The following is a 57,671-nucleotide window of genomic DNA, read 5'->3' as shown; positions in this document are numbered from 1 at the left end:
CGTGTCGACATATCGATCATTGGTGCCGGTGACGGCGCGGCGCCGGATTGTGCGGCGCGTACCGAACCCCCTGCGTACTTCGGTGAAGCGTTCTCTGGCCTCCGCCGACGCCGTCCGTTCCGCGATGGTGGTCCGAGCGCTCGGCGGACAGCGCCAGGGAGGCCGGCACACCCTCGCCGGGAACATGCGGATCGTCCGGGTGGCCGGCAAGCACATGCGCGCCCTGGAAGTGCCGGGGGCCACCGCGTGGGCCGCCCGCGCGCGCAACCTCCACATCCTCGTCTCCGTGCTGGACGAGGCCGGGATCGACTACTTCTGCGTGCGCGGCGCCTCGTCGATCACGCCCTGTGTGGCCGTCCCCGTCCGGCAGCGGGCGGAGCTGGAGGCCGTACTGCGGATCGTCTGCGAGGACGGTGCGGGGTACGTCGGCAGCGTCCCCCCGGCGCAGATGCGTCCCGGCGCCGCCGCCGCGAGCTGGCGCGCGCTGCGCGGGCAGCGCGTTGTGCGGGTGGCGTGGAACGTCTGTGACCCCACCGGGAACCTGGTCTTCGGCCCTGAATCCGGGTGCGACATCGAGTTCTGGACGGAGCAGGACGGTCAACTCGTCGCGCCCCGGCCCAATCGAGTGGTGACCGAGGTCCCGGTGGACGCGGGCCGCTGCTGGGCCGAGCAGAAGCGTTTCAGCACGGTACCGCCCGCGTACACCACGGGCCATGCCCGCACCCTGCCCGAGTTCGTCGCCGCGCTGCCCGACGACCACCTCTTCCCCATCGACGTCGTCTACACCTGGGTGGACGACTCCGATCCGGGATGGCGGGCGAGCCGGGACGCGCTGCGCGGGCAGCTCACCGGCACCCCCGGCGGCGCCCTGCACGAGCAGGCGGCCAACGACTCCCGCTACACGAGCCGCGACGAACTGAAGTACTCGCTGCGCTCGATCCACCAGTACGCCCCGTGGGTGCGCAACATCTTCCTCGTCACGGCCGGTCAGGTGCCGTCGTGGCTGAACACCGAATTCCCCGGTATCCGGGTGGTGGACCACCGGGAGATCTTCTCCGACCCGTACGCGCTGCCGACGTTCAACTCCCACGCCATCGAGAGCCAGCTGCACCACATCCCGGAGCTCTCGGAGCACTTCCTCTACCTGAACGACGACGTTTTCTTCGGCCGTCCCGTGCAGCCCGGTCACTTCTTCCACCCCAACGGACTGACCAAGTTCTTCCAGTCCAAGGCCCTGATCCCGTCCGGCCGGGCCAGTACCGAGGACCTGCCCGTCAACGCGGCCGGCAAGAACAGCCGTGGCCTGATCGCCCAGCAGTTCGGCACGGTCATCTCCCAGAAGATGAAGCACACCCCGCACGCGTTGCGCCGCAGCGTGCTCGCGGAGATCGAGCAGATCTACGCCAAGGCCCACCGGGTGACCCAGCACTCCCGGTTCCGCTCCCCGAACGACGTGCCCATCGCCTCGTCGCTGCACCACTACTACGCCTACCACTCGGCCCGCGCCACAGTCGGAGACATCCGCTATGTCTACGTCGACCTCGCGGACGAACTGGCGCAGCGCCGGCTCGACAGCCTGCTGGCGCGGCGCAACTTCGACACCTTCTGCATGAACGACACGGTCACCGCCGACGACCCCGAGGCCCAGAGCCGCATGGTCGACAGCTTCCTGGAGGCCTACTTCCCGGTGCTCAGCCCCTTCGAGACCGCCTCCGGCATCACCGCGCCGCGCACGTCGTCAGCACAGGTCGCCCGGGTGGGGCGCATCGGCTCATGACCTCCCGAACCAAGAGCCCCGCCACCGCCGGTGGCCGGGCGGGCGGCCCGCGTCGCCGTCTGCGGGCCCGCGCCGCCGCCCTGCGTAACCGGCTCATGGTGGGCCTCTTCATGCCCCGGCGCAGGAAGCGCACCGCACAGCTGCACTACGCCGCGATCCTCGACGGCCAGACCGTCAACCTGCACGCCCAGCTGCCGCCGTCCGCCGGCCTGCCCGAGCGGGCGGAGATCGTGCTGCGCCGCGGCCGCCGCCGCCACCCCAGCGAAGCGCGTGTCTACGAGGGCCCGAACGGTGAGGCGCTGGTCGACGCCGCGGTCCTGCTCGGCGCGGACGTCGGCGGCCTGCCCGTCACCTCCGGGCGCTGGCGGATCAGGCTGCGCCTGTACTCCGGGCGCAGGTCACGCACGCTGTCCCTGCTGCTGCTCCAGCCGCCGGTGCCGTACGAAGGACCGACCAAACCCATGGAGGCCTCCCCGGTCACCGGGGAACGCCACCGGCTCGGCCGCTCCGTCCGCGGCAGCGCCCGAGTGGTCAGTACCGGCGCCAGGGCCGCCGTCGAGGTGTCCAAGGTGCACCTGACGCATGCCGGAGTCACCGTCGACTTCCGGGTGCTGGGCACCGGTGTCGACGAGCCGTGGGCGGAGTTCGTCGCGTCCGGGCGCCGGATCGAGCAGGCGGTCACCCCGATCGGACCCGGCGCCTTCAGCGTCCACGTGCCGCTGGGGCAGATGACCCCCCGCGGCGGCCGACCCGAGCACTGGGACGTCGTGCTGCGCGACCGCACCGGCCGTTCGATGCGGCTCGGGCGCCGGCTGCACGACGTACGCAACCCGCTGCGCGTCTTCGCCATGCGCAGCATGGCCATCACCCCGTCGGGCCACCAGCCCATGATCGTCCAACCGCGCTACACCCCCGCAGGAAATCTCCGGGTCACCTGCACGCGCATGCCCGAGGCAGGCTGAACCACAGATGAAGATCACGTTCCTGCTGACCACGGCCGACGCCGTCGGCGGTACCGAAAGGGCGGTGTACAACCAGGCCTCGGAGCTCGCCACCCGGCACGACGTCCGGGTGCTCAGCGTCTTCAAGAGCAAGCGCGAGCAGTTCTTCACCCCGCACGAACGGGTCCGCGTCGACTACCTCGTCGACCTCACCGGACGCACCCCCCGCCCCCTGCGTCCGACCTCGGTCGACGACTCCCTGTGGGAGGGCCTGGCCGCCCAGCCCAGCCAGATCGTCGACCGCTCCTGGGAGTCGGCCTTCAACCGGCTCTCCGACCTGGAGCTCGAACTCGCCCTCCAGGACACCGACACCGACGTTCTGGTCACCACGACCCCCGCCCTGATGGCGCTGGCCGTCCAGCTCGCCCCGGCGCACGTCATCACCGTCCACCAGGAGCACCGCGTCTCCGAACTGCGCGGCACCAGTGGTGAGCCGCTGCGTCGCCACGCCTCCCGGCTGGACGCGCTCGCCGTGCTCAGCGAGCGCACCCGGGACTGGTTCGCCGAGACTCTCGGCGACGCCGCACCCCGCCTCGAAGTGGTGCCCAACGCCCTGCCCAGCGGCTTCCGGCCCCGGTCGACCCTGCAGACCCGCACCGTGGTGATCGCCGGCCGGCTGGTGGCCGAGAAGCAGATCGACCACGCCGTGACGGCCTGGGCGACGGTGGCCCAGTACCACCCGGACTGGCAGCTGCGGATCTTCGGCGACGGACCGCTCAGCGGTGCCCTGCGCCGGCAGATCGACATGCTCGGACTGCACGACTGCGTCCAGCTCAACGGCAACTCCAAGCACCTCGCGGAGGAGTGGGCCAAGGCCAGCATCGCCACGCTCACCTCACGCAACGAGGCGTTCGGCCTGGTCCTCGCCGAGGCCCACGCGGCCGGTGTCCCGGTGGTCTCCTACGACTCGCCCAACGGCCCGCGGGAAGTGGTCATCGACGGGCAGACCGGCGTCCTCGTCCCGCCCGGCGACACCGACGCCCTGGCCTCGGCCCTGATGTTCCTCATCCAGGACGGCGAGCTGCGGCAGCGCATGGGCGCCGCGGCCCTGGCGTCCGTGAACCGCTTCGCGCCCGCCGTGGTGACCGCGCACTGGGAGCGGATCTTCCACGAACTCGTCGCGGAACGCGACAGCGGCCGCCGTGCCGTGGCCAAGGCCGAGCGCCAGGCCGTGCACGCCTTCTACGGCGGCCCCGAGGGCATCGTGCCCGCCGCGGCCCCCGCCCCGGCCACCACCGTGCGCACCTCCGACCAGCGCGCCCTGGAGCAACGGCTGCTCAAGCGGCGCGACCTGGTGAGCGACGGCGGCCAGGTGTGCCGGACCCTCGACTGGCAGTCCCCGTGGGACGTCGTCCAGCAGAACCTGGCACTGGTCGCCGACGCGCTCGAAGGGGCCGACATCCCCTACCTCGTGGTGCGCGACCACCTCGTACGGCACTCGGTCGCCGTGCACTCCGTGCACAAGGAGGCCGTCTTCAAGGCCCTCGCCGAGCGGTACGCCACGGAGCCCGTGTACGCCGCCGTACTCAACGAGGGGCAGAAGACGGTGGCCACGGTCCTCGCCGGACTCGTCGCGCCGTACGCCGACACCCCCTCGTCGGGCGTCCGGGTGTACCAGAACGTCGTCTCGCACTCCCGCATCCTGCGCCTCGGCGCGGTCTACGGGTGCACCATCTCCTTCTGGGAGCAGGACCCCGAGGACGAGACCCATCTCAAGGCCCCCGCCCGCACCCTGATCGGCGACCGGGTGCCCAACGGCGCCATGTACCGGAGCACGATGACCCTGGGGGACCGTCCCTACCCGACGATCCCCGCCTTCGGGCAGGTGCTCCACGGAGACGTCACCTTTCCCGTGGACGCCGTCTACACGTGGGTGAACGGCGCCGACGTCTCCTGGCTGGAGCGGAAGAACGCCGTGCTGGCCGCCATGGGCATGGAGACCGAGGACGCGGCGACGAGCGCGGCGCGCTTCCGGGACCGCGACGAACTGCGGTACTCCCTGCGGTCCATCGACATGTACGCCCCCTGGATCCGGAACATCTACATCGTCACCGACCAGCAGGTTCCCCACTGGCTGGACCTCTCCCACCCACGCGTACGCGTCGTGGACCACACCGAGATCTTCGGCACTCGCGGCGCGCTTCCGACGTACAACTCCCATGCCATCGAGAGCCAGTTGCACCACATCGAGGGCCTGGCGGAGCACTTCCTCTACTTCAACGACGACGTGTTCGTCGGGCGGACCCTCCAGCCCAGCATGTTCTTCCACGGCAACGGGCAGGCCAAGCACTTCATGTCGCCCACCTCCGTCCCGATGGCTCCGCCCTCGTACGAGGACGAGTTCAACATCAGCGCCGCGAAGAACAACCGCGCCCTGATAGAGCAGTCCTTCGGGCAGACGCTGGTGCACACCTTCCTGCACGCCCCGCATCCGCTGCGGCGCAGCGTCCTGGCGGACATCGAGCAGAACTTCCACCAGGCGGTGGCGACCACCGCGGCCAACCGGCTGCGCAGCCACAGTGACGTGTCGGTCGCGTCCTCGCTGCACCACTACTTCGGCTTCCACACGCTGCGCAGTGTGCCGGGCAGCATCTCGTGCGGTTTCGTCAACGTGGGGCTCAGCGAGCACAAGCCCAGGCTGAGCCGACTGCTGACGGCACGCCCGCACGACGTCTTCTGTCTGAACGACTACCACGACGGCGATGTGCCCGAGGACGAACAGGACGCGATCCTCGCGGCCTTCCTACCGAGCTACTTCCCGGTACCGAGCCAGTTCGAGACCGGGTCCCTGCGCAACCAGCGCGCCCACGCGGGCTATCTGCCGGGCTGGCCGCTGTGACGCCCGGCACCCCGGGACCGCACCGTCGCCAGCCCGTCCGTCCGCAGCCGAGGGGAAACCGCCATGCAGTCCGCTGAAGGAACCACGTCGCACGCTTCGCTGGTCCAGGTTCTGGCGCATCCGGACGACGACCTCTACTTCATCAACCCCGACCTGCAGCGGGCGCTGGAGGCGGGTCACCGGGTCACCAGCGTGTACCTGACGGCCGCGGAGGCCGACGGGCGCAACATCGACACCCGCGACCCCCACCGCCTGGACAGCCCGCCGGACTACGAGGGGTACTCGGAGGCGCGTCAGCAGGGGCTGCGCGCGGCGTACGCGGCCATGGTGACGGGCAAACGCGAGAGCGAGTGGGCCCGTGACGTCGTCTCGTTCTCGACCGGAGTGACCGCGGAGCGCTCGACCCTGCTGGCGGCGCCCCATGTCCAGCTGTTCTTCTTCGGGTTGCGCATGGTCGACGCCGAGCACGGATTCGCGGCCGACGCGCCGCCCGCCCGGCTGGCCACCCTGTGGACCGGGCAGGCTGCTGCCCAGCTCACACTGAACGCCGCGGAGTCCCCGCTGCGCCGGCCGCAGGAGATCACCAGGGAGGGGCTGCTCCGCTCCCTGGTCGAGATGCTCCACTACACGCGGCCCGACCAGTTCTGGACCATGGACCCCGACCCCTGGCACACGGCCTGGGACGAGAAGCGAGGGCCGACGTCCAGCGACCACCAGGACCACACCGCGACGGCGCAGTTCGCGCTGGCCGCCCTGGAGTACTACATCGCGGAGGGCGGCGTGCCCCCGCTCGTGGACCACTGCGTCGGCTACGGCAACAAGCTCTGGCCCAGCAACCTCACGGAGCACGCGTGGTCCGAGAAGAAACGCGTGATCGAGGTGTACACGTCCGCCGACGGACACGACTGCCGGCACCGATACTGCGGTGACCGGCAGCTGTCCGACGGGTCCGACATCCGTCGCTACGGCTGGAGCACCCGGGCCCGGTACGAGGGCGGCACCGACTGGCTCCACCTGCAGGCCGACGGCCGGCTCGCCGCCTACGCCGTGCTCGGTGGCCGGGTCGCGGTCTGGACCGAGAGCGCGCCGGGCAGCAACAACTGGGGCCGACCGGCTCTCCTGCCCGGTACCGGCCTGACTCCGGCACTGTCCGTGGCTCCGGACCGCGCCGGCGGGGTGCACCTCGTCGGTCTGCGCCGTACACCGGTGCAGGGCGGTCGGGTGGACGTGGAGGTCGTACGCATGTGGCGGCAGGCCCACACCGGGTCGGTGGTGCCCTGGGAGAGCGTCGGCAATCCCAACGAGCGGTCGAAGGACTGGCAGCGCTGCCGGGAGGTCGGCGTTCCCGAGGCGGTCGTCGACCCCTCCGGAAGGCTGCACGTGTTCATGCGCAACTTCGGATCCGGCGTCAGCGCCCGCCGCGAGACCGGCGAGGGCTGGGGTGCCTGGGAGGACCTGGGCGGCCGCGGGATGCAGGACTGCCTGACCGCGGTACTGAAGTCCACCGGCCGGATCCAGCTGTTCGCGGCGAACCGCGTCAGCGGCGTGCACTGGTACCAGGACGACGTGTACGGCCCGTACAAGCTGCAGGACGGTGTGACGTCGGCCGACCCGGACGCCTGGCGGCCCGTCGGCGGTCTCACACCCGTGCAGATCGGACGCTCACGCATGGCCCTCTTCTACCGCGAGGAGGACTCCGGCGAGGTGATGTGCGTACGGCAGCGACCTGACGGCCGGTGGGACGGCGTCGAACGGCTCGGCGGTCACGGCGGAACCGGCAGGGTCGCGGCGCTGCGGCAGCTGACCGACCGACAGGACTCCATCGTCCTCGCGCGCCGGAACGCCCGTAACCGGCTGAGTATCGCGGTCTTCGCCACGCAGGGCCGCGAGCCGGCACCGGAGTGGGTCGACCACGACGTGCTGATCGCTCGTCCGCCCGCCCTCGCGCTGGACCACGCGGGGCGGGTCGTGGTGGCGGTGATGGGTACGGACTCCCGGCTGAGGGTGATGCGGCAGAACACGCCGGATGTCGGCGACGGCTTCGGGCCGTTGACGATCGTGTGACCGGCGCCGATACCCGGCAGGGAGCCTGAGGAAGACGTGAGGAAGACATGAGGAAGATCTGCATCATCGGAAACTCGGTGGCCGCCTCGCGGACCGAGGAGGAGGCACCGCTCGCCGGCTGGGGCCAGTACCTCGACGAGTTCCTGGGCGCGGGCTACGAGGTGCGCAACTACGCCCGTGATGCCATGACGTTGCGCGGCTACTTCACCGAGCGCTTCGCCACCCTCCTCAGCGTCCTCAACCCCGGCGATCTGGTGTTCCTCGCCTTCGGCAACGTCGAGCAGCGCATCAACCAGCTCAACCGCTACCACGGGCCGCGCGAGTACAAGGAGTATCTGCGCCTGTACGTCGAGGCCATCCAGGCCGAGGACGCCGTGCCCGTGCTGCTCACTCCGGCGGCTCGCTGCACCTTCGACGAAGCCGGGAACGTCCTGGACACCCATGACGGATACCCCGAACTCACCCGCGAGGCCGCGGCCGAGACGGGCGCCGTGCTGATCGACATGGCCGCGTTCACGACGACGATGCTCGCGGAACTCGGGCCCACGCGAGCACGCCGGCTCTACCGGTGGCTGGACCCGGGCGAGCATCCGAACCACCCCGACGGCATCATCGACTCCAGCCACTTCAACGACCTCGGAGCGCGCGAGGTGGCCCGGCGGGTGGCCGCGTGCGTCCTCGACACCCCGGACCTGCCGCGCGACATGGTCGACCCGCAGCGGCTGGCTCCCGGCATGTTCCCCCCGGTGCTGGCCGAGTTCACGGTGAGCCATCCCGAACTGGCCCTCACCATGGCGCCGAGCCTGCCGGACATGCCGGTCTTCTCCTCGCCCGCACCCGGTCAGTTCATCGGTGCCGCACGCAAACTCACCGGTAAGGCACCTGCCGGAACCGACTACGTCCTCTTCTACGAGCAGGGCCGCTATCTCGGCGGCACCCCCGTCTCCGCTTCGGGGACGTGGCAGTGGCGCCGGGTCGTCAACTGGCCCGCGGGCCCGCACACCGTCGAGGTGCTCGGGGTCGTGGGCAACAGCGTCTCGCGCACCTCCGCGGTGGACTTCCACGTCCTCGACCGTCTGGACCCGCCGCAGGTCGTGGGCCCGCGGCCGAACGCCTGGTGCGGTCCACGCCCCCGCTTCTCCGGCAAGGCGCCCCGCGGCGCGGGCAAGGTCATGGTTCTGGAGCAGGGCAGACTCATCGCCGAGGCACCCGTCCAGGAGGACGGAACCTGGCGGGTCACCCACGCCCACGACTGGCGGCCGGGCACCTACACGGTCGAGTTCGTGACGGTGTTCAGCGCCATCCGTTCGGCGCCGACCTCGCTGACGCTGCGTGTGCACGGCATCCCCGAGGACAACTGGCTGCACACGTCGCTGTCGTCCCGAGAACCCTGCTCGGGCGCGTGTGAGCACTACCCGGCGATGCCGGTGTGGTGACCTCACGGGTTCCCTCTGGAAGGAACAGACCGATGAAGTCGAGAACCCCGAGACCGAGCCGTGTTTCACGGGGCCTCGCCGCGGCCACCCTCATCGTGGCCGGCCTGCTGCTGCAGACGTCCGGAACCACCGCGCTGGCGGCCGCCGGCGACGCCCGGATGCCCCTGGGCCCCGACGACCTGGTCACCCAGGCGAGCGACGTCAGGACCCTCGCGACGGGAGTGACGTACCAGACGTACACGCAGGGGTACGCCTCCGACAGCTGGACCGTGTGGGCGCAGCGCGACGGCACCGAGACGTTCGGCAGCAGAAGCGCCGCGGAGAGCTTCGTGGCGGAGCTCGCCGACGAGGGATTCAGCGGCGTCGTCGACACGTTCACCGCGCCGGCGTCCTCGGACACGGCCGGGGGAGTGTTCGGCTACGGGGTTCGCGTCGGGACGTTCGGGCCGGACCGTCTGGCGGCGGCCGACCGGCTCGAGGGATGGCTGCGGACGGCGGGCTTCGGGGCGCGGGTCATCTACACCGCCCAGGACGGCGCGGCGAGCACCGGGCCCTGGAAGGTGCACGTCGTCCGGGTCGCTCCCACGGCCGCCGTGACCTTCAAGGCGGTGCACGGACAGGACGTGAGCACGGCCCAGACCGTGCGGGACATGGCGACGGCGAGCGGCGCCCTGGCGGCCGTGAACGGCTCCGAGTTCGACATCCACACGTTCGCCGGGTTCTCCGGCTACGAAGGGGTCCCCCAGGGGCTGTACGTCCAGAACGACGTTCTGCTCGGCGCGGCCAACAACGGCCGTACCGCGCTGCTCCTGGAAGGCGCGGGCGCGCGGGCACGGATCGCCGAGGTCACCTCCACCGTCCAGGTCACGGCTCCGAACGGGGACGTCCGAATCCTCGACGGCGTCAACCGCGTACCCGGTCGCATCCTCGGCTGCGGAGGAGTGGGCGGCGACCAGGTCGCCATGAGCGGCACCATGACGCCGACGCTGAAGCCGTGGCGCAACCAGCTGTGCCAGGACGACAACGAGATCGTCATCTTCCGCCCCGAGTGGGGGAGTTCGACGCCTGCGCCCTTCACCGGTGTCACCGACAGCGTCGACGTCGTCATGAACGGCAACTGGGTCGTCCAGGAGATCCGCTCCCCGGCCGGCGGCACGATCCCGGCGGGCGGGCGTGTCATGCAGGGCATCGGGGAAGGCGCCGACTGGCTCAAGGCCCACGCCACGGTGGGGTCGACCTTCAAGCCCGGCGCTTCGATCAAGGACGCCGAGGGCAAGTCGGTGACCAGCCCCACCCTCTCCGCCGTCGCCGGCGGCGGTCCCGCGCTGGTACGCGGCGGCGAGGTGTTCCTCAACACGGCCGCCAACGGCATGACCAACTTCTCCGGCGGCCCCAACAGCACCCTCGTCCAGCGCCATCCGCGCAGCATGGCCGGCGTCACGGCCTCCGGCGAGCTGCTCCTGGTCACCGTCGACGGCCGGGACCCCGGCACGAGCGTCGGCGTCACCTGGCCCGAGGCCGCCGGGGTCATGAAGTGGCTGGGGGCCACGGACGCGGTGGGCCTCGGCAGCGGAGGCGACGCCACGATGGTCGTCGACGGCACCCTCGCGAACAGCCCGATGGACGACTGGGGCACGGTCCCGGTCGAGCGGAAGATGAGCACTGCCGTGGTGATCGTGCCGAAGGCGTAGCAGTGAAGCGGGGATTCAGCACATCAATACAGGGGGTACCACTTGAGAGCACGCACCTGGCTCGCCGCGATCATCACCGTGATCGTGGCGGCCCTCCCGACCGCCGCCGGTGAGGCCGTCGCGGACGACGCACCACTCGTCGAGACGGGACCGGTCTTCAACGACCCGACGGGGGACACCACCGCCCAGAACGCGATCCTCACGAAACTGGGCAGGCTGGTCCAGGGCGCCACCGCCGGTTCCGAGATCAGGATGTCGATCTACCTGCTCAACTCGCAGTGGTTGGTGGGCGAGTTGGTGAAGGCCGCGGATCGGGGCGTCTCCGTCCAGGTGATCGGTGACTCGGACAGCGTGAGCACCGCCTACGCCACGTTGCAGAACGCGCTCGGCACCGACACCACCGCGGACTCCTGGGTGCTGACCTGCCCCGCGAATTCGGCGTGCCTGTCCCAGGACCCGAACCCCCAGGACGCGTACACCACCGTCAACCACAACAAGTTCTTCCTGTTCAGCGAGACCACGGGCAGTGCGAGCGGCGGCACTGCGGTGCGGGACGTCGTGGTGCAGAGCTCGTCCAACCTCACCGCCTGGGACCTGAACACCGCGTGGAACGACGCGATGGTCGTCACCGGCAACACCACCCTGTACCAGGCCTACGCCGACTACTTCGACGACCTGAGGGCCGCCGGGAGCGGTGAGATCCCGCAGGTCGCCGACTATCCGGTCGAGACCCAGGCGGGCGTCGCCAAGCTGTACCTCTTCCCGCGTGCCACGAGTGACCCGATCCTCAACATCCTGAACACGGTGGACGATCCGGTCGGCGACAACGCGGTCTGCCACGGCAACTCCGCCGGGTTCGGCACGAGCGACGGCCGGACGGTGATCCGCGTCGCCATGCACCAGATCACCCGGGTCGCGGTGGCGAAGAAGCTCTGGGAGCTGGACAACGCGGGCTGTTACGTCGATGTCGTGTACCGGCTGCTCGACGAGTCCGCCTCCGGTGCTGTGGTGGCCCAGCTGGCGGCCCCGACCGCCTACGGCGGTATCGCCCTGCACAAGCTGGACGAGGACAGCGACGGGACGTCGACGCACAGCAAGTACCTGCTGATCGAGGGGACGTACAAGGGCGTGCCCGACCAGAAGATCGTGTTCACGGGAAGCCACACGTACACCGTGCGCGCCCTCCAGGGCAATGACGAGGCCCTGCTGAAGTACGCGGACGCCACCGTGCACGACGCGTACCGCCTCAACTTCTGGCACCAGCGCGCCGCAGCGGACGTGGTGCAGTGAAGTCCGGAACCGTTCGTCTCGCGGCCGCGTTGGTGGCCTGTCTCGCCGTCCTGTGCTCAGGACCGGTCCAGGCGGCCGAACCATCCGTCACGGTCCCCGACCTGACGGTCGTCTCCTGGAACATCTGCGGTGAGGCCGGCGGGCTGCGCGGCGACGACGGGTACTGCCCGTACCGCAACGAGCCCGAGAAGAAGATCGAGCAGGTCGCGCAGGTGGTGGAGGAGCGGAACGCCGACGTGGTGATGCTCCAGGAGGTCTGCGGCGGTGAGGCCGGCAGCCACATGGACCTGCTGCAACAGCGCCTCGGCGACGGCTGGTCCGTCCGGCACGCCGTGGGCGCCCGCCCGGACGGCCGCACCGACTGCCGGGGCGTGCTCACCGGGGATCTCGGCGTGCTCATCGCGGTCAAGGGGACGATCACCGCAGCCGTCTCGCAGAACACCCTGCCCGCCGACCCCGCCGGAACGAACCTGCAGACCCTGCCCGTGCTGTGCGTCTCGGTGGCCGGCTGGACCACCACGCCGTGCACCACCCACGTCATCCCCGACGACGAGACGCGGGCGGCCCAGCAGGTTCAGAACATCAAGGCGTTCCTGGACGAGAACGTCCCGGACGACACTGTGCTCGGCGGCGACTTCAACCGCAATGCCGCCGCGACCGCCCTGCAGCCGCTGACCGGGACGATGGAGCGCTGCATCGACGACTTCACGTACCACGGCTGGCACAGCGACACCCAGCAGCACTCGTACCAGAAACTGGACCACCTCTTCGTCACCCGCCCCTCCTACGGAACCCGGTTCACTGGCTGCGCGGTCGACACCTCCCGGATGGACCAGACACCGAACGAGCCGACCAGCGGCGACCCGAGCGGCTACTCCGACCACGCTCCGATCGTCGGCACCTTCCGCGGCGACCCCGTCCCCGGCGACCTGACCGGCGACGGCCGGCCCGACCTGGTCGCCGTCGACAGCGCGGGCAAGCTGCGCCGCTACGACGGTCTCGGCACCGGCTCGATCACCTCGGGCTACACGGTCATCGGCAACGGCGGCTGGCTGACGGCCTCGGTCACCCACCGCGGCGACTTCACCGGCGACGGATACGAGGATGTCGTCGCCCGGGTGGGCAGCGAACTGCGCGTGTACCCCAACAACGGGGACGGCACCATCGGTTCACCGACCGTGATCGGCACCGGGCTGCCCACGGACACCCGTCTCGTCGGCGTCGGCGACGCCACGGGCGACGGCAGGCCGGACCTGGTGGCCACCTACGACGACAAGCTGTGGCTGTACGCGGGCGATACCAGGGGGCGCCCGGGAGTCCAGGCGCCCGTCGAGATCGGCAGCCGAGGCTATGACGCCATGACCCTCACCGCGCCCGGCGACGCCGACGACGACGGGCGCCCCGACCTGCTGGCCCGCGACACCGGGACCGGCCAACTCTGGCTCTACCGCGGCCAGTCGAACGGCGGCTTCGACGCCCGCACCGAGTACGGCCATGGATACGGCACCGTCAACCGCCCGCTGCTGGCGGGCGCCGCCGACGCGGACGGCAACGGCGTCGCCGACCTGTGGACGACCACCGACTCGGGCACCGGGACGCTGATGTTCTACGCGGGCGAGACCGACACGGACGGCAATCCCGTGGACGGGGCCCGCAGCACCGTCGGACTGAGCGGCTGGAACTCCATCGTGCTGATCTCCTGACACGTGATCACATGTCCGCCGGATCATCGCAGTACCTCGACTCCAGCACCTCGAAAGCGAGTAGGCACATGGCACTAGGACGCAGAGTGTTCCTCGGCGGCTTCACCGCGGGCGCGGTGACCGTCGTCGCCGGTGGCGCCGACGCGGCCGCCGCCGACAGCGAGTACACGCTGTACGCGTCGCCGGCCCAGTTCTACAGCACGTCGACGACGGCGCACACGGTCACCATCAACCAGAAGGCCACGTCCGGCGATGTCGCGGCGCTGAACGTGACCTCGGACAACCCGGCCACCTCGGCCGTGTACGTGACCGGTGTGGAGACCGGGCGCGGCACGGTGAAGGTCTCCCACATGGGGTATGCCGACGGCTCGGACGCGAACGCCTCCGCCCTGTCGATCGACCTCCGGACGACCGGCGCCACGACCGAGGGCGGCACCGCGGCCCAGGGCATCTACCTGACCGCGACCACCGGGCCCACCAAGGGCAACCTGATAGCCCTGCGCAACAACACCGGACTCGACGACTTCATCGTCAAGGGCACCGGCCGCATCGGCGTCGGCATCGACCGCGCCGCCACCCCACGCGCCCAGCTCCACGTGGTCCAGCGCGCCGACGCACCCGCCGCCCTGCTCGTCGAGGGAGTCGCGCGGATCGGGAACGTCGCGACCGCACCGACGTCCGTCGACACCACGGCGGGCGGCGGCGCCCTCTACGCGGAGAACGGCGCCCTGAAGTGGCGCGGCTCCAGCGGCACGGTCACCACCATCGCCCGCGCGTGACACCCAAGGACGACGATGCAACTGACCCCGGAAGAACTGATCGGCGAGTTCCACGACGCCGTCATGGAGCTGTACTTCGCCCGTAAGCGCATCGCCGCCCTGGAGGCGGAGAACGCCGAGCTGAAGGCACGGCTCGAGGCCGCCGAGGCGAGCGCGTGAAAAGAGGGCCTCCGCCGACACAGGCGGAGGCCCTCTTCAGCCGCGTACGACCGTCGTCACGCCGGAACCGACGCCACGCCCGGCGCCAGGAACTTCTTGCCGTTCACGCGCTCCGACACACCCTCGCGGTCCAGGTACGGCGTGATGCCGCCCAGGTGGAAGGGCCAGCCGGCGCCCGTGATCAGGCAGAGGTCGATGTCCTGGGCCTCGGCGACGACGCCCTCGTCGAGCATGAGCCCGATCTCCTGCGCCACCGCGTCCAGCACGCGCTCGCGCACCTGCTCCTCGGTCAGGACGACATCGCCCTGCTTCAGCAGCGCCGCGACCTCCGGGTCCAGCTCCGGCTTGAAACCGTTCTCGGCGGAGTAGACGTAGAAGCCGCGCTTGCCCGCCTTGACGACGGCCGCGAGGTTCGGGGAGACCGTGAAGCGGTCCGGGAAGGCCCGGTTGAGGGTCTCCGAGACGTGCAGGCCGATCGCCGGACCGACCAGCTCGAGCAGCACCAGCGGCGACATCGGCAGACCCAGCGGCTCGACCGCCTTCTCCGCGACCTCGACGGGGGTGCCCTCGTCGATGACGTTCTGGATCTCGCCCATGAAGCGGGTGAGGATGCGGTTCACGACGAACGCCGGGGCGTCCTTCACCAGAACCGCCGTCTTCTTCAGCTTCTTGGCGACGCCGAAGGCCGTGGCCAGCGCGGCGTCGTCCGTCTGCTCGCCGCGCACGATCTCGAGGAGCGGCAGGATCGCGACCGGGTTGAAGAAGTGGAAGCCGACGACCCGCTCGGGGTTCTTCAGCTTCGACGCCATCTCGGTGACCGAAAGGGACGAGGTGTTCGTCGCCAGGATCGCGTGCGCCGGGGCGACCGCCTCGACCTCCGCGAACACCTGCTGCTTGACACCGATCTCCTCGAACACGGCCTCGATGATGAAGTCCGCGTCCGCGAAGCCCTCGGCCTTGTCCAGCACACCGGACACCAGCGCCTTGAGGCGGTTGGCCTTGTCCTGGTTGATCCGGCCCTTGCCGAGCAGCTTGTCGATCTCGGCGTGGACGTAGCCCACACCCTTGTCGACGCGCTCCTGGTCGATGTCGGTCAGCACGACCGGCACCTCGAGGCGGCGCAGGAAGAGCAGCGCGAGCTGCGAGGCCATCAGGCCCGCGCCCACGACGCCGACCTTGGTGACCGGACGCGCGAGCGACTTGTCCGGCGCACCCGCCGGGCGCTTGCCGCGCTTCTGGACCAGGTTGAACGCGTAGATGCCGGAGCGCAGTTCGCCACCCATGATCAGGTCGGCGAGGGCCTTGTCCTCGGCGTCGTAACCCTGCTGGAGGTCACCGTTCTTCGCCGCGGCGATGATGTCCAGCGCGCGGTAGGCGGCCGGAGCCGCACCGTGCACCTTGCCGTCGGCGATGAAGCGGCCGCGCGCGACCGCCTGGTCCCAGGCCTCGCCGCGGTCGATCACCGGGCGCTCTACCTCGACGTCGCCCTTCAGTACCTGGGCCGTCCAGATCAGCGACTGCTCCAGGAAGTCCGCGCCCTCGAAGAGGGCGTCGGCGATGCCCAGGTCGAAGACCTGCTGGCCCTTGAGCTGCTTGTTCTGGTTGAGGGAGTTCTCGATGATCACCGAGACGGCCTTGTCGGCACCGATCAGGTTCGGCAGGATCGTGCAGCCGCCCCAGCCGGGGACCAGGCCGAGGAAGACCTCGGGGAGAGAGAACGCCGGCAGCGCCTTGGAGACCGTGCGGTACTTGCAGTGCAGGCCGACCTCGACACCGCCGCCCATCGCCGCACCGTTGTAGTACGCGAAGGTGGGGACCGCGAGCGCCGACAGGCGCTTGAAGACCTCGTGGCCGCCCTTGCCGATGGCGAGCGCGTCGTCGTGGTTCTTCAGGAGCTCGACGCCCTTGAGGTCCGCGCCGACCGCGAAGATGAACGGCTTGCCGGTGACGCCGACACCGACGATCTTGCCGGCCGCGGCCTCCTGCTCGACCTGGTCGATGGCGGTGTTCAGGTTCGCCAGCGACGCCGGGCCGAAGGTGGTCGGCTTGGTGTGGTCGAAGCCGTTGTCCAGCGTGATGAGCGCGAAGCGCCCCGCACCGAACGGCAGGTCGAGGTGGCGTACGTGCGCGGACGTCACGACCTCGTCGGGGAACAGCTCGGCCGCGCCCTTCAGGAGTTCGGTGGTGCTCACTTGTCGCCTCCGGCGTCCTTGTGGTGCGGGTTCTCCCAGATGACCGTGGCGCCCATGCCGAAGCCGACGCACATGGTGGTGAGGCCGTAGCGGACCTCCGGCTGCTCCTCGAACTGACGGGCAAGCTGCGTCATCAGACGCACACCCGACGAGGCGAGCGGGTGGCCGTAGGCGATGGCGCCGCCGTACTGATTGACGCGCGCGTCGTCGTCGGCGATGCCGTAGTGCTCCAGGAAGGCGAGCACCTGGACGGCGAAGGCCTCGTTGATCTCGAAGAGGTTGATGTCCTCGATCGACAGACCCGCCTTGGCGAGGGCCTTCTCCGTCGCCGGGATCGGGCCGTAGCCCATGACCTCCGGCTCGACGCCCGCGAAGGCGTAGGAGACCAGGCGCATCTTGACCGGCAGGTTGTTCTCGCGGGCGAAGTCCTCGGACGCGATGATCGACGCGGTCGCGCCGTCGTTCAGACCGGCCGCGTTACCGGCGGTGACCCGGCCGTGCACACGGAACGGCGTCTTGAGACCGGAGAGGTTCTCCAGCGTCGTACCCGGACGCATCGGCTCGTCGGCGGTGACCAGGCCCCAGCCCGTCTCACCGGCCTCAGCGTTGGTACGGCGGACCGAGATCGGCACCAGGTCCTGCTGGATCTTGCCGTTGGCGTACGCCTTGGCGGCCTTCTCCTGCGAGCGCACGGCGTACTCGTCGGCGCGCTGCTTGGTGATGGTGGGGTAGCGGTCGTGCAGGTTCTCGGCGGTCATGCCCATGAACAGGGCGGACTCGTCGACCAGCTTCTCGCTGACGAAGCGCGGGTTCGGGTCCACACCCTCGCCCATGGGGTGGCGGCCCATGTGCTCGACACCACCGGCGATGACGGCGTCGTACGCACCGAAGGCGATGGAGCCCGCGGTGGTGGTGACGGCGGTCAGCGCGCCCGCGCACATGCGGTCGATGGAGTAGCCGGGGACCGACTGGGGCAGGCCCGCGAGGATGCCGGCCGTGCGGCCGAGGGTCAGGCCCTGGTCGCCGATCTGCGTGGTCGCGGCGATGGCGACCTCGTCGATCTTCTTCGGGTCGAGACCCGGGTTGCGGCGCAGCAGCTCCCGGATCGCCTTCACGACAAGGTCGTCGGCGCGGGTCTCGTGGTAGATGCCCTTCGGGCCCGCCTTGCCGAACGGGGTGCGGACGCCGTCGACGAAGACGACGTCCCTGACGGTACGAGGCACGATGGCTCTCCTCCAGATGCGGGGTGGCACTGCTGCGCGGCACACGCGGCTGAGCGCGCGCTCACCTCCCCATGCTACTTGCGAGTAACCATGCTGCCCAGTCCCCCGGGCGGGAGCGGCGAAGGTCACATCCGCGGGAGTGCCGAATCACATCCGCGGGGGTGCCGTCGAGCCCCGAGGAGTGAGGACGGGCGTCGGCACCTGATGCGATCCCGGGCCCTCTCCCATGATCACCCCGAACAGCGTACGGGCCGCGTCCGCGCCGAATCCGTGCACGTCATGGCTCATGGCGGACAGGGTCGGGTGGGTGAGGCGGCACAGCTGGGAGTCGTCCCACGCCAGCAGGGAGACGTCGTCGGGGACCCGCAGTCCCATCTCGGCCGCCACCGACAGTCCGGCGACCGCCATGATGTCGTTGTCGTAGACGATCGCGGTCGGCCGGTCCGGCGGCGCGGCGGTGAGCAGTGAGCGGGTGGCCCGGGCGCCGGCCTCGCCGGAGTAGTCCGTGGCGACCTGCGACGCCCCGGCCAGCTCCAGAGCGCGCGCCGCCTCGTCGAAGGCGGCCGTTCGGATCGCGGTGTGCCCGAGCGCGGCCGCGCCGCCGACCCGCGCGATGCGCCGGTGGCCGAGGGCCGCCAGATACCGCACCGCCTCCGTCACGGCGGTGGCGTCATCGGTCCACACCGTGGTGAGGCTGCCGGTCAGCGAGGGATGCCCGACGGCGACCACCGGCATCCCGAGCCGCTCGGCCGCGGCCACCCGGGGGTCGTCCGCGCGGAAGTCGACCAGGATCGCCCCGCCGATCTGCCGCCCCCGCCACCAGGACTCCTGGAGTCCGACCTCGTCGTCCAGGTTTTTCACCAGCCGCAGCAGCAGCGAGCAGGAGTGCTCGGTCAGCACGCTTTCCACGCCCGAGACGAACTCCATGTAGAAGGGCTCGAGGCCCAGCATCCGCGCCGGCCGGCAGATCGCCAGCCCCACCACGTCCACCCGCGAGCTCGACAGCGACCGGGCGGTGAGGTTGGGCGCCCAGCCGAGCTCCCGCGCCGCCGTGAAGATCCGGTCCCGGGTCGCCTCCGCCAGCCCCGGCTTGTGGTTGAAGGCGAGCGACACGGCACCCTTGGAGACCCCGGCGCGCGCGGCGACGTCCTTGATGGTGACGCGGGGTACCGGCGATGCGGTCATCGGGTGGGCTCCACGCAGTACAGGGCCGCACGGGCGGCGGCCGTGTCGGAAGTCTCCCAGCCGCTGACCCCGATGGTCACCCGTTCGCCAGGGAGCAGTGTGACGAGCCCGTGATCGGCCCGTGCGTCCGGATCCAGCCGGTCGGCCTGAAGGAGCAGATCCCGTACGAGGGTGTGGGCCGTCACCGTGATCCGGCCCGGCGCCGACTCGACGTCGAACTCCGGCCTCGGGTAAGGGATGTCGCGGTCCGGTGCCGGAAAGTGCAGGGCCCGCAGCCCTCCCCCACTCTCGGCTCCGCTCGAGCGGGGGGACCCCCATGCGTCCGCGACCAGGAACTCCTTCGGCCCGGCCGGTTCCAGCTCCGCCGGCACCCGCACCTCGGCCACCCCCCGCCGCTCGGCCGTGAACCGCATGCTCGTCTCCCTGATCAGGTCCCCCTCGACGGACATCCGGCGCAGGGTCAGTGTGCCCGCCCACCGCTCCGCCGCCTGGTTGACGGCCACCAGCACGAGCCCCCGCGCCCGCACTTGAAAGGTCAGCAACCGGTCCGCGTACAGCCGCCGCAGCTCGTGGTAGAGCGGCTTCTCCCGGCCGTCCCCGTCGACCGCCGCCCAGGACGTCACCGGCCAGCAGTCGTTGAGCTGCCAGACGACGGTGCCCGCGCACACCGGCCAGTGCGACCGCCAGTGCTCGATCCCGGCGGCGACCGCACGCGCCTGGTTGACCTGCATGAGGTAGTGCCAGCGGTCGAAGTCGCCCTCCGGAACGGCGAAATGGCGGGCGAGTCCGCGTTCCAGCTTGCCGTTGCCGTCGTCCGCCTTCTGGTGGTGCAGCACGCCGGGGGAGTCCACCGCGAGCTCCTCGCCGGGCAGCGCGCGCCGCAGCGTGGCGTACGCGGGCGGTGCCTGCCAGCCGAACTCGGCCACGAACCGCGGCACCTGGAGCCGGTAGTCCGCGTAGTCCTCCCGGTTCCACACCTCCCACGAATGGTGCGTGCCGTGCGCCGGATCGTTCGGGTGGTGCCGCCACGACCCGGACCACGGACTTCCGGCGGTGTAGGGCCGCGTCGGGTCCAACTCCGCGACGACACGCGGCAGTACGCCGAGGTAGTACCCCTCGCCCCACGAGCCGCCGGCGAGCACCGGCTCCCATCCCCAGTCCCGGAACCCCCACAGGTTCTCGTTGTTGCCGTTCCACAGCACGAGCGACGGATGCGGCATCAGCCGTACGACGTTCTCGCGGGCCTCCGCCTCCACCTCGCCCCGCAGCGGCTGTTCCTCCGGATAGGCCGCGCACGCGAACGGGAAGTCCTGCCAGACCAGCAGTCCCAGTTCGTCGCAGGCGTCGTAGAAGTCCTCGCTCTCGTAGATCCCACCACCCCAGACGCGTACGAGATCCACACCCGCCCCGGCGGCCTGGCCGAGCCGCTCCCGGTACCGCTCGCGCGTGATCCGGGAGGGGAACACGTCGTCGGGGATCCAGTTGACGCCCCGCGCGAAGAGCCGCTCCCCGTTGACGACCAAGGTGAACCCGGTGCCGTGCGCGTCGGCGGAGGTGTCCAGCTCGACCGTCCGGAAGCCGACGCGGCGACGCCAGGCGTCGAGCGGGACGTCGCCGTGCAGCAGCGTCAACTCGACTTCGTACAAGGGCTGCTCCCCGTACCCGCGCGGCCACCACGGCTCCGGGTCCGGCACCTCCAGCCGTACGACCCCTGTCGTCCCGTCGATCTCCGCGCGCGCCCGCACCCCGCCGACCCGGGCGTCCACGGCGAGCCCGGCCTCGACCCGGTTCCGTTCCACGTCGACGCGCAGCTCGACCACACCCCGGCCGTCCTCGACGGTCACCAGTGGCCGGACCCGGGCGATCCGGGCCGTCGACCAGTGCTCCAGGCGCACCGGCCGCCAGATTCCGGCCGTCACCAGGGTCGGCCCCCAGTCCCAGCCGAAGGAGCAGGCCATCTTGCGGAGGTACTGGTACGGCTCGGCGTAGGCGGCCGGCCGCTCGCCCAACTCTGCGCGCACAGCCTCGGCCTCGGCGTAGGCGGAGCCGAAACGGACGCTGAGCCGACCGCTCAGCCCCGTCACGGGGAAGCGGTACGAGCGGTGCATGTTCCGTACCCGGCCCAGCAGCCGGCCGTCCAGCCGGATCTCGGCGGCCGTGTCGAGGCCGTCGAAGACCAGGTCGGTCTGCTCGTGCCCGGGCGGCGCGGCCCGCACCTCCCGCTCGTACGTCCACTCCCGCCGCCCCACCCACGCCACCTCGGCCTCGTTACGGCCGAGGAACGGGTCCGGGATCACCCCCGCCGCCAGCAGATCGGTGTGCACGCAGCCCGGCACGACGGCCGGCAGCGCGTCGCTGCCGTGCCTCAGGATCCATCCCTCGGTGAGCGGTGTGGCCTCCAGCATGCGCACTCCCTAAACCGGTCCAGCAAAGGATTGGGCGCCATATTCGCATCGTTGGCGGGAATGGGACTTTACCGGTTGAGGAAAGCGCTGTCAGAGTGCCGAATCAGCCAACCCGCCAGTGCTCGTCCGTCCCATGAACGGAGCTGACGCACATGAACCGCCGTACAGTCCTGGCCATCGCCGTGGGAGCCGCCCTGATGCTCGCGGGGTGCACCGGCACCGGAGGAACGTCGAAGGGCGCGGATGCCAAGGCGCCCGTCGACCCGTCGAAGGTGAGCGGAACCATCACGGTCCTCACCCAGCGGACCGACCTCGTGCAGGACGGCACGATGAAGAAGTACGCCGCGGAGTTCACCAAGACCTATCCCAAGGTGAAGGTCGAGTTCCAGGCGCTCACCAACTACGAGACCGAAGTCAAGATCCGGATGAACACGGAGAACTACGGCGACGTCCTCATGATCCCCGCGGTGATCAAGAAGAACGACTACCCGAAGTTCTTCGCCTCGCTGGGCACGGAGGCCGAACGCAGCAAGAAGTACCGCTTCACCGACTTCACCGCCGTCGACGGCAAGGTCTACGGGCAGAGCCCGATCGGCGTGACGCCCGGCTTCGTCTACAACAAGAAGGTCTGGCGGGACGCCGGGATCACCGAGTGGCCCACCACTACGGCCGAGTTCATCGCCGACCTGAAGGCGATCAGGACGAAGACCGACGCGGTCCCGTACTACACCAACTTCGCCGCCCAGTGGCCGCTGACGTCCTGGACGTACGTCAACGGCTCGGTCCACTGCGACACCCGGGCGACCACCGAGCTGGCCGAGGGCGATCCCTGGGCGAAGGGCTCCGACCTGCGCGTCGGGGACAAGCTGCTGTACGACATCGTGCACGACGGGCTCGCCGAGAAGGACCCGACGACCACCAACTGGGAGGAGTCCAAGCCACGGCTGGCCAAGGGGGAGATCGCCACGGAGTGGCTCGGTACCTGGGCGATCATCCAGTACCGGGACGCGGCCAAGAAGGCCGGGACCGACCCCGACGACATCGGCTTCATGCCCTTCCCGGCCCAGGTGGACGGCACGTTCTGCGCGGTCGTCAGTCCCGACTACAACCAGGCCGTCAACGTCCACTCCAAGCACAAGGAGGCGGCCCGCGCCTGGGTCGACTGGTTCACCGACAAGTCCGGCTACGACAAGGACAATCTGGCCCTCTCCCCGCTCAAGAACTCCTCCCTGCCGACGGTCCTCAAGCCGTACGAGGACGCCGGGGTGAAGCTCATCGAGCTGGACGACTCCGCGGGAGCACGGGTCAAGCTCCTCGACGACGAGTCCGAGGTCGGCATCTACAAGCCCGACTACCGCCAGGACCTGGTCGACCTCGCGCGCGGCGCCAAGAAGGGCGACCTGGACGGCTTCCTGGACGACCTCGGCAAGAAGTGGACCGACGCGCAGCAGACCGTGGGGTCCTGATGACGGACACCACCGAGAAGGCGGCGTCCAGGACCACCGGGCCGGCCTCTTCGCCGCCCGTCCCCGGCCCCGCCCCACGCGGCACACGCGTGTGGCGGGGCCTCACCCCCTGGCTGTTCCTGCTGGCCCCCCTCGCCCTCCTCGTCACCTTCACCTACGCGCCGATCGCCAACATGGTCGCGTACAGCTTCACCGACTGGGACGGTGTGAGCCCCGAACTGCACTACACCGGCGTCGAGAACTACGCCGAGATCTTCACGCGGGAGGACCTCTTCGAGGTGTTCTTCGTGAGCGGCTACTACCTCGTCGCCTCCGCCGTGCAGATCGCCGCCGCGCTCTACTTCGCGACGGTCCTGAGCTTCAACATCCGTTTCCGGAACTTCTTCAAGGGTGTGCTGTTCTTCCCGTCCCTGATCAACGGGGTCGCGATCGGCTTCGTCTTCCTGTACTTCTTCCAGGACGGCGGCACCCTCGACTCCGTACTGAGCCTGTTCGGCGTGCACACCGACCACGCCTGGCTGGGCACGCCCATGTCGGCGAACACGTCCCTCGCGGGCGTCTCCGTCTGGCGCTATCTCGGCATGAACTTCGTGCTCTTCCTGGGCGCGATCCAGTCCATCCCCGGGGAGGTGTACGAAGCCGCCGAACTGGACGGCGCGAACCGCTGGCACCAGTTCCGCCACATCATCGTGCCCGGCATCAAGCCGGTGCTGACCCTGACGGTGATCCTCTCCGTCTCCGGCTCGCTGTCGGCCTTCGAGATCCCGTACATCATGACCGGCGGCGCCACCGGCACCGAGACCTTCGTGATCCAGACCGTGAAGCTGGCCTTCCAGTTCAACAAGACGGGCCTCGCCTCCGCTGCCGCCGTCGTCCTGCTGCTGATCATCCTGGCGGTGACCTGGGTGCAACGGCGCATCGTCCCCGACGAAAGGGTGGACCTGGTATGACGCGCCGTGCGGTGTCCCGCAGCCTCGTGTACCTGTCGCTGGTCCTCGCGACGCTGGTCGTCCTGCTCCCGCTCGGCGTCGTCCTGCTGACCTCCCTGAAGTCGTCGAAGGAGCTGGCGAACGGCAGCGGAGCCCTGACCCTCCCCGACGACCCGCTCGACTTCCACAACTACGTGACGGCGTTCCAGGACGGCCGGATGCTCGCGGCCTTCGGCAACACGGCCTTCATCCTGGTCTTCGCCATCGGCGGGACGATACTGATCGGCTCGATGACCGCCTACGCCATCGACCGCTTCACCTTCCGCTTCAAGAAGCTGGTCGTGGCCCTGTTCCTGCTGGCCGCGCTGGTCCCCGGGGTGACCACGCAGGTGGCGACCTTCCAGATCGTCAACAGCTTCGGCATGTTCGACACGCTGTGGGCGCCGATCGCGCTCTACATGGGCACGGACATCGTGTCGATCTACATCTTCCTGCAGTTCGTACGGTCCATCCCGATCTCCCTGGACGAGTCGGCCCGCCTCGACGGCGCCAACGCCTTCACCATCTACCGGAAGATCATCTTTCCGCTGCTGAAACCAGCGATCGCGACCGTCGTGATCGTGAAGGGGATAGCCGTCTACAACGACTTCTACATCCCCTTCCTCTACATGCCCTCCCAGGATCTTGGCGTGATCTCGACGTCCCTGTTCCGCTTCCGCGGTCCCTTCGGGGCCCACTGGGAGACGATCTCGGCGGGAGCGATCCTCGTGATCCTCCCGACGCTGATCGTCTTCCTGTCCCTGCAGCGCTACATCTACAACGGTTTCATGCGAGGAGCGACGAGGTGACGCGTCCTTGAAGCCGCAGACAGCCCGCGGCCGCCGTACGACGAACAGCGCTACGGCGGCTAGGCGCCCTTGACGGACAACGCCTCCACCAACACCGGCGAAACCTGCTCCACCTGCCAGGGCCGCGCCCCGTACCCGACCAGCGCCGCCCCGACCGACTCGGCGTCGACGACCTTCGGCGGCTCCCAGCACACGCGCCGCACGGTGTCCGGAGCGATCAGGTTCTCCTGGGGCATGTTGAGCTCTTCGGCGAGCGCCGACACCGCGGCCCGCGCAGCGGAGAGCCGAGCCGCCGCGGCCGGATCCTTGTCCGCCCAGGCCCGCGGCGGCGGAGGCCCGGTCACGGCCTGCCCCGGCTGCGGCAACTGCACGTCGGGAATCGCCTTGGCGCGATCGACGGCCGCCTGCCACTGCTCCAGCTGCCGCCGTCCCATGCGATGCCCGAACCCGTTCAGCGCGGCGAGGGCGTGCGCGTTGGCCGGCAGGGAGAGCGCGGCCTCGACGATGGCCGCGTCCCCGAGCACCTTGCCGGGCGAGACGTCCCGGCGCTGCGCGATCCGGTCGCGGGTCTGCCACAGCTCGCGTACCACCGCGAGCTGGCGCCGCCGCCGTACCTTGTGCATCCCGGACGTACGCCGCCACGGGTCCTTGCGGGGCTCCGGCGGCGGGGCCGACGCGATCGCGTCGAACTCCTGCCGGGCCCACTCCAGCTTGCCCTGCCGGTCCAGCTCCTTCTCCAGCGCGTCGCGCAGGTCGACGAGGAGTTCCACGTCCAGAGCCGCGTAACGCAGCCAGGGCTCGGGCAGCGGCCGGGTCGACCAGTCGACGGCGGAGTGGCCCTTCTCCAGGACGAAACCGAGGACGCTCTCGACCATCGCGCCCAGTCCGACCCGGGGGAACCCGGCGAGGCGTCCGGCCAGCTCGGTGTCGAACAACACGGTGGGGACCATGCCTATCTCGCGCAGGCACGGCAGGTCCTGGGTGGCCGCGTGCAGCACCCACTCCACGCCGGACAGCGCCTCGCCCAGGGCGGAGAGGTCGGGACAGCCCACGGGGTCGATCAGCGCGGTGCCGGCGCCCTCGCGGCGCAGCTGCACCAGATAGGCGCGCTGGCCGTAGCGGTAGCCGGACGCGCGCTCGGCGTCGACGGCGACGGGGCCGGAGCCGGCGGCGAAGGCGGCGATCACCTCGGCGAGGGAGGCCTCGTCGGCGATCACCGGCGGAATGCCCTCACGCGGCTCGAGCAGAGGGATCGGCGCCCCCTCGACAGAAGATCCGCCATCGTCCGGAGGGGCGCCTCCGGTGGTTCGCAGTGACGTGGCTGCTGCGGTCTCTTGGGCGTCGGTCACCTGTCAAGGGTATCTGTGTATGGACAGCGCCCGTCGACGGAACGTTCCGTCGACGGGCGCCTCAGGGTCGTAAACCAGTCACGTATCACACGTGTCAGTGAATTCGCGCGGCGGACGCGAGCGGAGAATTCGGTCGGTGGATCGGTCGGCGGATCGGTCGGTGAACCGGATGAGTCAACTGGATCAGTGCAGTCGGTCGGCGCAGTCGGTCGGTGATCGAGGTCGGTGATCGCGGTCAGTGGATGATGCCGGTCCGCAGCGCCACAGCGACCATCCCGGCGCGGTCGCCCGTGCCGAGCTTGCGGGCGATACGGGCGAGGTGGCTCTTGACGGTCAGGGCGGACAGGCCCATGGAGACGCCGATCGCCTTGTTCGACTGGCCCTCCGCGACCAGTCGCAGCACCTCGACCTCGCGGCCGGAGAGTTCGCGGTAGCCGCCCGGGTGGCTCGGGGCACCCGGGGGGCGGCGGTGCAGGCGGGCGGCGGCGGAGCCGATGGGGGCGGCGCCCGGTCGGGTGGGGAGCCCGACGTTCGTACGGGTGCCGGTGACGACGTAGCCCTTGACCCCGCCCGCGAGGGCGTTGCGCACGGCGCCGATGTCGTCGGCTGCGGACAGGGCGAGCCCGTTGGGCCAGCCGGCCGCACGGGTCTCCGACAGGAGGGTGAGGCCGGAGCCGTCGGGCAGGTGGACGTCGGCGACGCAGATGTCGCGGGGGTTGCCGATGCGGGGACGAGCCTCCGCGATGGACGAGGCCTCGATGACATCGCGCACACCGAGCGCCCATAGATGACGGGTGACGGTGGAGCGGACGCGTGGGTCGGCCACGACCACCATGGCGGTGGGCTTGTTCGGGCGGTAGGCGACCAGGCTTGCGGGCTGCTCGAGGAGAACGGACACCAGGCCTCCTGGGTGGGGGACGGTACCGGCTGGCGGGGATGAAGCCGGGACGAAAGGTACTTTCAAGGTCACAGTCGTCTTCGGCACCAAACCCGGCGTCCTTTAGAGAATGATCACGATCTAGTGAGTAACAATCCGTGCAATTCGGACACGCGATCGATCATCCGAAGATCGAATCGTTGCGGTCGGGTGCCATTGGATGCCGGAAAGTGGCCGTATCGACAAAGAGATCACCAAAACGGCCCGCGAAACGGGCCAGGAGTGGGCCGGCGGTGTCGAGCGGGGGCGGGAGGGGAGGGCGTCACCGGGACTGCGGGCCGCGCCGCTGCGGCAATGTCACCACCGACGCGTCGCCGGGGCCGGCCGGCGGCAGGCCCGCGACCTGGGCCAGCAGATCGCACCAGGACGCCAGATGGCCCGCGGTGTCCGGCACCCCGCCCAGGCCCTCCCGGGGTGTCCAGGAGGCGCGGATCTCGATCTGTGAGGCCGCGGGGCGTGTGGACAGCCCGCCGAAGTAGTGGGAGCTCGCGCGCGTGACGGTTCCGCTCGGCTCGCCGTACGCCAGACCGCGCGCCTGGAGCGCGCCGGTCAGCCAGGACCAGCACACCTCCGGCAGCAGCGGGTCGGCGGCCATCTCCGCCTCCAGCTCCGCGCGCACCAGCGTCACCAGCCGGAACGTGCCCTGCCAGGCGTCGTGCCCCGCCGGGTCGTGCAGCAGCACCAGCCGGCCGTCCGCCAGGTCCTGGTCGCCGTCGACGACCGCGGCCTCCAGCGCGTACGTGAAAGGGGCCAGCCGCTGCGGGGCGGGCGTCGGCTCCACCTCGACCTGCGGGCGCAACCGCGCGGTTCTCAGCGCCTCCACCGCGGCCCGGAAGGGCGGCGGAGCCGTGCTCGCATGCCGGGAGTCCTCCCCGGTGTCCTTCGCGTCGTCCATTTCGCCAGCGCCGTCCGACAGTCGTCCCTGAGCCGCAGCCATGCGGGGAAGATTAAGGGGAACGGGGGCTTCGTGCAGGGCAAGACACCCCCACGGCACCCCGCACCGCGGCCGACGGCACGCCCGTACCCCCGCCGGGGGCGCCCCGGCGCCGTGCGAGACTTGCCGTCGTGAGTGCCAACGGAAGCCCTACGGGCAAGCAGCCGACAGCGACGTACGACAGCGCCTTCCTGAAGGCGTGCAGGCGTGAGCCCGTGCCGCACACCCCGGTGTGGTTCATGCGGCAGGCCGGGCGCTCCCTGCCGGAGTTCCGCAAGGTGCGCGAGGGCATCCCGATGCTCGAGTCCTGCACGCGCCCCGAGCTGGTCACCGAGATCACGCTCCAGCCCGTGCGCAGGCACAACGTGGACGCGGCGATCTACTACAGCGACATCGTCGTCCCGCTGAAGGCCATCGGTGTCGACCTCGACATCAAGCCCGGTGTCGGCCCGGTCGTCGAGCACCCGATCCGCACCCGCGCCGACCTGGCCCAGCTGCGCGACCTGACCCCCGAGGACGTGTCCTACGTCACCGAGGCGATCGGTCTGCTCACCCGCGAGCTCGGCAGCACCCCCCTCATCGGTTTCGCGGGCGCACCTTTCACCCTCGCGAGTTACCTCGTCGAGGGCGGTCCGTCGCGCACGTACGAGAACGCCAAGGCGATGATGTACGGCGACCCCGAGCTGTGGGCCGACCTGCTCGACCGTCTCGCGGACATCACGTCCGCCTTCCTCCGGGTCCAGATCGAGGCGGGCGCGAGCGCGGTCCAGCTGTTCGACTCCTGGGCCGGCGCGCTGGCCCCGGTGGACTACCGGCGCTCGGTGATGTTCGCCTCCGCCAAGGTGTTCCAGGCGGTCGAGGAGTACGGCGTCCCGCGTATCCACTTCGGCGTCGGCACCGGCGAACTGCTCGGGCTGATGGGCGAGGCGGGCGCGGACGTCGTCGGCGTCGACTGGCGCGTGCCGCTGGACGAGGCCGCCCGACGGGTCGGGCCCGGCAAGGCACTCCAGGGCAACCTCGACCCGACCGTGCTCTTCGCCACCCGCGAGGCCGTCGAGGCCAAGACGCGCGAGGTCCTCGACGCGGCCGCGAACCTGGAGGGCCACGTCTTCAACCTCGGTCACGGCGTCATGCCGTCCACCGACCCGGACGCGCTGACCCGCCTCGTGGAGTACGTCCACACCCAGACCGCCCGCTGAGGGACCTCACCACGTCTGCCGGGGCCGTGCCCGCCTGCCGAACAGCAGGCCGCGCGGTTCCGGAGGCGGTGGCGTGCCGGGCCGCAGCGGCCAGGCCAGCAGCATCCCGGCGAGGAAGCCGACGATGTGCGCCGCGTACGCCACGGTGCCCGCGTCGGAGACGCCCTCGCCGGACGAGTACACCGCCTGCAGCACGAACCAGAAGCCCAGCACCAGCCAGGCCGGCAGCCGCAGCGGCAGGAAGATCAGGAACGGGACGAGGACCCACACCCTGGCCTTCGGATAGAGCACGAGGTAGGCGCCCAGTACCCCCGCGATCGCCCCGGACGCGCCGATCAGCGGGTCGGCCGAGTCGTCGTTGAACAGCGCGAAGCCGTACGAGGCCGCGTACCCGCAGGCCACGTAGAAGAGCGTGAACCGGACGTGCCCCATGCGGTCCTCGACGTTGTTGCCGAAGATCAGCAGGAACAGCATGTTGCCCAGCAGGTGCAGCCAGCTGCCGTGCAGGAACATCGCGGTGAACACGGACAGCGGCGGTGACTTGTCGTAGCTCGGCGGACCGACCACGCAGCCCGGGCCGTGCGCGCCGACCCCGACGTCGCCCGTCGGGACGACCCGCGGCAGCTGATGGTGGATCAACTCGCGGGGCACCGCCGCGTAGTGGTCCAGGAAGGCCTGCAGGTGGCAGAGCTGGGCCAGATCACTGCCGCCCGCCACGGAGCCGGCTATGCCGGGCGTGGACAGGAAGACGACCAGGTTCGCGGCGATCAGCGCGTACGTCACCCAGGGGGTGCGGCGCACCGGGTTCACGTCATGAACGGGGATGACCACAAGGGACTACTGCCCGCGATGCGCCGGGCGAACCGGTGAACGCGGGCGTCCACGCGTGCGTATGTGTCGTCAACCGCCCGCGGTGCGGGGAAGGCGTGACGCGGGGACGACGTGAGGATCAGGCGATGAACGACCGAGTTACTCCTCAGGCCCTGCCCGCGATGCAGGCCATGCCGGACGGTGAGGCGGAGATCTCGCTGGTGGTGCGGCTGCCGTGGGAGGACGTTGCCCGGCTGGGCCAGGAGGCGGGGCGGCTCGCTGCCCAGATGCAGCGGCCGGTGACGCTGGACGAGGCGGTCAGCAACCGGCTGCGGTCCAGCAGGCCGGCGGCCGCGCATGCGAGGCCGGCGGGGGAGCAGCCGACCCCCACCACCGCTCCGAGCGCCTCCGTGGCCTCCCTGCCGAGGATCAGCGGGACGGCCTAGGACCTGTCCTGGCCAGTACGAACCTTGACCGCGGCCTTGCGGGCGGCAACCAGTACCGGGTCCCACACCGGTGAGAACGGCGGCGCGTACCCCAGGTCCAGGGCCGTCATCTGTTCCACCGTCAGACCGGCGGTGAGGGCCACCGCGGCGATGTCGACCCGCTTCGCCGCGCCCTCCCTGCCGACGATCTGCACGCCGAGCAGCCGTCCCGTGCGGCGCTCGGCGAGCATTTTCACGGTCATGGGGGAGGCGCCCGGGTAGTAGCCCGCGCGGCTGGTCGACTCGATGGTGACCGTCTCGTACTGGAGGCCGACGCGGCGCGCGTCCTTCTCGCGCAGCCCGGTGCGCGCGATCTCCAGGTCGCACACCTTGCTGACCGCCGTGCCGACGACGCCCGGGAAGGTGGCGTAGTCGCCGCCGACGTTGCTGCCGATGACCTGCCCGTGCTTGTTGGCGTGGGTGCCCAGTGCGATGTGGCGCTCCTGGCCGGAGACGAGGTCCAGCACCTCCACACAGTCGCCGCCCGCCCAGATGTTCTCGTGGCCGCGCACCCGCATCGCCAGGTCGGTGAGCAGCCCGCCGTGCCCGCCGAGGGGCAGTCCGGCCGCCTTCGCCAGGGCCGTCTCCGGGCGTACGCCGATGCCGAGCACGACCACGTCGGCCGGGTGCTCCGCGTCCTCCGTGACCACCGCCCGCACCCGGCCGTCGTCGCCGGTGAGCACCTTGGTGACCTCGATGTCGTTGACCATGGTGATGCCCAGGCCCTCCATGGCCCGGTGCACCAGACGGCCCATGTCCGGGTCCAGCGTCGACATGGGCTCCTTGCCGCGATTGAGCACCGTCACCTCGTAGCCGCGGTTGATCAGCGCCTCGGCCATCTCCACGCCGATGTAACCCGCGCCGACGACCACCGCGCGACGGCCACGCGTGCGTGCCAGGGTGTCGAGCAGCGCCTGGCCGTCGTCCAGGGTCTGTACGCCGTGGACTCCCGGGGCGTCCGCGCCCGGCATCTCGGGCCGGATCGGCCGGGCGCCGGTCGCGATCACCAGCTTGTCGTACGACGTCCAGGACTCGGCGCCGGTGTCGACCTCACGCGCGCGTACCCGCTGTCCGGCCACGTCGATCTGCGTGACCTCGGTGCGCATGCGCAGGTCGATGGCGCGCGACCGGTGCTCCTCCGGCGTACGGGCGATCAACTCGTCCCGTTCGGTGACGTCGCCGCCCACCCAGTACGGGATGCCACACGCCGAGTAGGAGGTGAAGTGGCTTCGCTCGAAGGCCACGATCTCGAGTTCGTCGGGGCCTTTGAGACGGCGCGCCTGGGACGCCGCGGACATTCCCGCGGCGTCCCCGCCGATCACGACCAGTCGCTCTGCCCCAGGGCTCACACGGCTCATGCTCATGCGAACACGCTACGGGGGCAGGGCATTTCAGTCCTGCTCGGTCCTGTTCGGCTCGGCCCGCCGCGCCGGCCGGGGCCGCACCAGGCGCAGCCACGCCAGCACGAGCAGCACCGCGCCCCCCACGAACGGCAGCACCGCGCCGAACGCCACCGCGATCCAGCGCAGCATCGTCACGAACGCGTCCCAGCCGCCCGCCAGCGCGTCCACGAACCCGGGGTCCTCGTCCTTCTTCTCCGCCTTCTTCACCGGCGTCTCGGAGAGGGAGAGCGTGATGGTGGCCATGCTCGTACGGTCCTTCAGGGACGCCTGCTGGGCCAGCAGCGACTCCAGATCGGCCTCGCGGGAGCTCAGTTCGCCCTCCAGGGCGACCACGTCACTGAGCTTGCTCGCCTGGTCCATCAGCTCGCGGATCCGGGCCACGCTGGCCCGCTGCGACTTGACGCGGCTGTCCACGTCGACGACCTGGTCGGTGACGTCCTGGGCCTTCGCGGTGCGCTTCAGGAGCTTGCCCGTGCCCTCCAGGTCGGCGAGGACGTCGTCGTACCGCTCGACGGGCACGCGCAGGACGACCCGCGTCTCCTCGCTGCCCTCCTCGTCCCGGGTGGTGGTCTCGTCGCCGACATAGCCGCCCGCGTTCTCGGTCGTGGTGCGGGCCGCGTCGAGGGCCTTCGGTACGTCCTTGACCTGCACGGTCAGGGAGGCGGTGCGGATGATGTGGCTCGCGGAGATCTTGGGTGGCGGGGTGGCCTTCGAGCCGGACGCCCGGCCGCTGTCCGCCGCGCCCTCCTGAGCCTGCGCCCCCTCGGCGGCGGCCTTGTCGGAGGAGCTGCCGGCGCCGGTGTCGTTCGCGCCGCTGCACCCCGCGAGGGCGAGGGCGGAGACGAGCAGGAGCCCGGCCAGGGCCTGGGCGGGGCGTCGGACGGAACGTGGTGCGGAGCGTCGTGCGCGCATGCGGGTCTCCCCCGGGGTCGTGACGACTGACGCTTCTTCGACGCCGGGGCGGGCCGGAACGTTGGAGGCGGACGGTCCCGATGCGGTCACGGTCAGGACTCGTGGAGGACACCGGGGGTCCGGCGGGAGTGTCGGTGCGGTCTGAGACAGTGAGGACATGAGCACAACGGGTACGAGCACGAGGCATGTCGTCGTCATCGGAGCCGGGATCGCGGGGCTGGCCGCCGCCCACCGGCTGCTGGAGCGGGGCGCGCGCGTGACCGTGCTGGAGGCGTCCGACCGGGTCGGCGGCAAGCTCCTGCCGGGCGACGTCGCGGGCGTGCGCGTCGACCTGGGCGCCGAGTCGATGCTGGCCCGCAGGCCGGAAGCAGTGGCGTTGGCGCGTGCGGTGGGTCTCGCGGACCGCCTCCAGCCACCGGCCACCGCGACGGCCTCGATCTGGACCCGGGGAGCCCTGCGCCCCATGCCCAAGGGGCATGTGATGGGCGTCCCCGGCACCGCATCGGCGCTGACCGGCGTCCTGTCCGACGAGGGCCTCGCGCGCATCGACCGCGACGCGGACCTGCCGCGCACGGAGGTCGGCGACGACGTGGCGGTGGGGGCGTACGTGGCGGCACGGCTCGGCCGCGAGGTCGTCGACCGTCTCGTGGAACCCCTGCTGGGCGGGGTCTACGCGGGCGACGCCTACCGCATTTCGCTGCGCTCGGCCGTCCCGCAGCTGTTCCAGGCCGCGCGGACGCACGACTCGCTGACGGAGGCGGTCCGCGAGATCCAGGCGAAGGCGGCGGCGAACCAGCAGACCGGGCCCGTCTTCATGGGCATCGCCGGCGGAGTGGGCCGGCTCCCGCTCGCCGTCGCGGAGTCGGTGCGGTCGCGGGGCGGCGAGATCCGGCTGAACAGCCCGGTGCAGGGCCTGCGCCATACCGGCGACGGCTGGGAGGTCCTGGTCGACGACCGCGTCGAGGAGGCCGACGCCGTGGTCGTCGCCGCCCCCGCCCGCGACGCCGCCCGCCTGCTGAGCGACGAGTCCCCCGGGGCCGCCGCCGAACTGCGTACCGTCGAGTACGCCTCCATGGCCCTCGCCACCCTCGCCTACCGCCGCACGGACCTCTCCCTCCCCGAAGGCAGCGGCTTCCTCGTCCCGCCCGTCGACGGGCGCACCATCAAGGCGTCGACGTTCGCCTCGCAGAAGTGGGGCTGGATCGCCGACGAGGACCCCGATGTGATCGTGCTGCGCACCTCTGTGGGGCGGTACGGCGAGACCGAGATCCTCCAGCGTGACGACGCCGGCCTCGTGGACGTCTCCCGGCACGACCTGAAGGCGGCCACGGGCCTCGACGCCACCCCCCTGGAAACCCGCGTCACCCGCTGGACCGATGGCCTGCCCCAGTACCCCGTCGGCCATCACGCGCGCGTGACCCGCATCCGCGAGCACGTGGCCAAGCTCCCCGGACTGGCCGTGTGCGGTGCGGTGTACGACGGTGTCGGCATCCCGGCGTGCATCGCGAGCGCGTACGCGGCGGTGGATCAGCTGGAAGGTGACCTGCGGGCTGTGCAGCAGCTCACTGTCAACCCGGTGCAGAGCCTGCACGGCGGAGCGGGAGAATAGCCCCATGAGTGACGACGCCCCCACCACCGAGTCCGGCAGGATCCCGAACAAGGGCAAGCTGGCCAAGGACCTCAACGAGGTCATCCGCTACACCCTGTGGTCCGTCTTCAAGCTGAAGGACGTGCTGCCCGAGGACCGCGCGGGTTACGCCGACGAGGTCCAGGAGCTGTTCGACCAGCTCGCCGCCAAGGACGTGACCGTCCGCGGCACCTACGACGTGTCCGGCCTGCGCGCCGACGCCGACCTCATGATCTGGTGGCACGCCGAGACCGCCGACCAGCTCCAGGAGGCGTACAACCTCTTCCGCCGGACGAAGCTGGGCCGTGCCCTGGAGCCGGTGTGGTCGAACATGGCGCTGCACCGCCCCGCCGAGTTCAACCGCTCGCACATCCCGGCGTTCCTCGCCGACGAGACGCCCCGCAACTACGTGAGCGTCTACCCCTTCGTGCGCTCCTACGACTGGTACCTGCTGCCCGACGAGGACCGCCGCCGCATGCTCGCCGACCACGGCAAGATGGCCCGCGGCTACCCGGACGTGCGCGCCAACACGGTCGCCTCGTTCTCCCTCGGCGACTACGAGTGGCTCCTGGCCTTCGAGGCCGACGAGCTGTACCGCATCGTCGACCTCATGCGCCACCTGCGTGCCTCCGAGGCCCGGATGCACGTCCGCGAGGAGGTCCCGTTCTACACGGGCCGTCGCAAGGACATCTCCGAGCTGGTCGCGGGCCTCGCCTGATCACCTCCTGATCAGCGCTTCACCGGCTACGGCTTCGGTTCCGGGTGCGGTGCGCAGGTCGCGCGCCGCGCCGGGAGCCGGCCCTCCAGCAGATACGCGTCCAGGTGGCCGTTGACGCAGGGGTTGGGGCCGCCCGCGACGCCGTGCGTGCCGGCGTCCCGTTCGGTCACCAGCACCGAGCCCGCCAGCCGCCGGTTCAGTTCCACTGCGCCGGCGTACGGCGCGGCCGCGTCCCGTTCGGCGGCCAGGATCAGCGTCGGCGGCAGTTCGCCCGGCCCGGTCCGCACGTCCAGCGGCCGCTGCCGGGCCACCGGCCAGAAGGCGCAGGGCAGGTTCGTCCACGCGTTGTCCCAGGTCTCGAAGGGCGCCACGCGCGCGAGGCGCGTGTTGTCGCGGTCCCACACGTTCCAGTCCGTCGGCCAGGGCGCGTCGTTGCACTCCACGGCCGTGTAGACGGCGTTCGAGTTCTCCGCCTCGGCCGCCGACTCCGTGGCCGGCTCCGCCTGCTCGATCAGCGGCTTGGGGTCGCCCTTGAGATACGCCGACAGCGCCTCGGCGCGCGACGGCCAGTAGTCGTCGTAGTACCCGGCCTGAAGGAACGCGCTCTGCAACTGCTTGGGGCCGATCTTCCCCCCGGCCGGCTCGGCGGCCAGCCGCGTCCGCGCCTTCTCGTAGCTGCCCGCCACCGCCTCGGCCGTCGCGCCCAGCCCGTACACGTCGTCGTGCCGGGCGATCCACTCCCGGAAGTCCGCCCAGCGGTCCTCGAAGGCCGCCGACTGGTCGAGGTTGTTGCGGTACCAGATCTGCTCCGGGTCGGGGTTCACCGCCGCGTCGAACACCATGCGGCGTACGTGCGAGGGGAACAGGGCCGCGTACAGCGCCCCGAAGTAGCTGCCGTACGAGGCGCCCATGAACGTCAGCTTCTCCTCGCCCAGCGCGGCGCGCAGGACGTCCAGGTCGCGGGCGTTGTTGAGGGAGGTGTAGTGGCGCAGCGCGCTGCCCGACCGCTTGACGCAGCCGCTCGCGTACGCCTTCGCCTGCGCGATGCGCTGCCGCTTGTAGGACTCCGAGGGGTGGACCGGCGCCGACGAGGGCCCTTTGAAGAGGTTCTTGGGGTCCTGACAGGACAGGGGCGCGGAGCGGCCGACCCCGCGCGGGGCGTATCCGACCAGGTCGTAGGCCGCCGCGATGCGCTTCCACTCCGGGACCGTGCCGATCAGCGGGAAGTACATGCCGGAGCTGCCCGGGCCGCCGGGGTTGTAGACCAGGGCGCCCTTCCGGGGCACCCTGCGCTTGCTGTTGTGCGGATCGCTGTGTGTGGCCGGCACCCGGCTGACGGTGAGCTTGATCTGCTTGCCGTTGGGGCGCGCGTAGTCGAGCGGGACGCTCACCGTGCCGCACCGGACGTTGCTGGGCGCGTCCATCTCCTTGGTGCACGCGCCGAACTTGATGCCGGTCTTGGCAGCCCGCGCGGCGGCCACCACGGTGCCGCTCCGCTCCGCCGCCGCGCCCGGGGCGCCGGAGTTGCCCCCGGCCGGGGGGACGGCGAGGGCGGTCAACAGAAACGACCCGGCGGCCGAATAGACGACGGCTGCTCTCATCGCTGATCCCTTCGGTGCATGATTGCGACAAAAGGGATGGTTCGTTGGGGTGTGGGGGAAGGCAAGCACCGTCTGCCGGTGTCGGCACCAATGCTCCCGTGCGCCCCCCGGCGGGGCGCATACGCCTCGCCCGTCAGTCGTGCCAGTACTGCGCGCGCTGTTCGAAGGCCGCCCGCAGCTCCGGCTCGCCGATGGCGCGGACGCCGCGCACGGCGACGGAGGTGAGGTACGTACGGTCGTCGCCGGCGCCGCCGGTGCGCTCCGCCAGGGCGCCCAGCAGCCGCTGCCCGGCCGGGGAGGCCCAGCGCGCGTACGGGTGGATTTCGACCCGCGCGATGGCCAGGCAGCTCAGCGTGAGGGCGAGGGGCAGCGCGAACCAGAGGGCGACCAGGGTGCGCGGCATGTCCGACTGGGCGGGCATCAACAGCGCGATGGCGCCCAGCGCCAGGACGGCCAGCGCGGCGGCCCGTACCTGGCGGACCCCTGCCGCCACCGTCGTACGCGCCCCGTCGGGCACCGCCAGCCCCGCGCTCACCAGCCGGTCGGCGAGGGTGCGCACCGCGTCGGCGGCGGCTGCGCCGGCCCGCACGGGGGCGATACGGGACTGCCCCTCGGGCCCGATGGCCCCTATGACGGACCGTTCGATGTCGTCCCGACCGCGCGGATCCACGACGGTCGCCCACCCGGTGTGCGCGAGCAGCAGCCGGCGCTGGCGTGCCATCGACACCAGTGTCAGATCGGCGACCCGCGCGGGGCCGCCGGACAGGAACGCGGCCTCGTACAGCGTCAGATCGTGTGCCCGGCCCGCTTCCGCGTCCCCGTCGATGGTGGCCGCACGGACGGCGGCCAGGCACAGCCGCGTGCACGCCGTAGCGGCCACGGCCCAGGCCAACAGCATGAAGAGGACCCAGAACATGCCGTGTTTCTATGCCAAAGGCACCGGGAGACGCCATGCCCTGTTCACAATCCGGACGGAGTGTTGTCGGTATGTGACGTTCCGCTTGATGGCCGACGTCCGGTGCCAGGGCTCAGGAACTCCCCTCCGGCGGCGGGCTGGAGGCGGCCGGCGGGAGTGAGTAACTCGGGGAGGGAGTCGGCGTCGGCGCCAGCGGGACGGCCGGGGCCGGGTCGGCCGTCGGGCCGGGCGGCGCCGGGGAGTTGGTGATCGGTGGGGTGCTGGTGGCGGCCATGTCCCGGGCCAGGGTGTCGAAGTCGACGTACCCGGTGGCCTCCAGGGCCTTGATGTGGTCCAGCACGGTCGCGTTGGCGTCGTCGGCCAGGTCGCGCACCAGCGAGTTGCGTGTACTGGCCCGTACCTGGGCGACGACCGAGAACACCCTGCCGTGCGCGAGCCGCAGGATGTTGGCGAACCTGCGGTCGTAGTCCGTGCCCTGCGCCGCGTCCAACTCCTTCAGCCAGCCCTGCTGCTGGTCGTTGGGCTCGTTGGGCAGCGCCAGACCCAGCCGCGAGGCGACGTCACGCACCCGCTCGTCCAGGTACGTGTGCCCCTCGACGAGGTGCTGACCGGCCGTCCGTACGGCCTGTGTGGTGCCCTTCTGCTGCGCCTGCCGGCCCGCGGGCAGCTCCCACAGGCCGGCCAGCCGGACCTTCGTGATGAACTCCCGGTCGAGACCGGACAGGGGCCCGTACCGCGTCGACACGGTCTGGGCGTTGAGCACGTCCACGCCGGTACCGGACCGGTCGGCGTACGACCAGATCGGGAAGATCAGCGCGAAGAGGGTCGCCGTCAGACCGGTGATGATGAGTCCGGTACCACTGAATATGCCTCTGCCGTTGATGGGGGGTCGCGGTCGCATGGTGCCTCCTGTTGCGGCACCGCACGCTAATGGGCTTCGGGTGCGGGGTTGGCATATTACTGCGGGGTCTACGCCAACTGCCGTACGGGGGCGAAGGGTTGCATCGGGGATATTGAGGGGCGAATGGTGGAGCTTGGTGGGGTGCATAGCGGGCCGACCGGAGCGAAACGGTCGCCTGGGCGCGATGGCCGGCGTCAGGTGTTAAACCCAGCACACTCCGGGACGCGGCCCCCGGTTTCACCGTCGGCTCAGCGGGCGGCGCAGCACCTCACGTGTCGCGCGGGCGAGCCGTACCCCCGGCCGGGCGGAGCGCGGCGCCGGACCCGACCGCTCCAGCCACCACTCCCGCAGCTCCCGCCGGGTCCGCCCCTCCGTCGGCCGGCCGCCGAGCAGCAACCGCTCCACGAAGTCCAGCGCGTCGCGCCGGTAGCCGCTGGTCATCGGGTGCCGCTGGGCGTAGGCGAGGAACGCGGTCCGGTATCCGCCGCCCAGGATCTCCGGCAGTTCCGGCGCGACCTTCGCCACGGCGTCCGCCCGCTTCCCGGCCAGCGCCCGCGCCTGCACCCCGAGCCGCACCCGGTCGAAGCCCTCCGGCGCGGGCGTCCCGGCGACCAGCGCGGACAGCAGCGCGGCCTGGGCGAGGGCGAGGCGCTGACGGGCGGGGGCGGTGGGGGCGGCGGGGGCGGCGGCGGACCTGGCTCGGGCGGGCGCGGGCTCGCATGCGGGAGCGGCAGGCCCCCGTTCCTTCTCCAGCGCGCCCCGAATCGCCTGCAGCTCCCGCTCCAGCTCCGCCGCCTCGGGGAAGTTCTCGTCCCGCTCCAGCAACACGCCCGGAGGTGAAACCCGGGAGGCGAGGTCGGTCAGGATGTCGAGGACCGGCCCGGGCACGGGGTGGGCGTGACTGTCGTGCCAGACGCCGTCCCGCTCGAAGCCGCCCGCGACATGGACGTAGGCGATGGCCTCCAGCGGGAGCTCGGCGAGCGCCTCGGCCGGGTCCTCGCCGCGGTTGACGTGGTTGGTGTGCAGGTTGGCCACGTCGATGAGGAGCTTCACGCCGGTGCGGTCGGCCAGCTCGTACAGGAACTGTCCCTCGGTCATCTCCTCGCCCGGCCAGGAGATCAGCGCGGCGATGTTCTCGACGGCGAGCGGCACGGGCAGCGCTTCCTGCGCGATGCGGACGTTCTCGCACAGCACGTCGAGGGCGTCCCGGGTGCGCGGGACGGGCAGCAGGTGGCCGGCTTCCAGGCGCGGGGAGGCCGTCAGCGGCCCTCCGGCCCGTACGAACGCGATGTGCTCGGTGACCAGTGGCGAGCCCAGCGCTTCGGCCCGCTCGGCGAGGGCGGTCAGCCGTCCCTCGTCGGGGCGGTCGGCGCCGCCGAGGCCCAGCGAGACGCCGTGCGGGACCACGGTCACCCCTCGCTCGCGCAGCCGCCGCAGCGAGGCGGGGAGATGGCCGGAGCACAGGTTCTCCGCCACGACCTCGACCCACTCGATGCCCGGCATGCGCTCCACGGCGTCGGCGATCTCCGGCCGCCAGCCGATTCCCGTCCCGAGTCGCTCCATGGTGCCCTCCCTCTTCGTGACGGGGGTATGGCCCCGGCACCCTGCCCCGAACCCCGCTCCGCATGCCTTCAGAGCAACATTTGAGGTTCGGGCCGGAGGTGGTGCGCGCGCTTCCGGTCGCGGCCGGCGCCGACGGTGCCACCCGGTCCGGGACGCCCGGGCCAGGCACAGGGGGCAAGGCGCAGGGGGCCGGTCGGGCCGGCGGTGGAGGCGCTCGCGGTGTCGTTGGCGACGGGGGCTGTCAGCCCTTGAGCGCCACCCCGCCGAAGCTGTCCACGTCCCGGCGCTCGTCCGGGCCGGCCGGGCCCGACCGCCACTCCGCGACCGGCACCAGACCCGGCTCAAGGAGCTCGAAACCATCGAAGAAGCGGGCCAGTTGGTCCGGGGTGCGGTTGATCCGCGGGTTGTCGCTCGCCTCGTTCCAGCGCTCGACCATGGCGCGCATCTCCGCCGCGTGGAACATCTCCGTGCTGTCGCAGAACACGAGGTGACTGCCGGCCGGCAGGGCCTCCTTGAGGTGCTCCACCATCGCGTAGGCGCCGTCGTCGGGCACGTGCGCGGCGACGCCCAGCAGCATCAGCGCGACAGGCTTGCCGAAGTCCAGCGTGCTCTCGGCGGCGCGCAGGATGGTCTCCGGCGCGCGCAGATCGGCGTCGATGTAGTCGGTGGCGCCCTCGGGGGTGCTGGTGAGCAGGGCGTGGGCGTGCGACAGCACCACCGGGTCGTGGTCGACGTACACGATCCGTGCCTCGGGGGCGATGCCCTGGGCGACCTCGTGCGTGTTGTCGAGGGTGGGCAGCCCCGTGCCGACATCGAGGAACTGCCGGATCCCGGCCTCCCCGGCGAGGTAGGTGACGGCGCGCTTCAGGAACGCCCGCTGGGCGCGCGCGATGTCGACGATCTCGGGGTTCAGCCGGCGGATCTGGTCGCCGACCTGGCGGTCGATCTCGTAGCAGTCCTTTCCGCCCAGCCAGTAGTTCCAGATGCGCGCCGAGTGCGGCACGCTGCTGTTGATCAGCGGACGGTCGAGCGCCATGACATCTCCCCGGGGTCCGAACGGCCTTGCGTATCCCGCGTGTTGTGCCTCTCACCGTAGCCCCATGATCCGAAACCGGCGACTGCGGGGCGCCACGGCCGGCGGCGCAGGGGCTCATCGTGCTGGGCGACCGCGAGGCATCGCGAATCGGCGACCGCGAGGGTCCCCGGTCCGGCGATCGGGGGGCGCCACGGTCCAGAGATCGCGGGGCGCTCCGCCCGGGCGATCGGGGGGGCGCTGCGGTCCGGCGATCGGGGGGCGCTGCGGTCCGGCGATCGCCGGGCATCACGCTCGGCGACCGCGAGGATCCACGGCCCCGGCCTGGCGGCCGCGAGGCGTCCCGGTCCGCCTACCGGAGGGCAGGATGCTCGGCGACCACCGTGCAGCTGCCCGGCGCGATCTCGGTGAAGCCGGCATCCCGCACCAACGGCAGTCCGCTGCCCACCAGTTCGCGCCAGCGCACGGGGTCCGCCGTGCGCACGGAGAGGGGGAACCCCGCGTCGCGCCAGGCATCCCGCTCCTCGTCCGACAGCTCCCACCAGGCGAGTTGGGCGCCGTGCCCGGCCTGGGCCATCGCCTTGCCCGCCGACATCTCCACCTCGGGGTTCAGCCACAGCACGGGTGTGCCGGCATCGGCCCCGGCCGGCGGTTCCGGGTCGTCGAGGTCGGTGCCGGAGACCTGGAGCTTCGCCAGCTCCTTGGGCCAGCCGTCCAGCGGGACGGGCGGGAAGACCCGTACCTCCGCGGACTTCCCCGTGACCGTGATCCCGGGCAGCGCCTCGGCCCGGCGCCATTCGGAGCCGCGTGCCCGCCGCACGACCTTGCGGATGCGGGCGTCCTGCCAGTCCCGGACCGCCTGGGCCCATGGGCCGTCGCCGGTCGACCGTTCGTCGTTCAGCATCACCAGCACTGCCCGGGCCGCGGTCTCCAGCGCGTCCGTACGGGCGGGCGGCGCGGCCCGCTCGATCCGTACCACCAGCGGCAGGACGAACTGGGGCGCCTGGTCGCGTGCGCTGGGCTCGGACCGGAAAGGGCTGTCATTCACGGGCGTCGGATCATGGCTCACGACACTCAACCTTAAGGGGCACGAGAAGATGCCCCCACGGAACGCGATCCACGGCCGGAGAAGGCGGGCCGCCACTACGGCTTACGCGGGCCCCTGGGCCCTGCGGCGGCGTCGACCTGACCGTCGCCTCGGCGCCCTCGGCTGCCGGGAAGGGCGCCAGCGTCACCGGCAAGTCCACCCTTCTCCGTCTCCTCGCAGGCATCGACGCCCCACCGAGGGCCGCGTCACCGGCCGCCGCCGCACGGCGTACGTCCGCGAGCGCTTCCCCTCGGCGCTGTCCTTCACCCCCTCCGGCCGCGCCGCCGCTCCTGCCGCCGTCCTGTTCGCGGCGGCGGCAATGGCGGTGACCTGCGCGCCGCGCTCACCTCCCGCAGGTCGCCCGCAAGCGCCGGTACCCCGCTCAGTCCGAGCACGGGGTGCACGCACTCCGCGTACGGCGGGCCGTCGGCCTTCGGCGGGCCGGTCGCGTCGATGAGGCAGTACGCGTCGTCGCTGTCGTCGCTGACACGTCCGGCCTCCGAGGGTCACCGCCGCCCGTCGGCGGCCCCGATCAGCTGGGACACCTTCACGAACCGGAAGCCCTTCTTGCGCAACTCGGGCACGATCGTGCGCACGGCCCGCTCGGTCACCGGGGCGGCGCTGCGCGTGCAGTGCATGACGACGACGGACCCCGGCTTCACGCCCTCCAGGACCTGCCGGGCCACGGCGTCGGCGTCCGTCGCGAACGCGTCCCCGCTCACCACGTCCCACTGCACCGCGGTGACTCCGGTGGCGCTCAGCGCGCGCAGCGCCTGCTGGTCATAACAGCCCCCGGGGAAGCGGAAGTACGGCATCGCGTGCGGCACCCCCGCCTTGCGGAAGGCCTCGTAGGTCCGCTCCACCTCCGTCCGCATCCGGTCGTCGGACACGGTCGGCAGGCCGTAGCAGTCGTCGGTGAAGGCGTAGTGGCTGTAGGAGTGGTTGGCGATCTCGAACAGCGGGTCCCGCCCGATCGACCGGGCCTGGAGCGGGTATTCCTCGGCCCATCGCCCCGTCATGAACACGGTGGACGGCACCTTCAGCGCCCGCAGCGTCGCGATCAGCTGCGGATTGTCGAACCGCTCGCCCGCCGCGGCCCGCGGCCCCTCGTCGGCGGTCATGTCGGCGTCGAAGGTCAGCGCGACGGTCTTGTCCGGCGTGCGCGGGCCGTTCTTGAAGACGGGGGTGAGACCGGCGGGGCCGGGCGCGAGGGTCGGCGGCCGGGACATGGTGGCGGAGGGGGCCGGGTGGCCCGACTGCGTGGCGTGGGGGGCGGTCTGGGTGCTGCCGCAGGCGGCGAGGGCGGCGGCGAGGGCGCAGACGGCGGTGGTGCGACGTACGGGAGCGATCACAGACTGATGATATGAGGAGAAAGTATGCAAATCGGACTATATGCTCGCATCTCCGTGTCGAAGTCACCCGGCTGGGTCTCGCATCTACTGAGCCAGCAGCTGTTTCCTGCACTCCGCCACATCGAAGTCCGCCTTCGGGTACTGCGGATCCAGCGCCTCGAGATGCTCCAGGAGCAGCTTGCTGACCGCCCAGTTGCGGTACCACTTGCGGTCGGCCGGGATCACGAACCAGGGCGCGTGCGGCGTCGAGCAGCGCTCCAGGGCGATCCCGTACGCCTCCTGGTACGCGGGCCACAGCGCACGGTCCTCGATGTCGCCGGGGCTGAACTTCCAGTGCTTGTCGGGGTTGTCGAGGCGACTGAGCAGACGGCGGCGCTGCTGGTCGTAGGAGATGTGCAGGAAGCACTTGATCACGGTCACGCCGTCGTCGGTGAGGGACTGCTCGAAGCGGTTGATCTCGTCGTAGCGGTCTTCGAGCTCGGCGGGCGCGGCCAGCTCGCGGACCCGGGCGATCAGGACGTCCTCGTAGTGCGAGCGATCGAAGATGCCGAGCTCGCCCGCGACCGGCAGCGCCTTCTCGACGCGCCAGAGGAAGGAGTGCGCCTGTTCCTCCGGGGTGGGGGCCTTGAACGCGCGGATCCGGCAGCCGGACGGGTTGAACAGGCCGATCACGTGCTTGACCGTGCCGCCCTTGCCGCTGGTGTCCATGCCCTGGAGGACCAGCAGCACCCGGCGGCGGTCGCCGGCCGTGCTCGCCGCCCACAGGCGTTCCTGGAGGCCGGCCAGGCGTTCGCCCATCCGGGCGGTGGCCGCGAGCCCCGCGGCCTTGTCGCCGGGGCCGCCCGGGGTCGCCTCGGCGTCGTACGCGGCCAGGTCGACGCGCCCGTCCCCCCGCACGCGCAGCAGCTCACGGAGGCCGGACGTGTCGCCCGTCCCGGCCGCTTTCCCGGCCTTCGGCTTCGAACCGTTCCCGGCCACGGCGCACCCCTTCCGGTCCTGTCCCTCGATCGTGCGCCGAGCCACCGGGGTGCGCCAGCCGCCGGGGGCGTGCGCTATTTACGCCACGGTCCCGTCACCGCGAAGGTCGTCCCGGGCGTGTAGCAGTTGACGTACATCGTCTCGCCGTCGGGCGAGAAGGTGATGCCGGCGAACTCGCCCCACTCCGGAGCCTGCGGGGTGCCGCCCGCCGGGGTAGCGGCTGGGGCGATCGTCTGGGCGCCGCGGGCCATCGCGTACACCTCGCCCCGCCGGGTCACGCCGAACACGTGCTGGGCGCCGTTGCCGTCCTCGCAGACCATCAGGCCGCCGCTGGGGGCGAGGCAGATGTTGTCCGGGGACTCGCCGGGGAGCTGGACGTCGGTGGCCGGGCCGAAGACGACGACGAGGGTCAGGCGGTGGCGCGCCGGGTCGTAGCGCCAGATCTGGCCGTAGTGGTCGGCCGCCGAGCCGTCCGCGCTGCGGGCGAAGGACGACACGAAGTACACGCAGGTCCCGCCCCAGTAGCACCCCTCCAGCTTCTGGGCATGGGTGATGCCCTTCGGGCCGAAGTCCTGGAGGCGTACGGGGGTTTCGGCGGCGAGCGGGTCCGGTACGTCCACCCACTCGACGCCGTCGAAGGAGGCGCCCGTCTCCTGGATGGGGGACAGGTCGGGTACGCCGGGCACGCGCATCGCCTGCAGGCGGCCACCCGCGCGCAGGGAGCCCACGCCGGCCAGGGGCTTGGCGGGCAGGAAACGGTAGAAGAGGCCGAAGGGCTTGAGGAACGCGTCCTCGGTCTCGTAGACGATGCCGCGCTTCGGGTCGACCGCGATCGCCTCGTGCTGGAAGCGGCCCATCGCGGTCAGCGGTACGGCTCCCGTGCGGTGCGGGTCGGCCGGATCGACCTCGAAGATGAAGCCGTGGTCCTTGGTGTAGCCGTTGGTGCCCGCCTTGTCCTCGGTCTCCTCGCAGGTCAGCCAGGTGCCCCACGGGGTGGGTCCGCCCGCGCAGTTGACGGCGGTACCGGCGATCGCGACCCGCTCGGACAGGACGTCGCCCCGCGTGTCCAGCGTCAGGGCCGTACAGCCGCCCTTTCCGGCCGGGTCGTAGGTGAGACCCTCGACCGTCGGCACGGCGAACTTCGCGGTGGGACGGTTCTCGTGGTTGCGGACCAGGTGGACGCGACCGTGCCGGCCGGCCACGGCGGTCATGCCGTCGTGGTTGGAGGGGACCCGGCCCTCGCCGGAGCGGAGCTCGTCGCCCTCGCGGGAGAGGACCCGGTAGCGGAATCCTTTCGGCAGGTCGAGCAGTCCGTCCGGGTCCGGCACGAGCGGGCCGTAGCCGCTGTTGCCCAGGGGCTGTGCGGCGGCCGTACCCGCGAAGAGTTCGGACAGGGCTCCGGTGAACGCGATGCCCGCTCCCAGGACACCGCTTCGGGCGAGGACTTGACGTCGGGTCGAGGCGCGACCGGTTTCGGCCATGGGGCAGCAACCTTCCTGCTGGCGGACAGGAGACTGTGACCCCGCTGTGTCTATCACTCCACGCGCGTCCCCGGAACCACGCGTGTTGCACGTGTCACTGCTCGACGGGTGGTGGTGGCGGTGGTGGCGGCGGTGCTGCCGACGGCTGCTGCTGGGCCTTCTCGAGGAAACGCAGCAGCTCCACCGGGAAGGGGAGCACGAGTGTGGAGTTCTTCTCGGCGGCCACCGCCACCACCGTCTGCAGCAGTCGCAGTTGCAGCGCGGCGGGCTGGTCGGACATCACCCCGGCGGCCTCCGCCAGCTTCTTGGACGCCTGGAGTTCGGCGTCCGCGTTGATGATCCGGGCCCGCCGCTCGCGGTCGGCCTCGGCCTGCCGGGCCATGGAGCGCTTCATCGTGTCCGGCAGGGACACGTCCTTGATCTCGACGCGGTCGATCTGCACGCCCCAGCCGACGGCCGGACTGTCGATCATCAGCTCCAGGCCCTGGTTGAGCTTCTCCCGGTTGGACAGCAGATCGTCCAGGTCGCTCTTGCCGATGATGGACCGCAGCGAGGTCTGCGCCATCTGGGAGACGGCGAAGCGGTAGTCCTCGACGTTGATGATCGCGGCCGGCGCGTCGACGACCTTGAAGTACACGACCGCGTCGACGCGCACGGTCACGTTGTCGTGGGTGATGCCCTCCTGGGCCGGAATCGGCATCGTCACGATCTGCATGTTGACCTTGCGCAGCCGGTCGACCGCCGGAACCACCATCGTGAACCCCGGCTCACGCACCACACGGATCGCGCGCCCGAGCCGGAAGACCACTCCACGCTCGTACTGTTTGACGACCCGCGCCGCCGCGGCGACGTAGACCACGCCGGCGCAACCGACCGCCGCGGCCGCCGTCAGCAGCTCGTCGAGCATGTCGACCTCCTTCGGCAGAGGCCTGGAATTGCCTGCTCTTGCAACGATATGCCCGGCGTCCGGTCCGGGCCACGCCCCGCGCCCCGGACCGGACGCCGCCCGCGGGTCAGGCCGCGGTCGCCTTCACCGGGTCGGTACCGGCCGAGGTGGGGGCACCTCCCGCTTCGAGCGAAATCGAGAAGTGGGGAAGCCGCTCGGCCCAGCTCTCCAGTGCCGTACGGCAGGCGTGGTCCAGGTGGTGCAGCCCGGACAGGTCCAGCTCGACCGGGCGGTCCTGGGGGAGCGCCTCCAGGCTGTCGAGGATCTTCGGCAGCCGCAGGAAGGTCGCGTTGCCCGACAGGAACGCCTGGACGGGTCCGGCGCCCTTGTCGACGACCTCCAGCCTGACGTGCGAGGCCTCCCAGGCGGTCTTGGCGACGGCCAGCGCGAGACCGATGAGCACACCCTCGAACATGCTGACTGCGACGATCGACACGGCCGTGACCACCAGGATCAGCGCCTCACCGCGGTGCTCGCGCCACAGCCCGGCGATCTGCCGTACGGGGATGAGCTTGGCGCCGGCGTGCACCAGGATGCCCGCGAGGGCGGGGATCGGGATGTAGGCGAGCACGTCCGGCAGCAGCGCGGCGAACAGCAGCAGCCAGAGGCCGTGCAGCACCCGGGACGCCTTCGTCCGGGCGCCCGCCTGGACATTGGCCGCGCTGCGCACGATCACGGCGGTCATCGGCAGCGCGCCGAGCACACCGCACACCGCGTTGCCCGCGCCCTGCGCCATCAGCTCCTTGTCGTAGGCGGTGCGCGGCCCGTCGTGCAGCCGGTCCACGGCCGCCGCGCTGAACAGCGACTCGGCGGACGCGATCAGGGTGAAGGCGACGATCGTGCCGAGCAGGCCGACGTGCGTGAGGTCGCCGAAGGCGCCCAGGGACGGCGGCTGGATCGAGTCGAGCAGGCCCTTCACCTCGACGGTGGCCACCGGCAGGTCGAGGAGCACGGCGGCCAGGGTCGCCAGGCCGACCGCGGCCAGCGGACCGGGGACGGTGCGCACCCGCCGCGGCAGACGCTTCCACAGCACGAGTACGGCGACGGTGCCTGCGCCGAGCGAAAGCGAGGCCAGTGCCGTGGTGCTCCCGACGGCGTCCACGAACGCCCCGGGCAGCCCGGCTATCTTGCCCGGGCCGGACTCCGGGGCCTTGGCGCCGATCACCGAATACAGCTGTCCGGCGATCAGCACCAGTCCGATGCCGGCCAGCATGCCCTCGACGACCGAGACCGAGATGGCCCGGAACCAGCGCCCCAGCTTCAGGGCACCCATGAGTATCTGGAGCGCGCCCGTGGCCAGCACGATCACGCCGAGCGCGGGCAGTCCGAACTCCCGCACGGCCTCGTAGACCAGCACGGTCAGCCCCGCCGCCGGGCCGGACACCTGGAGGCTGCTGCCCCGCATCAGCCCGGTGACGATGCCGCCCACGATGCCGGTGACCAGCCCGAGCTCGGCCGGCACACCGGAGGCGACGGCCACGCCGACGCACAGCGGCAGCGCGACCAGGAAGACGACGAGGGAGGCGGCGAAGTCCTGCTTGAGATGGGGGAACCTGGCCGGGTTCAGGTACTTGGTCATGGCGGCGCTCACAGCGCCTCGAAGGTGTCGGTGTCCGCGCGGTGTTCGCGTACGGCCCCGGTGTGCACCTCGTAGTACCAGCCGCGCAGCCGCAGCCGGCCGTCCGCCAGCCGCTTCTCCACACACGGATAGGAGCGCAGCCGCAGCAGCTGGGCGAGCACGTGGTTCTGCACGGCCCCGGCGACGGTCGGGTCCGCCGGGTCCTCGGCCGCCGGGTCGTCCGCGGCGTGCGCGAGCCAGTCGCGTACGGCGGGCACGGCGTCGAGGTCGTCGCCGCGCACCAGCGCGCCGACGGCACCGCAGTGCGAGTGGCCGCAGACGACGACGTCCTGGACGCCGAGCACCTCCACGGCGTATTCGATGGTGGCCGCCTCCCCGGTGGGGCGGCCGATGGTGTACGGGGGCACGATGTTGCCCGCGGTGCGCAGCTCGAAGAGCTCGCCGGGGCGGGCGCCCGTGATCAGGGCCGGTACGACCCGGGAATCGGAGCAGGTGATGAACAGGACCTGGGGGGACTGACCCTCGGCGAGCTTGGCGAACTCCTCAGGGCGCTGTCCGAACGTACGGGCGTTGTCGATGAGGGGCTGCATGCGTGGTGACTCCTCCTGGCGCGCGGTGGGGCGCGTCGGGCTTGCAGGACAGGGTGGGGGGACTGCGCTGCCTTGCTCAGCAGCGGAAGACCTGAAGTGCTGCCGGAGTGTGCGCTGTCGAGGATCTCGACGAGCGGTGGTACGCGATGCCGGGCTGGGGCTGCCGGTGGGCGGCCGCGGGGTCCCGCACCAGCAGCGGGCGCTCGGGCTCCTGGGGCGCCGAGTCGGCGCCGGCGGTGACGCGGTGGCGGTCGCGGGTACGAAGGGGGCCGACCGGGTCTCCGGACTGAGTGCAGTCGCGGAGGGTGACCACCTCGTCGCGCAGCGCCTTGCCCATGGGTGTGAATCCGGGCTGGGCTTTGGCCTCGGCGTTACGGGCCGTGTGCGCGGGTGCGAAGGAAGTGGTGGGTGCGAAGAAGGGGAGGGCGAGCAGGACGGCGGCGAGGAGCGAAACCATGGCCCGGACCGTCGTACCTCGGAACATGCGCCCCCCTTCCGACAGTTCGCGTCTCTAGTACAGACCAATGCCTGGTCAATGACTGGTCAAGAAACACGTTAACCCTGCAAAGTTGTTTGCAGGGTTAACTCGGCGTTTCGACTCGAAGAGAGCGTGAAAAGCGCGGGTCGCCTGGCGTGAACTGGCCCTTGACCCGGGAAGGGTGATCGACTATCAGGGCTCGACGAGTCGCTTGGCGTCGCGGGCCAGGGCGGTCAGGCGGGATATCGCCCGGAAGTACTTCTTGCGGTAGCCGCCCTTCAGCATCTCCTCGCTGAACAGCCGGTCGAAGGGCTGACCCGAGGCCAGGACGGGCACCTCACGGTCGTAGAGCCGGTCCGCGAGCACGACGAGCCGCAGGGCCGTCGACTGGTCCGGCACCGGGCTCACATCGGTGAGACACACCGCCTTCAGGCCGTCGGTGAGGGCACCGTACCGGCTGGGGTGCACGCGGGCGAGGTGGTCCAGCAGGTGCGGGAAGTCGTCGAGGGAGGCGCCGGGCGTGGCGTACGCCGCCTTCGTCACCTGTTCGTCCGAGTACGGCGCCGGGGCCTCGGGCAGGCCGCGGTGGCGGTAGTCCTCGCCGTCGATGCGCAGCGGGCGGAAGCGGGCGGACAGGCCCTGGATCTCCCGCAGGAAGTCGGCGGCCGCGAACCGGCCCTCGCCGAGCTTGCCCGGCAGGGTGTTGGAGGTGGCGGCGAGCGCGACGCCCGCGTCGACCAGCTTGCCGAGCAGCGTGGACACGAGGACCGTGTCGCCGGGGTCGTCGAGCTCGAACTCGTCGATGCACAGGAGACGGTGGCCGGAGAGGGTCTGCACCGTCTTCTGGAAGCCGAGGGCACCGACCAGGTTCGTCAGCTCGACGAAGGTGCCGAACGCCTTGAGCGCGGGATCGGCCGGGGTGGCGTGCCACAGGGAGGCCAGCAGGTGGGTCTTGCCGACGCCGTAGCCGCCGTCCAGGTAGACACCGCGGGGGCCGGCCGGGGCCTTCGGCGCCCTGGCCTTCCCGAAGCCGAGGAACCCCCGCTTGGCCGCACCGTCGGCGTGCGCCCCGCCGAGCCCGCCGGCGAAGCCCTCGAGGACCCGTACGGCCTCGGTCTGGCTCGGCTGGTTCGGGTCCGGGATGTATGTGCTGAAGCGCACCGAGTCGAACCGCGGCGGCGGCACCATCTCGGCGACCAGCCGGTCCGCGGGGACATGCGGCTCACGGGCGCACAGGGACAGCGGGGCCGCGTCGGCTATCGGGCTGAGACCGGGGGTGGGGGTGGAGGATGACACGGTTCACCACTCTAGGGCCTGTCCGGCGGGCCGAGTCGTGCCGGGGCGACGCCCGCCTTGTGGCGGAGGCGAGCGGGCTCCGGTGCGTGCAGCCGCAGCGCGGAGGAGGGAGCCCAGGTGTCCCGGCGCGCGAGCGAGGTCGAGCGTGGGGGGAGCCGGCGACTGACGACAACCGCCGACGGGGGTCTCGCGCGTGCTGAAGCCGACGGGGGTCTCGCGCGTGCTGAAGCCGACGAGGGTCCCGCGCGTACTGAAGTCGATGGGATCCGCCGTGCGGGCTCAGGCCAGGACCGGGGGAGTACGTGCCGGACCCCGCTTCCCACGGCTCGGTCCGCCGGGCAGTGCCTGGCGCCGTGCCAGACTGCACGACATGCGACGCCTGTTCCCTGTGACCGAAGAGACGGCAGCCCGGGCCTCCGGTGAGGCGCGGAGGGTGCCTGACGCGGGTGCGGTCGGTACCGATCGTGAGTGGAGTCTCGACGAGCTGGCCGCCGCCTATGCCTATCCCGAGGCTGCCCCCGTGCCCGGGGCCGCGTCCGCGGGGCCGCAGCCCTGGCTGCGGGCCAACATGGTCTCCACGCTCGACGGGGCCGCCCAGCACGACGGCCGCTCGCAGCCCATCTCCAACGCGACCGACATGCGGATCTTCGGCACGCTGCGGGGGCTGGCGGACGTGGTGGTGGTAGGTGCAGAAACGGTACGCCAGGAGGGTTACCGGCCGGCACGCGCGCGTGCGGAGTTCGCGGCGCTGCGCGAGGCGGCCGGGCAGGGCCCGGCACCGGCGATCGCGGTGGTCACGGCCGGCCTGGACCTCGACTTCTCGCTCCCGTTGTTCACCGCGCCCGAGGTGCCCACTCTGATCCTCACCGGCGCCGCGGCGGCCCCGGACCGGATCGCGGCCGCCGAGAAGGCCGGGGCCCAGGTGCTGATCGCCGGTGACGGCGTCGGCGTGGACCCGGCCCGTGCCGTACGGGCGCTCGCCGACCGCGGCCACACCCGCCTGCTGACCGAGGGTGGCCCCCGGCTGCTGGGCCAGCTGGTGGCCGCCGGTGTCCTCGACGAGCTGTGTCTGACCGTCGCCCCGATGCTCACCGCAGGTGCCGCGCAGCGCATCGCGGGCGGGCCCTCGGTCGCGGTGCCGCACCGGTTCACACTGGTGTCCCTGTTGGAGGAGGAGGGCTTCCTGTTCAGCCGGTACCGGCGGGGTTGATCCCTATTTGACAACTATTGGTATGAGTGGTTCCGAAAACGGCGGAATCTGTCGTTCGGTTTAGCCCTCGGCGGGCACACTAAATCCGGCAGCACCCGTGCGATCACGGGGCAGGATGGTTTCTGCAGGGCCGGGCACGGCCCACGGAGGACACGGAGCCCGCCGGGCTCTCGAAAGAGAAGAGGCGCCTGGTGTTCACAAGCGTTCTGATGATCGAGAAGGCCCTGACGTCCGCCGACGTGGAGTTCGTCACCACTCTGCACGGGGACGAGGCGGTGGCCTTCCACGTTCTGCTCCAGCCGCGTGGCGACCAGGCGGACCGCCTGCTGCGGGCCATCGACGACATCGCGCTCGGCGACCTCGACGACGCCGCCCGGGAGGGCGAGACGCCGGAGGGGGAGGCGGCGAAGGGGCCCGCCCGGCAGGCGCTCGATGTGTCCCTGACGGCCCTGCGCGGGGCCGGCAGCGAGGCCGACGGCCGTCTGGTGGAGGACCATCCGCTGGACGCCCTCAAGGCCCTGGTCGACGAGGTCGAGGCCGACGAGGTGATCGTCCTGACCGATCCCCACTACGTGGAGGAGTTCTTCCACCGGGACTGGGCGTCCAGAGCCCGGCACAAGGTGGGGGTGCCGGTACTGAAGCTGTTCTCGCACAGCAAGGCGTGAGGGGTACCCGTGACGGTGTTGCGCCTGCCCTACGCTTAGGGCTCACGTTCGCCGCACCACTCCAGGGAGACGCACATGGCCCCGGGCCTTCCTACCGCCATGGACCGACCGCACTTCATCGGCATCGGCGGCGCCGGAATGTCGGGCATCGCCAAGATCCTGGCCCAGCGCGGGGCGAAGGTGGCGGGCAGTGACGCCAAGGAGTCGGCGACCGCCGAGGCACTGCGGGCACTGGGCGCGACGGTGCACATCGGGCACGCCGCGGAGCACCTCGCCGACGACGCGAGCTGCGTGGTGGTGTCGTCCGCGATCCGCGCGGACAACCCGGAGCTGGCCCGCGCGGCGGAGCTCGGCATCCCGGTGGTCCACCGTTCGGACGCGCTCGCCCGGCTGATGGACGGACTGCGGCCCATCGCGGTCGCGGGCACCCACGGCAAGACCACCACGACGTCGATGCTGGCGGTCTCCCTCACCGAGCTCGGCCTGAACCCGTCGTACGCCATCGGCGGCGACCTGGAGGCCCCCGGCTCCAACGCCCTGCACGGCGACGGCGACATCTTCGTCGCCGAGGCGGATGAATCGGACCGCAGTTTCCACAAGTACGCGCCCGAGGTCGCGATCGTGCTCAACGTGGAGCTCGACCACCACGCCAACTACGCGTCGATGGAGGAGATCTACGAGTCCTTCGAGACGTTCGTCGGCCGCGTCACCGAGGGCGGCGCGCTGGTGGTCTCGGCGGATCACGAGGGCGCGCGCGAGCTGACCCGGCGGGTCACGGCGTGCGATGTGCGGGTGGTGACGTACGGCGAGGCCGAGGACGCCGACGTACGGATCCTCTCCGTCGTGCCGCAGGGCCTCAAGAGCGAGGTCACGGTCCTGCTGGAGGGCCAGGAACTCACCTTCGTCGTCTCCGTCCCCGGCCGCCACTACGCGAGCAACGCGGTGGCCGCGCTGGCCGCGGGCGTCGCGCTGGGCGTGCCGGCCGCCGAGCTGGCCCCGGCCCTGGCCGCCTACACCGGCGTCAAGCGCCGACTCCAGCTGAAGGGCGAGGCGGCCGGGGTCCAGGTCATCGACTCCTACGCCCATCACCCCACGGAGATGACGGCCGACCTGGAGGCGATGCGTGCCGCCGCCGGCGAGGCGCGGATCCTGGTGGTCTTCCAGCCCCACCTCTTCTCCCGCACGCAGGAGCTCGGCAAGGAGATGGGCCTGTCCCTGTCCCTGGCGGACGCCTCCGTCGTCCTCGACATCTACCCGGCCCGCGAGGACCCGATCCCCGGCATCACCAGCGAGCTGATCATCGAGGCCGCGCGGGCGGCCGGCGCCGACGTGACCGCGGTGCACGACAAGGCGGAGGTCCCCGAGGCCGTCGCGGGAATGGCCAAGCCCGGTGATCTCGTTCTCACCATGGGCGCGGGCGATGTGACGGACCTGGGCCCGCAGATCCTGGACCGCCTGTCGCGGGCCTGAACCGAACCTGAGGGGCTGAACTTCATGTCGTACGACGTCGAAAAGCCGGACGAGCAGTGGCGTGCGGAGCTGACCCCGGCCGAGTACGCCGTGCTGCGCCAGGCCGGCACCGAGCCCGCCTTCACGGGTGAGTACACCGACACCAAGTCCAAGGGCGTCTACTCGTGTCGCGCCTGCGGTGCCGAGCTGTTCACCTCGGACACGAAGTTCGAATCCCACTGCGGCTGGCCGTCGTTCTTCGACCCGAAGGACACCGACGCGGTCGAGCTGATCGCGGACCGCTCGCACGGGATGGTGCGGACCGAGGTGCGGTGCGCTCGGTGCGGATCGCACCTCGGGCACGTGTTCGAGGGTGAGGGATATCCGACCCCGACGGACCAGCGGTACTGCATCAACAGCATCTCGTTGCGCCTGGCGCCGGACGAGGGCTGACGCGGCTCCGCGGGGACGGGCTCAGCTGGACTCGCGCACGATCAGCCGGCACGGGACGGTGTGCACGCCCGGCGCCGGGTCGGAGTCGATGGCCTGCAGCAGCCGCAGGGCGGCGATCCGGCCGATCTCGGTGAGGTCCATGTCGATCGTGGTGAGGGGCGGGCGGCAGGCCAGGGCCATGGTGTCCCAGTTGTCGTAGCCGACGACCGCGATGTCGCCGGGGACGCCCACCCCTCGCTCACGGAGCGCGTCCGCCACGCCGCGGGCGATCTGGTCGTTGCCGCAGAAGAAGGCGTCCGTGTCCGGTGCCGTACGAAGGACCGCGTCGGCGGCGCGGCGGCCCCACGCCTCGCTCCACTCGCCGTAGTGGACCCGGCCGGTCGCCAGGCCCAGTGAGGCGTCTTCCAGGTGCCCGACCGCGTGGCGGGCGCGGTCCCGGGCGGCCGCGTGGTGTTCCGGGCCCGTGACGTGGGCGATCCGGGTGCGGCCGGTGGCCAGCAGGTGCTCCATCGCGAGCCTGGCCCCGCCCCGGTCGTCGGAGACCACCGAGGTGTCGGCCGGGTCGGTGGAGGGCGAGAGCGCGTAGACGATGGGGACGGCCTCGATGCCGGACAGGGGCCCGCGCGGATCCGTCCGGCGGCCGGTGACGATGATGCCGTCCACGCGGCGCTCCATCAGGTTGCGCAGATGGTGCTGCTCCCGGATCGCGTCACCGCGTGTGTCGCACAGCAGCACCGAGATCTTCCCGGCTCCGAGCGCGTCCTCGGCGCCCAGCAGCACGGGGGTGCTGAAGCGGCCGATGCCGTCGGTCGTCATCAGCCCGACCGTCCAGCTCCGGCCGGTGTGCAGGCTCTGCGCATGCTGGTTGGGCCGGAACCCGAGTGCCTCCACGGCGTCCAGGACCCGCTGACGGGTTTCGGGCCTCATCCGCCCGCCGCCGTTCAGTGCCTTCGACGCGGTGCCCACGCTGACGCCCGCCAGGGCGGCGACGTCGGTGAGCTTGGCCCGGCCTGCGGCGGGGGAACGCGGAGCGGCTTCGGTCACGAGCAATCCTTTTCTCAGTCATCGTCATCGACGACGTGCATGCGACGTGCACAGGCATCAGCGCCATACATCCTGGCAGGCGGCCGGGTCGAGTTCCAGACCCTGGGCAACAGGAGAAATATTCCGCACGCCCCTTGACCCGCGTCGCCCGGCTCCCCTCTACTTTGGCGCTAGAGAAAACGGTTGCTCAATCGGTTGCTCAACCGGTGTTCACTCGCTGCTCAGTCGGTTGCTCGACCGGTTGGTCACTCGCTCCGCCGCCTCCCGCCTCCCACCGCCCGGAGAACCATGCCCCGCACACGCTCCGCCCTGCCCTCGACGGGCCCGGTCCGCCTCGGTCCGGACGCCCGCGCCGTGCTGCGTCCCGCCGCCGCGGAGGTGCGTGCCGGCTTCTGGCACGCCCGCCGCCAGGTCAACGCGCACACCTCGATCCCTCAGGGACCCGACCTGCTGGAGTCCGCGGGCAACCTGCACAACCTGCGGCTGGCGGCGGGCACGGCCCAGGGCGAGTTCCAGGGCGCGTACCCCTTCGTCGACACCGACGTCTACAAGTGGCTGGAGGCCGCCGCCTGGCAACTGGCCCAGGAACCCTCCGAGGACCTGGAAGCCCATACCGACCGGATCATCTCGCTGGTCGCCGGTGCCCAGCAGCCCGACGGTTACCTCAACACCTGGTTCCAGCTCCGCGAGGGCGGCGAGCGCTACCAGGACCTGCGCTGGGGCCACGAGCTGTACTGCGCGGGCCATCTGATCCAGGCCGCGGTGGCTCACCACCGGGCCACCGGACGGGACGAACTCCTCGACGTGGCACGGCGGTTCGCCGACCACCTCGACGCCACCTTCGGCCTGCCCGGCAGCGGCAGGCCGATCGACGGCGTCGACGGCCACCCCGAGGTGGAGACCGCCCTGGTCGAGCTGTACCGGGAGACCGGCGAACGGCGCTACCTGGATCTCGCCGGCTACTTCGTCGACCGCTACGGCCACGGCCTGCTCGGCGGCGAGGCCTACTGCCAGGACCGGGTGCCGCTGCGCGAGGCGACCGACGTCGAAGGTCACGCCGTACGCCAGCTCTACCTGCTGGCGGGCGCGACGGACCTGGCCACCGAGACCGGCGACGCCGGACTGCGCGCCGCCGCCGAGCGGTTGTGGCGGGCCATGACCGCCGCCAAGACACACATCACCGGCGGGCTCGGCGCGCACCACGACCAGGAGGACTTCGGCGACCCGTACGAACTGCCCAACGAGCGCGCCTACTGCGAGACGTGCGCCGCCATCGCCTCCGTCCAGTGGAGCTGGCGGCTGGCCCTCCTCACCGGCGAGGCCCGCTACAGCGACCTGATCGAGCGCACCCTCTACAACGGCTTCCTGGCGGGGGTCTCCCTGGACGGCGAGAGCTGGCTGTACGTCAACCCGCTCCAGGTCCGCGACGGCCACACCGATCCCGGTGGCGACCAGTCGGCCCGCCGCACCCGCTGGTTCCGCTGCGCCTGCTGCCCGCCGAACGTGATGCGGCTGCTGGCCGGTCTGGAGCACTACCTGTCGTCCAGCAGCGAGGACGGCCTTCAGATCCACCAGTACGTCACCGGCCGCTACCGCGGCGACCTCGACGGCACCCCCGTCACCGTGACCGCCGAGACCGACTACCCCTGGCACGGCGTGATCTCCCTGACGGTGGAGGAGACCCCTCA

At 71.2% G+C, this 57,671-nt stretch carries 47 protein-coding genes (2 of these 47 only partly in view); 22 read left to right on the top strand and 25 right to left on the bottom strand.

Annotation, left to right across the window (positions count from 1 at the left end):
* From ACFY16_RS14740 to ACFY16_RS14695, 10 genes are all read left to right on the top strand, one after another.
* Positions 1 to 1,777: the 3' portion of a stealth family protein gene (locus ACFY16_RS14740; RefSeq protein WP_390647485.1), read on the top strand. 47 nt of this gene lie to the left of the window's left edge; only the last 1,777 of its 1,824 coding nucleotides appear in the window; its start codon lies beyond the left edge, outside the window; it ends in the stop codon at positions 1,775 to 1,777.
* Positions 1,774 to 2,739: a hypothetical protein gene (locus tag ACFY16_RS14735; protein WP_390647484.1), complete on the top strand. Its 966-nt coding sequence runs from the start codon at positions 1,774 to 1,776 to the stop codon at positions 2,737 to 2,739. Before ACFY16_RS14740 ends, ACFY16_RS14735 begins: the two co-directional genes overlap by 4 nt.
* Before the next feature lie 7 nt (positions 2,740 to 2,746).
* Positions 2,747 to 5,617, top strand: coding sequence for a stealth conserved region 3 domain-containing protein (locus ACFY16_RS14730; RefSeq protein ID WP_390647483.1), 2,871 nt, complete (start codon positions 2,747 to 2,749; stop codon positions 5,615 to 5,617).
* A gap of 63 nt (positions 5,618 to 5,680) precedes the next feature.
* A complete protein-coding gene (locus tag ACFY16_RS14725) occupies positions 5,681 to 7,681 on the top strand; it encodes a PIG-L family deacetylase (protein ID WP_390647482.1) in 2,001 nt (666 codons plus the stop codon).
* A 47-nt stretch (positions 7,682 to 7,728) separates the two neighbouring features.
* Positions 7,729 to 9,117: a GDSL-type esterase/lipase family protein gene (locus ACFY16_RS14720; RefSeq protein ID WP_390647481.1), complete on the top strand. Its 1,389-nt coding sequence runs from the start codon at positions 7,729 to 7,731 to the stop codon at positions 9,115 to 9,117.
* Between the two features lie 32 nt (positions 9,118 to 9,149).
* The gene (locus tag ACFY16_RS14715) at positions 9,150 to 10,808 is read left to right on the top strand and encodes a phosphodiester glycosidase family protein (protein ID WP_390647480.1); all 1,659 of its coding nucleotides are present in this window, start codon (positions 9,150 to 9,152) and stop codon (positions 10,806 to 10,808) included.
* A 42-nt stretch (positions 10,809 to 10,850) separates the two neighbouring features.
* Positions 10,851 to 12,098, top strand: a complete 1,248-nt coding sequence (locus tag ACFY16_RS14710) for a phospholipase D-like domain-containing protein (RefSeq protein ID WP_390647479.1) — start codon at positions 10,851 to 10,853, stop codon at positions 12,096 to 12,098.
* A complete protein-coding gene (locus ACFY16_RS14705) occupies positions 12,095 to 13,801 on the top strand; it encodes an FG-GAP-like repeat-containing protein (protein WP_390647478.1) in 1,707 nt (568 codons plus the stop codon). Before ACFY16_RS14710 ends, ACFY16_RS14705 begins: the two co-directional genes overlap by 4 nt.
* A gap of 68 nt (positions 13,802 to 13,869) precedes the next feature.
* Entirely contained in the window at positions 13,870 to 14,580 is a 711-nt protein-coding gene (locus tag ACFY16_RS14700; RefSeq protein WP_390647477.1) for a hyaluronoglucosaminidase, read from the top strand.
* Between the two features lie 15 nt (positions 14,581 to 14,595).
* The gene (locus ACFY16_RS14695) at positions 14,596 to 14,739 is read left to right on the top strand and encodes a hypothetical protein (RefSeq protein ID WP_390647476.1); all 144 of its coding nucleotides are present in this window, start codon (positions 14,596 to 14,598) and stop codon (positions 14,737 to 14,739) included.
* A 56-nt stretch (positions 14,740 to 14,795) separates the two neighbouring features.
* Here ACFY16_RS14695 and ACFY16_RS14690 read toward each other — a convergent pair whose 3' ends face one another.
* The 4 genes from ACFY16_RS14690 to ACFY16_RS14675 all read right to left on the bottom strand — a co-directional run bounded on the left by ACFY16_RS14690 (position 14,796) and on the right by ACFY16_RS14675 (position 21,744).
* Positions 14,796 to 16,931, bottom strand: coding sequence for a 3-hydroxyacyl-CoA dehydrogenase NAD-binding domain-containing protein (locus ACFY16_RS14690; protein WP_390647475.1), 2,136 nt, complete (start codon positions 16,929 to 16,931; stop codon positions 14,796 to 14,798).
* A complete protein-coding gene (locus ACFY16_RS14685; RefSeq protein ID WP_390647474.1) occupies positions 16,928 to 18,154 on the bottom strand; it encodes a thiolase family protein in 1,227 nt (408 codons plus the stop codon). Before ACFY16_RS14685 ends, ACFY16_RS14690 begins: the two co-directional genes overlap by 4 nt.
* 147 nt (positions 18,155 to 18,301) lie before the next feature.
* Positions 18,302 to 19,339, bottom strand: a complete 1,038-nt coding sequence (locus ACFY16_RS14680; RefSeq protein ID WP_390647473.1) for a LacI family DNA-binding transcriptional regulator — start codon at positions 19,337 to 19,339, stop codon at positions 18,302 to 18,304.
* The gene (locus ACFY16_RS14675; protein ID WP_390647472.1) at positions 19,336 to 21,744 is read right to left on the bottom strand and encodes a glycoside hydrolase family 2 protein; all 2,409 of its coding nucleotides are present in this window, start codon (positions 21,742 to 21,744) and stop codon (positions 19,336 to 19,338) included. The genes ACFY16_RS14680 and ACFY16_RS14675 overlap by 4 nt, the downstream gene beginning before the upstream one ends.
* A gap of 152 nt (positions 21,745 to 21,896) precedes the next feature.
* Between ACFY16_RS14675 and ACFY16_RS14670 the strand changes: the two genes are divergently transcribed.
* From ACFY16_RS14670 to ACFY16_RS14660, 3 genes are read left to right on the top strand one after another with little or no spacing between them, the layout of a single operon-like run.
* Positions 21,897 to 23,210, top strand: a complete 1,314-nt coding sequence (locus tag ACFY16_RS14670; RefSeq protein WP_390647471.1) for an ABC transporter substrate-binding protein — start codon at positions 21,897 to 21,899, stop codon at positions 23,208 to 23,210.
* The gene (locus ACFY16_RS14665; RefSeq protein WP_390647470.1) at positions 23,210 to 24,160 is read left to right on the top strand and encodes a carbohydrate ABC transporter permease; all 951 of its coding nucleotides are present in this window, start codon (positions 23,210 to 23,212) and stop codon (positions 24,158 to 24,160) included. Before ACFY16_RS14670 ends, ACFY16_RS14665 begins: the two co-directional genes overlap by 1 nt.
* Positions 24,157 to 24,987: a carbohydrate ABC transporter permease gene (locus tag ACFY16_RS14660; protein ID WP_390647469.1), complete on the top strand. Its 831-nt coding sequence runs from the start codon at positions 24,157 to 24,159 to the stop codon at positions 24,985 to 24,987. Before ACFY16_RS14665 ends, ACFY16_RS14660 begins: the two co-directional genes overlap by 4 nt.
* Before the next feature lie 59 nt (positions 24,988 to 25,046).
* On the opposite strand, the gene ACFY16_RS14655 is transcribed toward ACFY16_RS14660, so the two are convergent.
* The 3 genes from ACFY16_RS14655 to ACFY16_RS14645 form a co-directional block, all read right to left on the bottom strand.
* Positions 25,047 to 26,336: an HRDC domain-containing protein gene (locus tag ACFY16_RS14655; RefSeq protein WP_390647468.1), complete on the bottom strand. Its 1,290-nt coding sequence runs from the start codon at positions 26,334 to 26,336 to the stop codon at positions 25,047 to 25,049.
* A gap of 235 nt (positions 26,337 to 26,571) precedes the next feature.
* Complete coding sequence (locus tag ACFY16_RS14650; RefSeq protein ID WP_189715754.1) at positions 26,572 to 27,234, bottom strand: response regulator transcription factor; 663 nt, start codon at positions 27,232 to 27,234, stop codon at positions 26,572 to 26,574.
* Positions 27,235 to 27,535: 301 nt separating this feature from the next.
* The gene (locus ACFY16_RS14645; protein ID WP_390647467.1) at positions 27,536 to 28,210 is read right to left on the bottom strand and encodes a DUF3000 domain-containing protein; all 675 of its coding nucleotides are present in this window, start codon (positions 28,208 to 28,210) and stop codon (positions 27,536 to 27,538) included.
* Between the two features lie 128 nt (positions 28,211 to 28,338).
* Here ACFY16_RS14645 and hemE point away from each other — a divergent pair, with 128 nt between their 5' ends.
* Positions 28,339 to 29,406 carry a uroporphyrinogen decarboxylase gene (gene hemE, locus ACFY16_RS14640; protein ID WP_390647466.1) on the top strand — a complete coding sequence of 356 codons (1,068 nt, stop codon included), beginning with the start codon at positions 28,339 to 28,341 and terminating at the stop codon, positions 29,404 to 29,406.
* Positions 29,407 to 29,412: 6 nt separating this feature from the next.
* On the opposite strand, the gene ACFY16_RS14635 is transcribed toward hemE, so the two are convergent.
* Positions 29,413 to 30,237: a rhomboid family intramembrane serine protease gene (locus tag ACFY16_RS14635; protein ID WP_390647465.1), complete on the bottom strand. Its 825-nt coding sequence runs from the start codon at positions 30,235 to 30,237 to the stop codon at positions 29,413 to 29,415.
* Positions 30,238 to 30,362: 125 nt separating this feature from the next.
* On the opposite strand from ACFY16_RS14635, the gene ACFY16_RS14630 reads away from it, so the two are divergent.
* Positions 30,363 to 30,662: a hypothetical protein gene (locus tag ACFY16_RS14630; protein WP_390647464.1), complete on the top strand. Its 300-nt coding sequence runs from the start codon at positions 30,363 to 30,365 to the stop codon at positions 30,660 to 30,662.
* On the opposite strand, the gene ACFY16_RS14625 is transcribed toward ACFY16_RS14630, so the two are convergent.
* Together ACFY16_RS14625 and ACFY16_RS14620 are read right to left on the bottom strand one after the other, a co-directional pair.
* Positions 30,659 to 32,065 (bottom strand): FAD-dependent oxidoreductase, encoded by a 1,407-nt coding sequence (locus ACFY16_RS14625; protein ID WP_390647463.1) that lies wholly within the window; start codon positions 32,063 to 32,065, stop codon positions 30,659 to 30,661. The two genes, ACFY16_RS14630 and ACFY16_RS14625, sit on opposite strands and share 4 nt — an antisense overlap.
* 27 nt (positions 32,066 to 32,092) lie before the next feature.
* Entirely contained in the window at positions 32,093 to 33,016 is a 924-nt protein-coding gene (locus ACFY16_RS14620; protein ID WP_390647462.1) for a DUF4349 domain-containing protein, read from the bottom strand.
* Positions 33,017 to 33,173: 157 nt separating this feature from the next.
* On the opposite strand from ACFY16_RS14620, the gene hemG reads away from it, so the two are divergent.
* Together hemG and hemQ are read left to right on the top strand one after the other, a co-directional pair.
* A complete protein-coding gene (gene hemG / locus ACFY16_RS14615; protein WP_390647461.1) occupies positions 33,174 to 34,625 on the top strand; it encodes a protoporphyrinogen oxidase in 1,452 nt (483 codons plus the stop codon).
* A gap of 4 nt (positions 34,626 to 34,629) precedes the next feature.
* Complete coding sequence (gene hemQ, locus ACFY16_RS14610) at positions 34,630 to 35,361, top strand: hydrogen peroxide-dependent heme synthase (RefSeq protein ID WP_390647460.1); 732 nt, start codon at positions 34,630 to 34,632, stop codon at positions 35,359 to 35,361.
* A gap of 26 nt (positions 35,362 to 35,387) precedes the next feature.
* Here hemQ and ACFY16_RS14605 read toward each other — a convergent pair whose 3' ends face one another.
* The 14 genes from ACFY16_RS14605 to zapE all read right to left on the bottom strand — a co-directional run bounded on the left by ACFY16_RS14605 (position 35,388) and on the right by zapE (position 51,162).
* A complete protein-coding gene (locus ACFY16_RS14605) occupies positions 35,388 to 36,962 on the bottom strand; it encodes an alpha/beta hydrolase (RefSeq protein WP_390647459.1) in 1,575 nt (524 codons plus the stop codon).
* 133 nt (positions 36,963 to 37,095) lie between these two features.
* A complete protein-coding gene (locus ACFY16_RS14600) occupies positions 37,096 to 37,878 on the bottom strand; it encodes a TIGR04222 domain-containing membrane protein (protein WP_390647458.1) in 783 nt (260 codons plus the stop codon).
* Between the two features lie 112 nt (positions 37,879 to 37,990).
* Positions 37,991 to 38,779 (bottom strand): DUF4142 domain-containing protein, encoded by a 789-nt coding sequence (locus ACFY16_RS14595; protein ID WP_390647457.1) that lies wholly within the window; start codon positions 38,777 to 38,779, stop codon positions 37,991 to 37,993.
* Positions 38,780 to 39,016: 237 nt separating this feature from the next.
* Complete coding sequence (locus ACFY16_RS14590) at positions 39,017 to 40,342, bottom strand: DUF692 domain-containing protein (protein WP_390647456.1); 1,326 nt, start codon at positions 40,340 to 40,342, stop codon at positions 39,017 to 39,019.
* Positions 40,343 to 40,583: 241 nt separating this feature from the next.
* The gene (locus tag ACFY16_RS14585) at positions 40,584 to 41,378 is read right to left on the bottom strand and encodes an SAM-dependent methyltransferase (protein ID WP_390647455.1); all 795 of its coding nucleotides are present in this window, start codon (positions 41,376 to 41,378) and stop codon (positions 40,584 to 40,586) included.
* Positions 41,379 to 41,727: 349 nt separating this feature from the next.
* Positions 41,728 to 42,444 carry a peptidyl-tRNA hydrolase gene (locus ACFY16_RS14580; RefSeq protein WP_390647454.1) on the bottom strand — a complete coding sequence of 239 codons (717 nt, stop codon included), beginning with the start codon at positions 42,442 to 42,444 and terminating at the stop codon, positions 41,728 to 41,730.
* Positions 42,445 to 42,968: 524 nt separating this feature from the next.
* Entirely contained in the window at positions 42,969 to 43,814 is an 846-nt protein-coding gene (locus ACFY16_RS14575) for a polysaccharide deacetylase family protein (RefSeq protein ID WP_390647453.1), read from the bottom strand.
* 84 nt (positions 43,815 to 43,898) lie between these two features.
* Complete coding sequence (locus ACFY16_RS14570; protein WP_390647452.1) at positions 43,899 to 44,792, bottom strand: PPK2 family polyphosphate kinase; 894 nt, start codon at positions 44,790 to 44,792, stop codon at positions 43,899 to 43,901.
* 74 nt (positions 44,793 to 44,866) lie between these two features.
* Entirely contained in the window at positions 44,867 to 46,273 is a 1,407-nt protein-coding gene (locus ACFY16_RS14565) for an alkaline phosphatase PhoX (protein ID WP_390647451.1), read from the bottom strand.
* Between the two features lie 94 nt (positions 46,274 to 46,367).
* Positions 46,368 to 47,180, bottom strand: a complete 813-nt coding sequence (locus ACFY16_RS14560) for a slipin family protein (RefSeq protein WP_390647450.1) — start codon at positions 47,178 to 47,180, stop codon at positions 46,368 to 46,370.
* Positions 47,181 to 47,286: 106 nt separating this feature from the next.
* A complete protein-coding gene (locus ACFY16_RS14555; RefSeq protein WP_390647449.1) occupies positions 47,287 to 48,798 on the bottom strand; it encodes a SulP family inorganic anion transporter in 1,512 nt (503 codons plus the stop codon).
* An 8-nt stretch (positions 48,799 to 48,806) separates the two neighbouring features.
* Complete coding sequence (locus ACFY16_RS14550; RefSeq protein ID WP_390647448.1) at positions 48,807 to 49,388, bottom strand: carbonic anhydrase; 582 nt, start codon at positions 49,386 to 49,388, stop codon at positions 48,807 to 48,809.
* 76 nt (positions 49,389 to 49,464) lie between these two features.
* A complete protein-coding gene (locus ACFY16_RS14545; RefSeq protein ID WP_390647447.1) occupies positions 49,465 to 49,872 on the bottom strand; it encodes a hypothetical protein in 408 nt (135 codons plus the stop codon).
* Between the two features lie 186 nt (positions 49,873 to 50,058).
* On the bottom strand, positions 50,059 to 51,162 hold the full coding sequence (gene zapE / locus ACFY16_RS14540; RefSeq protein ID WP_390647446.1) for a cell division protein ZapE: 1,104 nt from the start codon (positions 51,160 to 51,162) through the stop codon (positions 50,059 to 50,061).
* A 370-nt stretch (positions 51,163 to 51,532) separates the two neighbouring features.
* Between zapE and ACFY16_RS14535 the strand changes: the two genes are divergently transcribed.
* From ACFY16_RS14535 to msrB, 4 genes are all read left to right on the top strand, one after another.
* A complete protein-coding gene (locus tag ACFY16_RS14535; protein WP_390647445.1) occupies positions 51,533 to 52,372 on the top strand; it encodes a pyrimidine reductase family protein in 840 nt (279 codons plus the stop codon).
* Positions 52,373 to 52,563: 191 nt separating this feature from the next.
* Positions 52,564 to 53,037, top strand: coding sequence for an indole-3-glycerol phosphate synthase (locus tag ACFY16_RS14530; protein WP_390647444.1), 474 nt, complete (start codon positions 52,564 to 52,566; stop codon positions 53,035 to 53,037).
* Positions 53,038 to 53,112: 75 nt separating this feature from the next.
* On the top strand, positions 53,113 to 54,507 hold the full coding sequence (gene murC, locus ACFY16_RS14525; protein WP_390647443.1) for a UDP-N-acetylmuramate--L-alanine ligase: 1,395 nt from the start codon (positions 53,113 to 53,115) through the stop codon (positions 54,505 to 54,507).
* A gap of 24 nt (positions 54,508 to 54,531) precedes the next feature.
* A complete protein-coding gene (gene msrB, locus ACFY16_RS14520; RefSeq protein WP_390647442.1) occupies positions 54,532 to 54,939 on the top strand; it encodes a peptide-methionine (R)-S-oxide reductase MsrB in 408 nt (135 codons plus the stop codon).
* 21 nt (positions 54,940 to 54,960) lie between these two features.
* Here the strand turns inward: msrB and ACFY16_RS14515 are convergent, their stop codons facing one another.
* Positions 54,961 to 55,983, bottom strand: coding sequence for a LacI family DNA-binding transcriptional regulator (locus ACFY16_RS14515; protein ID WP_390647441.1), 1,023 nt, complete (start codon positions 55,981 to 55,983; stop codon positions 54,961 to 54,963).
* Between the two features lie 288 nt (positions 55,984 to 56,271).
* Between ACFY16_RS14515 and ACFY16_RS14510 the strand changes: the two genes are divergently transcribed.
* Positions 56,272 to 57,671, top strand: the 5' portion of a protein-coding gene (locus ACFY16_RS14510) for a glycoside hydrolase family 127 protein (RefSeq protein ID WP_390647440.1). The gene runs 556 nt beyond the window's last position; 1,400 of the gene's 1,956 nt are visible here — the first part of the coding sequence; it begins with the start codon at positions 56,272 to 56,274; the stop codon falls past the right edge of the window.

It is taken from the genome of Streptomyces sp. NPDC001315 (assembly GCF_042896175.1).
Lineage (GTDB): Bacteria > Actinomycetota > Actinomycetes > Streptomycetales > Streptomycetaceae > Streptomyces.
Note: the sequence above shows the minus strand (reverse complement) of the source record. Positions and strands in the feature narration are given on the sequence as shown.

Excerpts from the sequence above, each read along its gene's own strand:
- ACFY16_RS14735 (WP_390647484.1), top strand. The coding sequence starts at position 1,774 with ATGACCTCCCGAACCAAGAGCCCCGCCACCGCCGGTGGCCGGGCGGGC.
- ACFY16_RS14730 (WP_390647483.1), top strand. The coding sequence starts at position 2,747 with ATGAAGATCACGTTCCTGCTGACCACGGCCGACGCCGTCGGCGGTACC.
- ACFY16_RS14725 (WP_390647482.1), top strand. The coding sequence starts at position 5,681 with ATGCAGTCCGCTGAAGGAACCACGTCGCACGCTTCGCTGGTCCAGGTT.
- ACFY16_RS14720 (WP_390647481.1), top strand. The coding sequence starts at position 7,729 with ATGAGGAAGATCTGCATCATCGGAAACTCGGTGGCCGCCTCGCGGACC.
- ACFY16_RS14715 (WP_390647480.1), top strand. The coding sequence starts at position 9,150 with ATGAAGTCGAGAACCCCGAGACCGAGCCGTGTTTCACGGGGCCTCGCC.
- ACFY16_RS14700 (WP_390647477.1), top strand. The coding sequence starts at position 13,870 with ATGGCACTAGGACGCAGAGTGTTCCTCGGCGGCTTCACCGCGGGCGCG.
- ACFY16_RS14695 (WP_390647476.1), top strand. The coding sequence starts at position 14,596 with ATGCAACTGACCCCGGAAGAACTGATCGGCGAGTTCCACGACGCCGTC.
- ACFY16_RS14680 (WP_390647473.1), bottom strand. The coding sequence starts at position 19,339 with ATGACCGCATCGCCGGTACCCCGCGTCACCATCAAGGACGTCGCCGCG.
- ACFY16_RS14675 (WP_390647472.1), bottom strand. The coding sequence starts at position 21,744 with ATGCTGGAGGCCACACCGCTCACCGAGGGATGGATCCTGAGGCACGGC.
- ACFY16_RS14670 (WP_390647471.1), top strand. The coding sequence starts at position 21,897 with ATGAACCGCCGTACAGTCCTGGCCATCGCCGTGGGAGCCGCCCTGATG.
- ACFY16_RS14665 (WP_390647470.1), top strand. The coding sequence starts at position 23,210 with ATGACGGACACCACCGAGAAGGCGGCGTCCAGGACCACCGGGCCGGCC.
- ACFY16_RS14660 (WP_390647469.1), top strand. The coding sequence starts at position 24,157 with ATGACGCGCCGTGCGGTGTCCCGCAGCCTCGTGTACCTGTCGCTGGTC.
- ACFY16_RS14645 (WP_390647467.1), bottom strand. The coding sequence starts at position 28,210 with ATGGCTGCGGCTCAGGGACGACTGTCGGACGGCGCTGGCGAAATGGAC.
- ACFY16_RS14630 (WP_390647464.1), top strand. The coding sequence starts at position 30,363 with ATGAACGACCGAGTTACTCCTCAGGCCCTGCCCGCGATGCAGGCCATG.
- ACFY16_RS14625 (WP_390647463.1), bottom strand. The coding sequence starts at position 32,065 with ATGAGCATGAGCCGTGTGAGCCCTGGGGCAGAGCGACTGGTCGTGATC.
- ACFY16_RS14620 (WP_390647462.1), bottom strand. The coding sequence starts at position 33,016 with ATGCGCGCACGACGCTCCGCACCACGTTCCGTCCGACGCCCCGCCCAG.
- hemG (WP_390647461.1), top strand. The coding sequence starts at position 33,174 with ATGAGCACAACGGGTACGAGCACGAGGCATGTCGTCGTCATCGGAGCC.
- hemQ (WP_390647460.1), top strand. The coding sequence starts at position 34,630 with ATGAGTGACGACGCCCCCACCACCGAGTCCGGCAGGATCCCGAACAAG.
- ACFY16_RS14605 (WP_390647459.1), bottom strand. The coding sequence starts at position 36,962 with ATGAGAGCAGCCGTCGTCTATTCGGCCGCCGGGTCGTTTCTGTTGACC.
- ACFY16_RS14600 (WP_390647458.1), bottom strand. The coding sequence starts at position 37,878 with ATGTTCTGGGTCCTCTTCATGCTGTTGGCCTGGGCCGTGGCCGCTACG.
- ACFY16_RS14595 (WP_390647457.1), bottom strand. The coding sequence starts at position 38,779 with ATGCGACCGCGACCCCCCATCAACGGCAGAGGCATATTCAGTGGTACC.
- ACFY16_RS14590 (WP_390647456.1), bottom strand. The coding sequence starts at position 40,342 with ATGGAGCGACTCGGGACGGGAATCGGCTGGCGGCCGGAGATCGCCGAC.
- ACFY16_RS14585 (WP_390647455.1), bottom strand. The coding sequence starts at position 41,378 with ATGGCGCTCGACCGTCCGCTGATCAACAGCAGCGTGCCGCACTCGGCG.
- ACFY16_RS14565 (WP_390647451.1), bottom strand. The coding sequence starts at position 46,273 with ATGGCCGAAACCGGTCGCGCCTCGACCCGACGTCAAGTCCTCGCCCGA.
- ACFY16_RS14560 (WP_390647450.1), bottom strand. The coding sequence starts at position 47,180 with ATGCTCGACGAGCTGCTGACGGCGGCCGCGGCGGTCGGTTGCGCCGGC.
- ACFY16_RS14555 (WP_390647449.1), bottom strand. The coding sequence starts at position 48,798 with ATGACCAAGTACCTGAACCCGGCCAGGTTCCCCCATCTCAAGCAGGAC.
- ACFY16_RS14550 (WP_390647448.1), bottom strand. The coding sequence starts at position 49,388 with ATGCAGCCCCTCATCGACAACGCCCGTACGTTCGGACAGCGCCCTGAG.
- ACFY16_RS14545 (WP_390647447.1), bottom strand. The coding sequence starts at position 49,872 with ATGTTCCGAGGTACGACGGTCCGGGCCATGGTTTCGCTCCTCGCCGCC.
- ACFY16_RS14535 (WP_390647445.1), top strand. The coding sequence starts at position 51,533 with ATGCGACGCCTGTTCCCTGTGACCGAAGAGACGGCAGCCCGGGCCTCC.
- murC (WP_390647443.1), top strand. The coding sequence starts at position 53,113 with ATGGCCCCGGGCCTTCCTACCGCCATGGACCGACCGCACTTCATCGGC.
- msrB (WP_390647442.1), top strand. The coding sequence starts at position 54,532 with ATGTCGTACGACGTCGAAAAGCCGGACGAGCAGTGGCGTGCGGAGCTG.